At 61.0% G+C, this 55812-nt stretch carries 57 protein-coding genes, 1 other RNA gene and 1 riboswitch (1 of these 59 cut by a window edge); of the genes, 24 read left to right on the top strand and 34 right to left on the bottom strand.

Going from position 1 to position 55812, the window contains the following annotated elements; genetic code table 11:
* The 8 genes from murF to rsmI form a co-directional block, all read right to left on the bottom strand.
* A protein-coding gene (murF, locus tag Q0V31_RS09530) for a UDP-N-acetylmuramoyl-tripeptide--D-alanyl-D-alanine ligase (protein ID WP_298187333.1) crosses the window boundary here: on the bottom strand, positions 1 to 547 show its start. Its footprint begins 824 nt before the window's first position; only the first 547 of its 1371 coding nucleotides appear in the window; its start codon is at positions 545 to 547; the stop codon falls past the left edge of the window.
* Positions 540 to 2003, bottom strand: a complete 1464-nt coding sequence (locus Q0V31_RS09525) for a UDP-N-acetylmuramoyl-L-alanyl-D-glutamate--2,6-diaminopimelate ligase (RefSeq protein WP_298187331.1) — start codon at positions 2001 to 2003, stop codon at positions 540 to 542. Before Q0V31_RS09525 ends, murF begins: the two co-directional genes overlap by 8 nt.
* Positions 2003 to 3727 carry a penicillin-binding transpeptidase domain-containing protein gene (locus Q0V31_RS09520; RefSeq protein WP_298187329.1) on the bottom strand — a complete coding sequence of 575 codons (1725 nt, stop codon included), beginning with the start codon at positions 3725 to 3727 and terminating at the stop codon, positions 2003 to 2005. The genes Q0V31_RS09525 and Q0V31_RS09520 overlap by 1 nt, the downstream gene beginning before the upstream one ends.
* A complete protein-coding gene (ftsL, locus tag Q0V31_RS09515) occupies positions 3724 to 4017 on the bottom strand; it encodes a cell division protein FtsL (RefSeq protein WP_298187327.1) in 294 nt (97 codons plus the stop codon). Before ftsL ends, Q0V31_RS09520 begins: the two co-directional genes overlap by 4 nt.
* Positions 4014 to 4955, bottom strand: a complete 942-nt coding sequence (gene rsmH / locus Q0V31_RS09510; RefSeq protein WP_298187324.1) for a 16S rRNA (cytosine(1402)-N(4))-methyltransferase RsmH — start codon at positions 4953 to 4955, stop codon at positions 4014 to 4016. Before rsmH ends, ftsL begins: the two co-directional genes overlap by 4 nt.
* A 2-nt stretch (positions 4956 to 4957) precedes the next feature.
* Positions 4958 to 5413, bottom strand: coding sequence for a division/cell wall cluster transcriptional repressor MraZ (gene mraZ / locus Q0V31_RS09505; RefSeq protein ID WP_298187323.1), 456 nt, complete (start codon positions 5411 to 5413; stop codon positions 4958 to 4960).
* A gap of 307 nt (positions 5414 to 5720) precedes the next feature.
* Positions 5721 to 6079: RNase P RNA component class A (gene rnpB / locus Q0V31_RS09500), an RNA gene on the bottom strand.
* A gap of 41 nt (positions 6080 to 6120) precedes the next feature.
* The gene (rsmI, locus tag Q0V31_RS09495) at positions 6121 to 6963 is read right to left on the bottom strand and encodes a 16S rRNA (cytidine(1402)-2'-O)-methyltransferase (protein ID WP_298191012.1); all 843 of its coding nucleotides are present in this window, start codon (positions 6961 to 6963) and stop codon (positions 6121 to 6123) included.
* Between the two features lie 155 nt (positions 6964 to 7118).
* Between rsmI and Q0V31_RS09490 the strand changes: the two genes are divergently transcribed.
* From Q0V31_RS09490 to Q0V31_RS09475, 4 genes are read left to right on the top strand one after another with little or no spacing between them, the layout of a single operon-like run.
* Positions 7119 to 8930 (top strand): penicillin-binding protein activator, encoded by a 1812-nt coding sequence (locus tag Q0V31_RS09490; protein ID WP_298187321.1) that lies wholly within the window; start codon positions 7119 to 7121, stop codon positions 8928 to 8930.
* Positions 8927 to 9301, top strand: a complete 375-nt coding sequence (locus Q0V31_RS09485; RefSeq protein WP_298187317.1) for a YraN family protein — start codon at positions 8927 to 8929, stop codon at positions 9299 to 9301. The genes Q0V31_RS09490 and Q0V31_RS09485 overlap by 4 nt, the downstream gene beginning before the upstream one ends.
* A 30-nt stretch (positions 9302 to 9331) precedes the next feature.
* A complete protein-coding gene (locus Q0V31_RS09480; protein ID WP_090239877.1) occupies positions 9332 to 9925 on the top strand; it encodes a phosphoheptose isomerase in 594 nt (197 codons plus the stop codon).
* The gene (locus Q0V31_RS09475) at positions 9922 to 10455 is read left to right on the top strand and encodes a BON domain-containing protein (protein ID WP_298187312.1); all 534 of its coding nucleotides are present in this window, start codon (positions 9922 to 9924) and stop codon (positions 10453 to 10455) included. The genes Q0V31_RS09480 and Q0V31_RS09475 overlap by 4 nt, the downstream gene beginning before the upstream one ends.
* A 55-nt stretch (positions 10456 to 10510) precedes the next feature.
* Here the strand turns inward: Q0V31_RS09475 and Q0V31_RS09470 are convergent, their stop codons facing one another.
* The 7 genes from Q0V31_RS09470 to rplM all read right to left on the bottom strand — a co-directional run bounded on the left by Q0V31_RS09470 (position 10511) and on the right by rplM (position 15324).
* Positions 10511 to 10924: a ClpXP protease specificity-enhancing factor gene (locus tag Q0V31_RS09470; protein ID WP_298187309.1), complete on the bottom strand. Its 414-nt coding sequence runs from the start codon at positions 10922 to 10924 to the stop codon at positions 10511 to 10513.
* 15 nt (positions 10925 to 10939) lie between these two features.
* Entirely contained in the window at positions 10940 to 11557 is a 618-nt protein-coding gene (locus Q0V31_RS09465; RefSeq protein WP_298187306.1) for a glutathione S-transferase N-terminal domain-containing protein, read from the bottom strand.
* A 90-nt stretch (positions 11558 to 11647) separates the two neighbouring features.
* A complete protein-coding gene (locus tag Q0V31_RS09460) occupies positions 11648 to 12427 on the bottom strand; it encodes a cytochrome c1 (protein WP_298187303.1) in 780 nt (259 codons plus the stop codon).
* On the bottom strand, positions 12427 to 13638 hold the full coding sequence (locus Q0V31_RS09455) for a cytochrome bc complex cytochrome b subunit (RefSeq protein ID WP_298191010.1): 1212 nt from the start codon (positions 13636 to 13638) through the stop codon (positions 12427 to 12429). Before Q0V31_RS09455 ends, Q0V31_RS09460 begins: the two co-directional genes overlap by 1 nt.
* Positions 13638 to 14231, bottom strand: a complete 594-nt coding sequence (gene petA, locus Q0V31_RS09450; protein WP_298187301.1) for a ubiquinol-cytochrome c reductase iron-sulfur subunit — start codon at positions 14229 to 14231, stop codon at positions 13638 to 13640. Before petA ends, Q0V31_RS09455 begins: the two co-directional genes overlap by 1 nt.
* Before the next feature lie 257 nt (positions 14232 to 14488).
* Positions 14489 to 14881 carry a 30S ribosomal protein S9 gene (gene rpsI, locus Q0V31_RS09445; protein WP_274087523.1) on the bottom strand — a complete coding sequence of 131 codons (393 nt, stop codon included), beginning with the start codon at positions 14879 to 14881 and terminating at the stop codon, positions 14489 to 14491.
* A 14-nt stretch (positions 14882 to 14895) separates the two neighbouring features.
* Positions 14896 to 15324, bottom strand: coding sequence for a 50S ribosomal protein L13 (rplM, locus tag Q0V31_RS09440; protein WP_298187297.1), 429 nt, complete (start codon positions 15322 to 15324; stop codon positions 14896 to 14898).
* A gap of 249 nt (positions 15325 to 15573) precedes the next feature.
* Between rplM and Q0V31_RS09435 the strand changes: the two genes are divergently transcribed.
* Entirely contained in the window at positions 15574 to 16611 is a 1038-nt protein-coding gene (locus Q0V31_RS09435) for an NADP(H)-dependent aldo-keto reductase (RefSeq protein WP_298187294.1), read from the top strand.
* Positions 16612 to 16671: 60 nt separating this feature from the next.
* Here Q0V31_RS09435 and Q0V31_RS09430 read toward each other — a convergent pair whose 3' ends face one another.
* Complete coding sequence (locus tag Q0V31_RS09430) at positions 16672 to 17808, bottom strand: acyl-CoA dehydrogenase family protein (RefSeq protein ID WP_298187292.1); 1137 nt, start codon at positions 17806 to 17808, stop codon at positions 16672 to 16674.
* 234 nt (positions 17809 to 18042) lie between these two features.
* Between Q0V31_RS09430 and Q0V31_RS09425 the strand changes: the two genes are divergently transcribed.
* Entirely contained in the window at positions 18043 to 18948 is a 906-nt protein-coding gene (locus Q0V31_RS09425) for a GlxA family transcriptional regulator (protein WP_298191008.1), read from the top strand.
* 172 nt (positions 18949 to 19120) lie between these two features.
* Here the strand turns inward: Q0V31_RS09425 and Q0V31_RS09420 are convergent, their stop codons facing one another.
* The 3 genes from Q0V31_RS09420 to Q0V31_RS09410 all read right to left on the bottom strand — a co-directional run bounded on the left by Q0V31_RS09420 (position 19121) and on the right by Q0V31_RS09410 (position 20517).
* Positions 19121 to 19297 carry a DUF6435 family protein gene (locus tag Q0V31_RS09420; RefSeq protein WP_298187289.1) on the bottom strand — a complete coding sequence of 59 codons (177 nt, stop codon included), beginning with the start codon at positions 19295 to 19297 and terminating at the stop codon, positions 19121 to 19123.
* Between the two features lie 110 nt (positions 19298 to 19407).
* On the bottom strand, positions 19408 to 20034 hold the full coding sequence (locus Q0V31_RS09415) for a 3'-5' exonuclease (RefSeq protein WP_298187286.1): 627 nt from the start codon (positions 20032 to 20034) through the stop codon (positions 19408 to 19410).
* A 3-nt stretch (positions 20035 to 20037) separates the two neighbouring features.
* A complete protein-coding gene (locus Q0V31_RS09410; RefSeq protein ID WP_298187283.1) occupies positions 20038 to 20517 on the bottom strand; it encodes an NYN domain-containing protein in 480 nt (159 codons plus the stop codon).
* Positions 20518 to 20648: 131 nt separating this feature from the next.
* Between Q0V31_RS09410 and Q0V31_RS09405 the strand changes: the two genes are divergently transcribed.
* Positions 20649 to 21311 carry a YciC family protein gene (locus Q0V31_RS09405; protein WP_298187282.1) on the top strand — a complete coding sequence of 221 codons (663 nt, stop codon included), beginning with the start codon at positions 20649 to 20651 and terminating at the stop codon, positions 21309 to 21311.
* Between the two features lie 38 nt (positions 21312 to 21349).
* Here Q0V31_RS09405 and Q0V31_RS09400 read toward each other — a convergent pair whose 3' ends face one another.
* Both Q0V31_RS09400 and Q0V31_RS09395 read right to left on the bottom strand, forming a co-directional pair.
* Positions 21350 to 22195 (bottom strand): SDR family oxidoreductase, encoded by an 846-nt coding sequence (locus Q0V31_RS09400; protein ID WP_298187279.1) that lies wholly within the window; start codon positions 22193 to 22195, stop codon positions 21350 to 21352.
* A 35-nt stretch (positions 22196 to 22230) separates the two neighbouring features.
* Complete coding sequence (locus Q0V31_RS09395; RefSeq protein ID WP_298187276.1) at positions 22231 to 22470, bottom strand: CDGSH iron-sulfur domain-containing protein; 240 nt, start codon at positions 22468 to 22470, stop codon at positions 22231 to 22233.
* Positions 22471 to 22722: 252 nt separating this feature from the next.
* On the opposite strand from Q0V31_RS09395, the gene Q0V31_RS09390 reads away from it, so the two are divergent.
* A complete protein-coding gene (locus tag Q0V31_RS09390) occupies positions 22723 to 23466 on the top strand; it encodes a transporter substrate-binding domain-containing protein (RefSeq protein ID WP_298187273.1) in 744 nt (247 codons plus the stop codon).
* A gap of 279 nt (positions 23467 to 23745) precedes the next feature.
* Positions 23746 to 25083, top strand: coding sequence for an HD-GYP domain-containing protein (locus Q0V31_RS09385; RefSeq protein ID WP_298187270.1), 1338 nt, complete (start codon positions 23746 to 23748; stop codon positions 25081 to 25083).
* 62 nt (positions 25084 to 25145) lie between these two features.
* Here Q0V31_RS09385 and hrpB read toward each other — a convergent pair whose 3' ends face one another.
* Entirely contained in the window at positions 25146 to 27680 is a 2535-nt protein-coding gene (gene hrpB / locus Q0V31_RS09380; protein WP_298187267.1) for an ATP-dependent helicase HrpB, read from the bottom strand.
* A gap of 164 nt (positions 27681 to 27844) precedes the next feature.
* On the opposite strand from hrpB, the gene Q0V31_RS09375 reads away from it, so the two are divergent.
* The 4 genes from Q0V31_RS09375 (at position 27845) to Q0V31_RS09360 (ending at position 30354) form a co-directional block, all read left to right on the top strand.
* Positions 27845 to 28264: a polyribonucleotide nucleotidyltransferase gene (locus Q0V31_RS09375; protein WP_298187263.1), complete on the top strand. Its 420-nt coding sequence runs from the start codon at positions 27845 to 27847 to the stop codon at positions 28262 to 28264.
* A 117-nt stretch (positions 28265 to 28381) separates the two neighbouring features.
* Positions 28382 to 29260, top strand: a complete 879-nt coding sequence (locus Q0V31_RS09370; protein ID WP_298191006.1) for a cation diffusion facilitator family transporter — start codon at positions 28382 to 28384, stop codon at positions 29258 to 29260.
* A gap of 318 nt (positions 29261 to 29578) precedes the next feature.
* Positions 29579 to 30058: an Lrp/AsnC family transcriptional regulator gene (locus Q0V31_RS09365; RefSeq protein WP_298187260.1), complete on the top strand. Its 480-nt coding sequence runs from the start codon at positions 29579 to 29581 to the stop codon at positions 30056 to 30058.
* 77 nt (positions 30059 to 30135) lie between these two features.
* Positions 30136 to 30354 (top strand): DUF2788 domain-containing protein, encoded by a 219-nt coding sequence (locus Q0V31_RS09360; RefSeq protein WP_136663084.1) that lies wholly within the window; start codon positions 30136 to 30138, stop codon positions 30352 to 30354.
* A gap of 42 nt (positions 30355 to 30396) precedes the next feature.
* On the opposite strand, the gene Q0V31_RS09355 is transcribed toward Q0V31_RS09360, so the two are convergent.
* Entirely contained in the window at positions 30397 to 30963 is a 567-nt protein-coding gene (locus Q0V31_RS09355; RefSeq protein WP_298191004.1) for a pseudouridine synthase, read from the bottom strand.
* A gap of 204 nt (positions 30964 to 31167) precedes the next feature.
* On the opposite strand from Q0V31_RS09355, the gene Q0V31_RS09350 reads away from it, so the two are divergent.
* On the top strand, positions 31168 to 32202 hold the full coding sequence (locus Q0V31_RS09350) for an NAD(P)-dependent alcohol dehydrogenase (protein ID WP_298187257.1): 1035 nt from the start codon (positions 31168 to 31170) through the stop codon (positions 32200 to 32202).
* Positions 32203 to 32265: 63 nt separating this feature from the next.
* Here the strand turns inward: Q0V31_RS09350 and amn are convergent, their stop codons facing one another.
* The 6 genes from amn to Q0V31_RS09320 form a co-directional block, all read right to left on the bottom strand.
* Positions 32266 to 33741, bottom strand: a complete 1476-nt coding sequence (amn, locus tag Q0V31_RS09345; RefSeq protein ID WP_298187254.1) for an AMP nucleosidase — start codon at positions 33739 to 33741, stop codon at positions 32266 to 32268.
* Between the two features lie 81 nt (positions 33742 to 33822).
* Positions 33823 to 34149, bottom strand: a complete 327-nt coding sequence (locus Q0V31_RS09340; RefSeq protein WP_298187252.1) for a DUF3703 domain-containing protein — start codon at positions 34147 to 34149, stop codon at positions 33823 to 33825.
* Between the two features lie 207 nt (positions 34150 to 34356).
* On the bottom strand, positions 34357 to 35037 hold the full coding sequence (locus Q0V31_RS09335; protein WP_298187249.1) for an energy-coupling factor ABC transporter permease: 681 nt from the start codon (positions 35035 to 35037) through the stop codon (positions 34357 to 34359).
* A gap of 54 nt (positions 35038 to 35091) precedes the next feature.
* Positions 35092 to 35300, bottom strand: a riboswitch (cobalamin riboswitch).
* Positions 35301 to 35403: 103 nt separating this feature from the next.
* Positions 35404 to 37056, bottom strand: coding sequence for an acyl-CoA dehydrogenase family protein (locus Q0V31_RS09330; RefSeq protein ID WP_298187247.1), 1653 nt, complete (start codon positions 37054 to 37056; stop codon positions 35404 to 35406).
* Positions 37053 to 37706 carry a TetR/AcrR family transcriptional regulator gene (locus tag Q0V31_RS09325; protein WP_298187245.1) on the bottom strand — a complete coding sequence of 218 codons (654 nt, stop codon included), beginning with the start codon at positions 37704 to 37706 and terminating at the stop codon, positions 37053 to 37055. Before Q0V31_RS09325 ends, Q0V31_RS09330 begins: the two co-directional genes overlap by 4 nt.
* A gap of 119 nt (positions 37707 to 37825) precedes the next feature.
* Positions 37826 to 40207 carry a hybrid sensor histidine kinase/response regulator gene (locus Q0V31_RS09320; protein ID WP_298187242.1) on the bottom strand — a complete coding sequence of 794 codons (2382 nt, stop codon included), beginning with the start codon at positions 40205 to 40207 and terminating at the stop codon, positions 37826 to 37828.
* Positions 40208 to 40452: 245 nt separating this feature from the next.
* On the opposite strand from Q0V31_RS09320, the gene Q0V31_RS09315 reads away from it, so the two are divergent.
* From Q0V31_RS09315 to Q0V31_RS09295, 5 genes are all read left to right on the top strand, one after another.
* On the top strand, positions 40453 to 41247 hold the full coding sequence (locus Q0V31_RS09315; protein WP_298187240.1) for a hydroxymethylpyrimidine/phosphomethylpyrimidine kinase: 795 nt from the start codon (positions 40453 to 40455) through the stop codon (positions 41245 to 41247).
* 13 nt (positions 41248 to 41260) lie between these two features.
* Positions 41261 to 41887, top strand: a complete 627-nt coding sequence (gene thiE / locus Q0V31_RS09310) for a thiamine phosphate synthase (protein ID WP_298187237.1) — start codon at positions 41261 to 41263, stop codon at positions 41885 to 41887.
* Positions 41888 to 42016: 129 nt separating this feature from the next.
* The gene (gene hemL, locus Q0V31_RS09305; protein WP_298187234.1) at positions 42017 to 43306 is read left to right on the top strand and encodes a glutamate-1-semialdehyde 2,1-aminomutase; all 1290 of its coding nucleotides are present in this window, start codon (positions 42017 to 42019) and stop codon (positions 43304 to 43306) included.
* Positions 43306 to 43962, top strand: coding sequence for a hypothetical protein (locus Q0V31_RS09300; protein WP_298187231.1), 657 nt, complete (start codon positions 43306 to 43308; stop codon positions 43960 to 43962). The genes hemL and Q0V31_RS09300 overlap by 1 nt, the downstream gene beginning before the upstream one ends.
* A gap of 92 nt (positions 43963 to 44054) precedes the next feature.
* Positions 44055 to 44606 (top strand): tetratricopeptide repeat protein, encoded by a 552-nt coding sequence (locus Q0V31_RS09295; RefSeq protein WP_298187228.1) that lies wholly within the window; start codon positions 44055 to 44057, stop codon positions 44604 to 44606.
* Between the two features lie 146 nt (positions 44607 to 44752).
* Here the strand turns inward: Q0V31_RS09295 and Q0V31_RS09290 are convergent, their stop codons facing one another.
* Positions 44753 to 45076, bottom strand: a complete 324-nt coding sequence (locus Q0V31_RS09290) for a DUF1820 family protein (protein WP_298187226.1) — start codon at positions 45074 to 45076, stop codon at positions 44753 to 44755.
* A gap of 135 nt (positions 45077 to 45211) precedes the next feature.
* On the opposite strand from Q0V31_RS09290, the gene miaB reads away from it, so the two are divergent.
* The 5 genes from miaB to lnt all read left to right on the top strand — a co-directional run bounded on the left by miaB (position 45212) and on the right by lnt (position 50623).
* Positions 45212 to 46555: a tRNA (N6-isopentenyl adenosine(37)-C2)-methylthiotransferase MiaB gene (miaB, locus tag Q0V31_RS09285; protein WP_298187224.1), complete on the top strand. Its 1344-nt coding sequence runs from the start codon at positions 45212 to 45214 to the stop codon at positions 46553 to 46555.
* A 90-nt stretch (positions 46556 to 46645) separates the two neighbouring features.
* Entirely contained in the window at positions 46646 to 47650 is a 1005-nt protein-coding gene (locus Q0V31_RS09280; RefSeq protein WP_298187221.1) for a PhoH family protein, read from the top strand.
* The gene (gene ybeY / locus Q0V31_RS09275; RefSeq protein ID WP_298187218.1) at positions 47643 to 48134 is read left to right on the top strand and encodes an rRNA maturation RNase YbeY; all 492 of its coding nucleotides are present in this window, start codon (positions 47643 to 47645) and stop codon (positions 48132 to 48134) included. Before Q0V31_RS09280 ends, ybeY begins: the two co-directional genes overlap by 8 nt.
* 5 nt (positions 48135 to 48139) lie before the next feature.
* Positions 48140 to 48979: an HlyC/CorC family transporter gene (locus Q0V31_RS09270; RefSeq protein WP_298187216.1), complete on the top strand. Its 840-nt coding sequence runs from the start codon at positions 48140 to 48142 to the stop codon at positions 48977 to 48979.
* Between the two features lie 123 nt (positions 48980 to 49102).
* Positions 49103 to 50623 (top strand): apolipoprotein N-acyltransferase, encoded by a 1521-nt coding sequence (gene lnt, locus Q0V31_RS09265; RefSeq protein ID WP_298187214.1) that lies wholly within the window; start codon positions 49103 to 49105, stop codon positions 50621 to 50623.
* Between the two features lie 157 nt (positions 50624 to 50780).
* On the opposite strand, the gene Q0V31_RS09260 is transcribed toward lnt, so the two are convergent.
* From Q0V31_RS09260 to Q0V31_RS09245, 4 genes are all read right to left on the bottom strand, one after another.
* Positions 50781 to 51683, bottom strand: coding sequence for a biotin-dependent carboxyltransferase family protein (locus Q0V31_RS09260; protein ID WP_298187212.1), 903 nt, complete (start codon positions 51681 to 51683; stop codon positions 50781 to 50783).
* Positions 51680 to 52357 carry a 5-oxoprolinase subunit PxpB gene (pxpB, locus tag Q0V31_RS09255; protein ID WP_298187210.1) on the bottom strand — a complete coding sequence of 226 codons (678 nt, stop codon included), beginning with the start codon at positions 52355 to 52357 and terminating at the stop codon, positions 51680 to 51682. The genes Q0V31_RS09260 and pxpB overlap by 4 nt, the downstream gene beginning before the upstream one ends.
* Entirely contained in the window at positions 52354 to 53097 is a 744-nt protein-coding gene (locus tag Q0V31_RS09250) for a 5-oxoprolinase subunit PxpA (RefSeq protein WP_298187207.1), read from the bottom strand. The genes pxpB and Q0V31_RS09250 overlap by 4 nt, the downstream gene beginning before the upstream one ends.
* 63 nt (positions 53098 to 53160) lie before the next feature.
* The gene (locus Q0V31_RS09245; protein WP_298191002.1) at positions 53161 to 55683 is read right to left on the bottom strand and encodes a sulfite reductase flavoprotein subunit alpha; all 2523 of its coding nucleotides are present in this window, start codon (positions 55681 to 55683) and stop codon (positions 53161 to 53163) included.
* Positions 55684 to 55812 lie beyond the last annotated feature (129 nt).

Below are 55812 nucleotides of genomic sequence, written 5' to 3'. Positions count from 1 at the left end.
CCACCTGCGGCTGGGTCAGGCCTACGGTGTAGGCGATTTCACCGACATGGTTGGCGCCCAATTCGATCACCGCAGCGACATGCTCAGGCGCCAGCTCGAGCAGAGTCAGCGGCGCGCCAAGGTCGTTATTCAGGTTGCCACGGGTCGCCAGTACCGGGCCCTGCAGGCCCTCACGGAGAATGCAGGCAAGCATTTCCTTGACGGTGGTCTTGCCACTGGAGCCGGTGATCGCCACCACAGGCGCGGTGAACGCCTGGCGGTTTAGCGCCCCCAGTTGACCGAGGGCCACGCGGCTATCGGCCACCAGCAATTGCGGCAGTGGCGCATTCGCCACTTCACGCTCAACCAGTGCAGCAACCGCGCCTTTAGCGGCGACGTCGGCCAGGTAGTCGTGGCCATCAAAGCGCGGGCCGGCCAGGGCGATAAACAGCTGGCCGGGCTGAATCGCCCGGCTATCGCTGCTGACGGCACTGAATGCCACATCCGCACCGATCACCCGAGCGTTCAGTGGTTTAGCTACGTCGCTCAACAATAGCGGCTTAAGCATGCGCCACCTCCCATGCCGCCAAAGCCTTAGTCGCTTCGAGCAGATCGGAGAACGGCTGCCGCACGCCATTGATTTCCTGGTAATCCTCATGGCCCTTGCCGGCCAGCACCAACACGTCATCGGCTGAAGCCGCGGCAACCAGCTGGGCAATCGCCTGGCCACGGCCGTGAACGAACTGCACCGCTTCGGGGCTGACAAAGCCGCTGCGAATATCGCTGAAAATCTGCGCTGGGGCTTCGCTGCGCGGGTTGTCATCGGTCACCAACACACCATCGGCCAGCCGCTCGACCACGGCCGCCATCAACGGACGCTTGCCGTTGTCGCGATCACCGCCACAGCCGAACAGGCACAGCAGTCGGCCTTTGACGTGTGGACGCAGGGCTTCGAGGACTTTTTCCAGAGCATCTGGGGTGTGCGCGTAATCCACCACCAGCAGCGGCTGCTTGCCGCCACCCAGGCGCTGCATACGGCCAATCGGGCCCTGCAACTGCGGCAGCACCTTGAGAATTTCATCCAGCGCGTAATCCAGGCCGAGCAGCGCGCCGACCACCGCCAGCAGATTGCTCAGGTTGAACCGGCCGAGCAGCGAACTGCGCAAGTTGCCTTCACCGCGCGGGGTGACCAGCGTGGCGCGCACGCCCTGCTCGTCAAACTGCGCATCGCGGCAATACAGGTAGGCACTGGCATCTTCGAGGCTGTAGCTGATCAAGCGCGACTCGTGCGCAGCACCCGCCAGCTCACGGCCGAACGCGTCATCCAGGTTGAGCACCCGGCAACGCAAGCCTGACCAGGCAAACAACGTGGCTTTTGCCTCGGCGTAGGCCTGCATCGAACCGTGGTAATCCAGATGATCGCGGGACAGATTGGTCAGCACCGCCACATCAAACGCCAGAGCAGTGACGCGGCCCTGATGCAGTCCGTGGGACGACACTTCCATGGCCACCGCACGGGCACCGGCATTTTTCATGTCAGCCAAGGTGGCCTGCACACCAATCGGATCAGGCGTGGTGTGGCGACCCTGTTCCAGCGCGCCGTAGAAGCCATTACCCAGGGTGCCGACAATCCCGCAGTGCTGGCCTAGCAGATCCAACGCCTGAGCCAACAGCTGGCTGACGCTGGTTTTGCCGTTGGTACCGGTGATGCCAATCAGGTTCAGGCCACGACTTGGCTCACCATAGAAACGACCGGCAATCGCCGAAAGCTGGCCAGCCAAGCCCTTGATCGCGACCAACTCGCTACTGCTGGCCGTCATTTCGCCCGCGCCTTCGGCTTCAAACGCCACGGCCGCCGCCCCACGCGCAACGGCATCCGCGATATGCACGCGGCCATCCTGCTGAGTACCGGGGACGGCGAGAAACAAATCACCCGGACGCACCTTGCGGCTGTCCAGGGTCAATTCACGAATCAGTGTGGCGCTGGCGGCTTCGGGGAGCAGCTTGCTGAGGGGCATAGGCATTAGATACGCCCTCCTTTAATAATGTCGGCAGTCGCGGTTTGCGGCTCTGGCAGGTTGTCCGGCGCAACGTTCATTAGGCGCAAGGCGCCAGCCATGACCTTGCCAAATACTGGGGCAGAAACCAGGCCGCCGTAGTAGCCGCCCTGGCTTGGCTCGTCGATCACGATGGCCACGGCAATACGCGGGTCGCTGACCGGGCCAAAACCAGCGAACAGTGAACGGTAGGCATTGTCTTTGTAACCACGGCTACCGACTGACGCCTTGCGCGCGGTGCCGCTCTTGCCGGCCACGTGATAGCCCGGAACCTTGGCGCGATAAACCCCACCCGGCGCTTCAATGACCTGCTGCAACATGCCTTGCAAGGTGACTGCAATGGCTTCGGGAATGACTTGAACCGAGTCAGGCTGACGATCAACACGCGCCAGTGACAAGTGGGTACTGCGACCATTGTTGGCCAATACCGAATAGGCATGCGCCAGCTGCACGGCGGTGACCGACAAACCATAGCCATACGACAAGGTGGCCGTTTCGGCCTTGCGCCACTCCCGATAGTTCGGCAGGTTGCCGACGCGCTCACCCGGGAAACCGAGCCCGGTGTCCTGGCCCAGGCCGACCTGCTGCATCACTTCGAAAATCGACTGGCCACCGATATCAAAAGCGATCTTGCTCATGCCGACGTTACTCGACTTGATCAAAATCTCGGTGAGGCTGAGCGGGCCGCTGCTGCGCGACACGTCGCGAATGGTGTATCTACCGATCTGCAGAGTGCCCGGATAAACATCGACGGTATCTGACGACTTCCAACGGCCACTTGCCAGCGCCGCACTCATGGAGAACGGCTTCATGGTTGAGCCGGGCTCGAATACATCGATCATCGCCCGGTTACGCATTGCCGCGGGCTGCAGGTTGCGGCGATTGTTCGGGTTATAGGTCGGCTGGTTGACCATCGCCAGCACCTCACCGGTGCGCACATCAACCATAACCAGGCTACCTGCCTTGGCACCGAACTCGAGCAGCGCATTGCGCAACTCGCGATGGGCGAGGTATTGCAGGCGCAGGTCAATCGACAATGCCAAGGCCTTACCGGCCTTGGCATTCTGCGCAACCTGAACATCCTTGATCAGCCGACCGCGCCGGTCCTTGAGCACCTGACGCTTGCCGGGCACGCCGGCCAGCCAATCCTCAAACGCCAGCTCCATGCCTTCACGACCGCGATCATCAATGTCGGTAAAGCCCACCACATGGGCGACCACTTCACCGGCCGGGTAAAAGCGCCGGAACTCTTCGATGCCATAAACGCCAGGCACTTTCAGATCGAGAATGCGCTGGCCTTGCTCAGGCGTCAGCCCACGCACCAGGTACATAAATTCACGCTCGGCATTGGCTTGCAGGCGCGCACTGAAAGCCTTGGGCTCTTGCCCCAGCGCCGCCGCCAACTCATCCCAATAGGCCTTGCCGCCCTGCAATTCCTTGCCATTGGCCCACAGTGTGGTCACCGGCGTACTCACGGCAAGCGGCTCGCCATTGCGGTCAGTGATCAATCCGCGATGCGCCGGAATAGGGATATGGCGCACGCTACGGGCGTCACCATGGGCCTGCAGAAAGCGCTGATCGAATACCTGCAGGTCGACGATGCGCCAGGCGATGGCACCCACCATCAGCGCCAGCACCAATAGCACTAAACGAAAACGCCACGGATAAAGAGCGCCTTCAAGTCCGGTCATGGCGCCACCATGCGCACTTCAGCGGCATCCGGGATGCGCATGCTGAGGCGCTCAGTCGCCAGCTTCTCGATGCGGTTATGCGCGGTCCAGGTGCTTTGCTCAAGAATCAGCCGACCCCATTCAGCCTGCGCCTTATCGCGCACGCTCAGCTCGGCATACAGTTCGTTAAGCAGCTGACGATGCCAGTGCGCGCTATAGGACACCCCAATCGCCGACACCAGCGCAGCCAGAAACAACAGCAGCATCAGCAGACTGCCGCCGGGTAATGGCTTGGCAAACAGCGTGCTCATCGCACCTTCTCGGCAATGCGCATCACCGCACTGCGCGAACGCGGGTTGGCCGCAAGCTCAGCCTCGGAGGCAAACACCGGCTTACCGATCAGCTTCAAGCGTGGTTCGAAGGCTTTCGGGATGATGGGCAAATCACGCGGCAACTTGTCCATCTCGCCCTTGGCATGCTTGCGCATAAACAGTTTGACGATACGGTCTTCCAGCGAGTGGAAACTGATAACCACCAGACGACCGCCGACTTCCAGACTTTCCAGCGCCGCATCGAGACCGGTTTCCAGATCACCCAATTCGTTATTGATATAGATGCGCAGCCCTTGGAAGGCACGGGTCGCCGGATTCTTGCCTTTTTCCCAGGCCGGATTGGCCACGGTCAGCACCTGGGCCAGGTCAGCGGTACGCTCAAATGGCTGCTCGGCACGACGCAGTACCACGGCACGGGCCATGCGCTTGGCGAAGCGCTCTTCGCCGTACTCTTTGAATACTCGGGCAATTTCTTCTTCGGCGGCACTGGCGATGAACTGCGCCGCACTGACGCCAGCATCGGGGTTCATGCGCATGTCCAGCGGGCCGTCTTGCATAAAGCTGAAGCCGCGTGCGGCGTCATCCAGCTGCGGCGAAGACACGCCGAGGTCGAGCAGAATACCGCTGACCTTGCCGTCCAGACCGCGCTGCGCAAGCTCATCACCCAGCTCGGCAAAGCTGCGCTGCACAACGACAAAGCGGCCGTCTTCGGCCGCTAGCGCATTCCCCGTCGCAATCGCCAGGGGATCCTTATCAAACCCTAGCAAGCGACCGTCTGACCCAAGCTTTTCCAAGATCAACCGACTATGCCCTCCGCGCCCGAAGGTGCCATCGAGGTAGCAGCCACTCGCGCGCACAGCCAGCCCTTCGACAGCCTCGTCGAGCAGCACAGTGATATGGCGAAAGTTACTGGTCATGGTCACAGGATCAAATCACGTAGGTCGTCAGACAAAGCACCCGGCTGCTTGATCGCGGCCAAATCGGCATCGGCCACAGCATTCCAGGCATCTTCATCCCACAGTTGGAATTTATTGAGTTGGCCAACCAGCATTGCGCGCTTATCCAGCTTGGCGTACTCGCGCAAACGCGGCGGCACCAGGAAGCGCCCACTGGCGTCCAGCTCAAGGTCAACAGCATTGCCGATCAGCATGCGCTGCAAGCGGCGGTTTTCTTCACGGAAGGAGGCGAGTTCACGGAGCTTGGCCTCAATCAGCTCCCACTCAGGCAGCGGATAAACACAAAGACAGGTGTCGATGGCATCAATCGTGACGATAAGCTGGCCGGAACAGCGCGACACAAGCTCATCCCGATACCGGCTTGGCATCGCGAGTCGCCCTTTAGCGTCGAGACTGATGGCATTTGCTCCGCGAAACACGATCGCGCTTCCCCTTTTTATTAGCTATCCATGCCTAAGAAACCCACTTTCTGCCACTTCCTACCACTTGCGCACACTATAGGAATGCACGCCCCCCACCGTCAAGGCACGCTTAACTGGAAAAACCCTTATAGAACGGCGATTTAGCGAACCCCTAGAGGGGTAAAGCGGAGAAATAACCCGAGAAATCGAAAGCAAAAACAAGCCAATACAGCGCACTGAACTGCGAAGTTAATGTGGTTTGTTAAGAGTAAGATTTTTTCGGTATTAGAAAGGAGGTGAAGCAGTGAAGCGGACAAAGGAAAAGGTGGAGAGTCGATCTGTAAGCCGGGTTCTGTCGAGGACAGTCATTCCTCTACGACGTACATCACTGCACGCCTTTAGCAACCTACCCGGTTCCAGCGCGGGCCACGCCAATGGAACCCTATTTGGTCTTGCTCCGAGTGGGGTTTGCCTAGCCACGAACTGTTACCAGTCGCGCGGTGCGCTCTTACCGCACCTTTTCACCCTTACCGGCACCGAAGTGCTTAGGCGGTTATTTTCTGTGGCACTTTCCGTAGGCTCGCGCCTCCCAGGCGTTACCTGGCACTCCGCCCTATGGAGCCCGGACTTTCCTCCCCCGCATTACGCAGAACGTAATACGGCAGCGACTGTCCGATCGACTCTCCGCCGGCAAGGTTAACGGCACGCGCCTTATAGGACAAGGTTTAAAGGTCTTTTTGCTGCTCCAGAGCCACTTGATAGAGCAGATTCTTACGCACCCCAGTGATCTCTGCCGCCAGGGCAGCCGCGCGCTTGAGCGGCATTTCCGCCAGCAGCAGATTCAACACGCGCAGCGCTTCGGCACTCACCGTCTCCTCGCCTTCCGGCGCTTGCCAACCTGCCACCAGCACCACGCACTCACCGCGCTGCTGATTACTGTCGGCCGCCACCCAGGCCGCCAGCTCGGCCAGCGGCATACCCTTGAGTGTTTCAAAGGTCTTGGTCAACTCACGCGCCAGTAACGCCGGGCGCTCATCACCAAACACTGCCTGCATATCCTGCAGACATTCGAGAATGCGATGCGGGGCCTCATAGAAGATCAGCGTGCGCGGCTCTTCCTTTACCTGCTCAAGACGCGCTCGCCGCCCAGCCGCCTTGGCCGGCAGAAAGCCCTCAAAAATAAAACGATCAGAGGGCAGTCCGGCCGCTGACAACGCAGCAATCAGCGCACAGGCTCCCGGCACCGGCACCACGGCAATGCCGGCCGCGCGAGCCTGGCGCACCAGGTGATACCCCGGATCGGAAATCAGCGGCGTCCCCGCATCGGAGATTAACGCCACATCCTCCCCCGCCAGCAGGCGCGCGAGAAAACGCCCACCCTGATCACGCTCATTGTGCTCATGACACGCCGCCAACGGCGTGCCGATACCGAAATGCTGCATCAGCCGCGCCGAATGACGAGTGTCTTCTGCGGCGACCAGGGCAACGCTGCGCAGGATATTCAGCGCGCGCGCACTGATGTCATCCAGGTTGCCAATGGGCGTGGCAACCACATAAAGACTGCCCAAAGGCGAATTCGCAGCAGCAGAAGTGGTCACAGCACAGGCCTCTCAATATCAACAAAGCGCGCATTGTAGCCCGTTTCCAACCTTCGACATCGCGTCACCCGGCGTGCTTGGGTACAATTCGACGCTCAATTTGATCAAGTATCAGGAACGCTTACATGATCGCCTGCCTGCGCCCCCTTTTCGCCCTCTGCCTTGTCGGCCTCCTCGCGGCCTGTGCCAGCCAGCCCTCATCAACCCTGGGTGAACTGCCACGCACGCCACAAGCCAGCATCGAACAACTGCTGCAGCAAGCGACGCAGAGCTCGTCGGAACAAGCCGCATCACTGCGCCTGTCGGCTGCCGACTTGGCATACACACAAAAAAACCTCGCCCGCGCCAGCAGCATTCTTGAACAGGTTTCGCTGGAAAGCCTAAACCCAGCCCAGCAAATCTTCGCCAGCACCCTGCGCGCCGAGCTGGACATGCGCGGCAACAAACCCAAAGCCGCCCTGCGCGCCCTCAGCCACCCAAGCATGGAGCGCCTGGGAGAGCTGTCGGTTGAACAGCAGATACGCAGCCAGATGGTGCGCGCCAGCGCCCTGCAGGCCACCGGACAGAACCTGGCCGCCGCCCGCGAACGCGCCTTTATCGCACCGCTACTCGGCGACACCAGCGCCGTGCAGAATAATGAAGCGATCTGGAGCCTGGTTTCCAGCCTGCCACTGGCTGAGCTGCAAGCCAGCGGTGACGCCGACCTCGACGGGTGGCTGGCACTGGCACTCGCCACCAAGAGCGCCGCAACCCTGGAGCAACAGCAGACCGCTATCGACACCTGGCTTGCACAGAACCCACAGCACCCAGCGGCACAACAACTCCCTCAGCCACTGGTCGAGCTGAAAAAACTCTCCAGCCAGCCACTAAACGAGATCGCCCTACTGCTGCCGCTGGATGGTCAACTGGCTAGCGTGGCCCGAGCCCTGCGCGACGGCTTCCTGGCTGCCCACTACCAGGCGCAACAAGCCGGACAGAACCCGCCCAACATCCAGATCTTCGACAGCTCGCGCATCGGCTCCATGGATGCCTTCTACGCCCAGGCCCAGGCCGCCGGCGTGCAACTGGTGATCGGCCCTCTGGAGAAGAACCTGGTCAGCCAACTCAACAGCCGCGAGCAACTGCCCATCACCACCCTCGCCCTGAATTACAGCGAAAACAGCCAGGAAGGCCCGGCCCAGCTGTTCCAGTTCGGCCTAGCCGCCGAGGACGAAGCACGCGAAGTGGCGCGCCGCGCCTGGGCTGACGGCATGCGTCGCGCCGTCGCCCTGGTACCTGCTGGCGACTGGGGCAACCGCGTGCTCGCCGCCTTCCGTCAAGACTGGCAGGCCCAAGGCGGCACGCTGATCGCAGCTGAGCATGTCGACCAGCCGGTTGAGCTGGCGCGACAGATCGCAGAACTGTTCCAACTGCGCGAAAGCGAAGCCCGTGGCAAGCAGCTGAAGAACACCTTAGGCAACACAGTCGCAGCCGCACCTTCGCGCCGCCGCGACGTCGACTTTATCTTCCTCGCGGCAACCCCGCAGCAAGCCCAGCAGATCAAGCCGACCCTGGCCTTCCAGTACGCTGGCGATGTGCCTGTGTACGCCACCTCGCACCTGTTTACCGGCACCCACAACCAGGCGCAGTACCTCGACCTTAACGGCATCATGTTCTGCGAAACACCCTGGCTGCTGAACGTCAACGATCCGCTGCGCCAGCAAGCAAGTGCGCAATGGCCACAAGCAGGCACCAGCCTCGGCCGCCTGTACGCAATGGGCGCCGATGCTTTCCTGCTGGCTCCGCGCCTGAATCAACTGAAAGCCTTGCCGGACACTCAGCTACCAGGCCTTACGGGCACCCTTAGCCTGAGCGCGACGCAACGCATTGAGCGGCAGCTGCCATGGGCCGAGTTCCGTGACGGCCAGGTTCAACCACTGCCCGACCGCATCAATTGAGCGAACGCATCAGCAGCCAACAACGTGGCGATGCTGCCGAAGCCCTGGCCCGACAGCATCTCGAGCGACACGGCCTGCGCCTACTGGCGCAGAACTGGCGCTGCCGACTCGGCGAGCTCGATCTGGTCATGCTCGACGTCGATACAGTAGTATTCGTTGAAGTTCGCTATCGCAGCCATAGAGCCTGGGGCGGTGCAGCGGAAAGCGTGGATGCACGCAAACGTGAGAAACTTAGTCGTGCCGCTCAACTCTTCCTGCAACAAGAATCGCGCTGGGCCACGTACCCATGCCGTTTTGATGTGATTGCCATAACCGCCGACAGCCAAGCCCCCGCGCAACTGGACTGGATTCAAAACGCCTTTGATACCTGAACAGACGCCACACTGAAGGTTATATCTCCAATGGACATGCAAGCCCGCATTCGCCAACATTTCCAAGCCAGCATTGAAACCAAGCAACAGGCTATGGAAGTGCTCATCCCCTTTATCGAGCAAGGCAGCCAGGCCATGGTCCAGGCATTGCTCAGCGAGGGCAAAATCCTCACCTGCGGCAACGGCGGCTCGGCCGGCGATGCCCAGCATTTCTCCTCAGAGCTGCTCAACCGCTTTGAGCGCGAGCGCCCCAGCTTGCCGGCTATCGCCCTGACCACCGACAGCTCGACTATCACCTCGATTGCCAACGACTACAGCTACAACGAGATATTTTCCAAGCAGATTCGCGCCCTCGGTCAACCCGGCGACGTACTACTGGCGATCTCCACCAGCGGCAACTCGGCTAACGTGATTCAGGCCATCCAGGCTGCCCACGACCGCGAAATGACCGTGGTAGCCCTTACTGGCCGCGACGGCGGCGGCATGGCCTCATTGTTACTGCCTGAGGACGTAGAGATCCGCGTCCCCGCCAAAGTCACCGCACGCATTCAGGAAGTCCACCTACTGGCCATCCACTGCCTGTGCGACCTGATTGATTGCCAACTGTTTGGGAGTGAAGAATGACCCGTTCACCACTACTGCTTGCCGGCCTGGCACTGACCCTCGCCTTAGCTGGCTGCGGCAATCGCAGCGTCGGCAACAAGATCGACGACCAGTTTATCGCCCCGGAAGTAAGCGCCAACGTAGCCCGTGCGCATATCGACCTGACCAGCCCGACCTCACACATCGTGGTCACCAGCTACAACGGTGTGGTGCTATTGGCCGGACAGACTCCGCGCAACGACCTGAAAGGCATGGCCGAACAAGCCGCACGCAGGGTCAATAATGTCAGCAAGGTGCACAACGAGCTGCAGGTGCTCAAGCCAACCTCATTACTGGTACGCAGTAACGACTCACTCCTGACCAGCCGCATCAAGACCCAGATGCTTGCCGACAGCAGCGTCCCCGGCTCACGTATCAAGGTAATCACCGAGAACGGCGTCGTGTTTATGCTCGGCCTGGTTTCCAAAGCCGAAGCTGTCCACGCCACCAACCTGGTGCAGAGCGTGTCAGGGGTGCAAAAAGTGGTGAAGCTGTTCCAGTACACCAACTGATAGCGACACACCCACGACAGATAATAAAAAGGCGATCCTAGGATCGCCTTTTTATTTACTTGACCACTTTCAGACTCGGCCGACCACTTGGGCGTGGCGGCTCATCATCCGGCGGACCCTGGTCGTCCGGATCGTCGATTTCGCCACCATCGAGCATCGACGACTCAGAATCAAAGACCATACCCTGACCATTCTCCCGCGCATAAATCGCCAATACGGCAGCTGCAGGCACATATAAGCTTTGCGGAACCCCAGCAAAGCGCCCCTCAAAGCTCACCGCCTCGTTATCCATATGCAGATGACGCACGGCAGTGGGCGAAACATTCAGGACAATTTGCCCATCACTGGCAAAGCCGCTCGGCACTTGCACACCGGCAAACTCGGCATTCACCAGCAAATGCGGCGTGCAGTCGTTGTCCACGATCCATTCATAGAGGGCACGCACCAGATAAGGACGACTCGACTTCATCATTACCTCCTCGGTTTAACGCATATCGCGTTCGGCAGGCGACAGACTGGCCTGGAACGCTTCACGAGCAAACTGACGATCCATGTAGTCAAGCAGCGGCTTGGCCGGCTTTGGCAGCTCGATGCCTAACACAGGCAAGCGCCAAAGAATCGGCAACAGGCAGCAGTCCACCAGGCTCAGCTCCTCACTGAGGAAGTACGCCTTGTCGGCAAACAGCGGCGACACGCCCGTCAGGCTTTCACGCAACTCCTTGCGCGCCAGCGCACGGGCCGGCTCTTTACTGCGCGGATCAAGAATCAGATCCACCTGAGCGCACCAGTCACGCTGAATGCGATGAATCAGCAGACGGCTATTGGCCCTAGCCACCGGGTACACCGGCAACAGCGGCGGATGCGGGTAACGCTCATCCAGGTACTCCATCACCACTGTCGACTCATACAGAGCCAAGTCACGGTCCACCAGTGTAGGCAAGCTAGCGTAGGGATTAACCTCCAGCAACCCGGCCGGGTAACGACCCTTTTCGACACTAATGATCTCGGCGCTGACACCCTTCTCGGCGAGCACGATACGTACACGGTGGGAATAGTGATCGGCGGGGTCAGAGTAACAGGCCAACCTATTGGCTACGGCCATGACGTCTCTCCTCGCTTATTAAAGTTATGTAAAGCAGAAAAACCTGCGCGCCCAAAGGGGCGCGCAGGTCAACAGCGGAGATGCTACGGATTAATGCACGTCCTTCCAGTACTCGCGCTTAAGCAAATAAGCGAACACGAAGAAGAAGGCAAGATACAGCAGAACGTAGGTACCGATACGCTGACTTTTCAACTTAACCGGGTTGGCCGAGTAAGCGAGGAAGGCCACCAAGTTCTGGACCTTCTCATCGAACTCCTCAGTGCTCAACTGGCCGGTCTTAGGCTCAACAGTCAACTGATCACAGGCCTCATGGGTAATCGGCGTGCCGGTCAGCGGATCGAACAGCTTCTTGCCATCCTCAACCACTTGCACCTGCTTGCAACCGATGTACTGACGGCCCTGTAACCCAACCAACACGTTCGGCATACCGACGTTCGGGAACACCTTGTTGTTGGCACCCAGCGGACGCGTGGTGTCTTCATAGAAGGTACGCAGGTAGGTGTACAACCAGTCGTTACCACGCACACGGGCAACCAGCGTCAGATCAGGCGGCGCCGCACCGAACCAGGCTTTGGCATCGGATGGCTGCATGCCAATTTTCATGTGCTCGCCAATCTTCGCGCCAGTGAACACCAGGTTATCCAGCATGACTTCATGCGGAATACCCAGATCATCAGCAACACGCTCATAACGCTGATACTGCGCCGAGTGGCAGCCCATGCAGTAGTTGGCGAACGTACGCGCACCATCCTGCAAAGCAGCTTTGTCGGTGAGATCAATATCCACTTTATCCAGCGGATAGTTACCTGCAGCGCCCAAGGCCAAGGCCGGCATTGCGACGATTACGAGTGCAGCAAATAGCTTCTTCATCAGCCAGTCACCCTTTCCGGAACCGGTTTGGTCTTCTCGAGTTTGGTATAGAACGGCATCAGGATGAAATACGCGAAGTACAGGAAGGTACATACCTGCGACAGCAGCGTACGGCCTGGCGTTGGCGACAACACACCCAACACGCCGAGAATCACGAAGGACACACAGAAGATCAGCAACCAGACCTTGCTCATCCAGCCCTTGTAACGCATCGACTTGACTGGACTACGGTCCAGCCACGGCAGCACGAACAGCACGGCAATAGCGCCGCCCATGGCAATTACACCCAGCAGCTTGTCCGGCACCGCGCGCAGAATCGCGTAGAACGGCGTGAAGTACCAAACTGGAGCGATGTGTTCAGGCGTCTTGAACGGGTTGGCCGCTTCAAAGTTCGGCTTCTCGAGGAAATAACCACCCATTTCCGGGAAGAAGAAGATCACGAAGCAGAAGATAAACAGGAACACCACGACACCGACGATATCTTTCACGGTGTAGTAAGGGTGGAAGGCGATGCCGTCGAGCGGAATGCCGTTCTCGTCCTTGTTCTTCTTGATGTCGACGCCGTCCGGGTTGTTCGAGCCGACTTCGTGCAGCGCCAGAATGTGCAGCACTACCAGACCCAGAATCACGATGGGCAGCGCCACAACGTGCAAGGCGAAGAAGCGGTTCAGGGTAATACCCGAGATCAGGTAGTCACCACGGATCCACTGCGTCAGGTCCGCACCGATCACCGGAATGGCACCGAACAGCGAGATGATCACCTGGGCGCCCCAATAGGACATTTGCCCCCATGGCAGCAGATAGCCCATAAAGGCTTCAGCCATCAGCATCAGATAGATCAACATGCCGAAGATCCACACCAGCTCACGCGGCTTCTGGTAGGAGCCATAGAGCAGACCGCGGAACATGTGCAGGTAGACCACCACGAAGAACGCCGAAGCGCCAGTGGAGTGCAGGTAGCGCAGGATCCAGCCGTACTCCACATCACGCATGATGTATTCGACCGAAGCAAACGCCTCTTCAGCCGACGGGGTGTAGCTCATGGTCAGCCAGACACCAGTCACAATCTGGTTAACCAGCACCAGCAGCGCCAGGGAGCCGAAGAAGTAGAAAAAGTTGAAGTTCTTTGGTGCGTAGTACTTGGACAGATGGTCTTCCCACATCTTGGTCGCGGGAAAGCGCGCATCAACCCATTCCATGAATTTACTCATCATGCTTGCTCCTGATCCACACCGATGATGATCACATCATCCGTCTCGTACGTGTGCGGCGGCACCGGCAGGTTCAAGGGCGCAGGCTGTCCCTTGTACACGCGACCAGCGAGGTCGTAGCGTGAGCCGTGGCAAGGGCAGAAGTAACCACCCACCCACTCAGCGCCGAGGTCAGCAGGAGCGACTTCCGGACGGAACGACGGCGCACAACCCAGGTGCGTGCACAAACCTACCAGTAACAGCAGCTCTGGCTTGATCGAGCGGGTTTTCGGATCGACATAGCTCGGTTGCTCGGATGCTTTGGAGTCGAAATCAGCAAGCTGGCCTTCGTGCTTTGCCAAGTTACTGAGGATCTCCTCGGTACGGCGCACGATAAACACCGGCTGCCCCCGCCATTCCGCCACCATCTGCTGGCCCGGCTCAATTTTGCTGACGTTCACCTTAACGGGTGCTCCGGCAGCTTTAGCCTTGGCGCTTGGGAACCAGGACCCTACGAACGGGACCGCGGCACCCACCGCTCCTGCAGCGCCCACCACAGAGGTGGCCGCTACCAGAAAGCGACGCCGGCCTGCATTCACGCCGTCATTGCTCATTCAGTCGTCTCCCATCAGCTTTATGGCCTGTTTGGTCAGGCCTATACTAGGTAAAAATCGATTCACGCAAAAAATTTGCCAAATGGTAAAGAAAAGCCCCTCTACTGACAAGGTAATAACCCGTACAGCACAGACGCAAGCCCTTACAAATCAGGCTATTCGCGGATGCGGCATGATGCCGCAGAGCAAATAATCACCCATAAAAAACGCCCAGCTCCGAAAGGAAGCTGGGCGTTTTTTTGAACGCAGGTAGCGAATTAACGCTTGGAGTACTGCGGACGCTTACGCGCTTTACGCAGACCAACCTTCTTACGTTCAACTTCACGGGCATCGCGAGTCACGAAGCCTGCTTTACGCAGAGCAGGACGCAGAGCCTCGTCGTAGTCCATCAGTGCACGAGTGATACCGTGGCGAATTGCGCCAGCCTGACCACTTACACCACCACCAACAACGGTGATGAACACATCAAACTTCTCGGTCATCTCAACCAGTTCCAGCGGCTGACGAACTACCATGCGGGCAGTTTCGCGACCGAAGAAACCGTCAAGAGTGCGGTTGTTGATGGAGATTTTGCCAGTACCAGCACGCAGAAAAACGCGAGCGGTTGCAGTCTTGCGACGGCCAGTGCCGTAATTTTGAGTCGCCGACATAATGAACTATTCCGTTAAAACTTCAGTTCTTGGGGCTGCTGAGCAGTATGGGGGTGAGCAGCGCCCGCATAGACTTTCAGCTTACGATACATGTCGCGACCCAGCGGATTCTTAGGCAGCATGCCTTTAACCGCGGTCTCGATCACGCGCTCAGGGGCTTTAGCGATCAACTTCTCGAAGTTGATCGACTTGATGCCGCCCGGGAAACCGGAGTGGGAGTAGTACATCTTGTCAGTGGTCTTGGCACCAGTAACACGAATCTGCTCAGCATTGATTACGACGATGTAGTCGCCGGTATCAACGTGCGGAGTGTATTCAGCCTTGTGCTTGCCACGTAGACGGCTCGCGATTTCGGTGGCCAGACGACCCAGGGTCTGACCAGCAGCGTCGACGACGAACCAGTCGCGCTTAACTGTTTCCGGTTTAGCAGTAAAAGTTTTCATTCTTTATAGCCTCAGGGGCCGCCCTGATAAATAAGACGGCGGATCTTACTGAATAGTGCGTACTTTGACAAGGTCAAAGGCAGCCGAAAACAGGCGCTATCGGGGGCTCGGGTCAGCGCGTCCGTAATACGGCAAGATTCTTCGGCAAGCGGCGCATCACTTCCACTGCAGAAAGAGGTGCGCAATTATGCAGATTGCGCGGAAAATATCAACCTCAATCAGCCAATCCGTTTTCTCAAGGAGCTTGCAATGGATTACCGCCAACTCGGCCGCAGCGACATCAAGGTCAGCAGCCTGTGCCTCGGCACCATGACCTGGGGCGAACAGAACAGCACCAGCGAGGGCTTCGCCCAGATTGAACGAGCCAAGGCCTACGGAATAAATTTTATCGACACCGCCGAGATGTACCCGGTACCGCCACGCGCTGAAACCTACAGCAAGACCGAGCAGATCATTGGTGACTACTTCAAGCAGCGCGGCGATCGTGCTGACTGGGTACTGGCGAGCAAGATTGCCGGCCCCGGCAACAGCATCAGCCATATCCGCGACGGCCAGCTGAAGCACAACCGGGCGCACATCGTGGCCGCCCTGGATGCCAGCCTCAAGCGTTTGCAAACCGACTGGATCGACCTGTATCAGCTGCACTGGCCAGAACGCCCGACCAACTATTTCGGTCAACTCGGCTACCGCCACCAGGACAGCGAGTTCACCCCACTGGAGGAAACCCTCGAAGCCCTCGATGAGCAGGTCAGGGCTGGCAAAATCCGCCACATCGGCCTGTCCAACGAAACCCCCTGGGGCACCATGAAATTCTTGCAGCTGGCTGAAGAGCGCGGCTGGCCACGCAGCGCTTCAATCCAAAACCCCTACAACCTGCTCAATCGCAGTTTCGAGGTGGGCCTCGCCGAAATCGCCATCCACGAGCAATGCGGCTTACTGGCTTATTCACCACTGGCCTTTGGCATGCTCAGCGGCAAATATGCAAACGGCGCACGCCCGGCCAATGCACGCATTAGCCTGTTCAGCCGCTTTACCCGCTACACCAACCCAGAGTCGGAGGCAGCCTGCGCCCGCTACGTCGCCCTGGCACACGAACATGGCCTGGACCCCGCACAAATGGCCTTGGCTTTTGTGACAGCACAGCCGTTCGTTACCAGCAACATCATCGGTGCCACCAGCCTGGAGCAACTGGACAGCAACCTCGCCAGCAGCGAGCTAAAACTCTCAGCCGAAGTACTGGCCGGTATCGAGGCCATCCACACAGCTCAGCCCAACCCTGCCCCATAAGCGCAACCCTCAACATAAAAAGCCCGGCAGTTGCCGGGCTTTTTATGTGCAGCATGTCGATCACAGTGAGCGGGCGATGATCTCTTTCATAATCTCGTTGGTGCCGGCATAGATGCGCTGCACCCGAGCATCCGCCCAGGCCCGCGCCACCGGGTACTCCCACATATAGCCGTAACCACCGTGCAGCTGCACGCATTCATCAAGCACCTTGCATTGCAGGTCAGTGCCCCAGTACTTGAGCATGGCCGCGGTCGGCACATCCAGTTTGCCCTGCAGGTGCAACTCCAGACAGCGGTCGACAAATACCCGACCGACCTGAATTTCCGTGGCCATTTCCGCCAGTTTGAAACGGGTGTTCTGGAAGTCCGCCACCGCTTTACCGAATGCTTTGCGCTCGCGGGTGTACTCCAGCGTCCATTGCAGCGCCGCTTCCGCCGAGGACAACGCGCCGATACCGACGGTCAAGCGCTCTTGCGGTAACTCCTGCATCAGGTAGGCGAAGCCCATACCGGCCTGGCCCAAGAGGTTTTCCTTGGGCACGCGCACATCCTGGAAGAACAACTCAGAGGTGTCCTGCGCCTTCATACCGACCTTCTCCAGGCGCTTGCCCTTGGAGAAGCCCGGCGTGCTGGCTTCCACCAGAAACAGGCTGGTGCCCTTGGCGCCGGCTTTCGGGTCGGTTTTGGCCACCACAATCACCAGATCAGCGAGAAAGCCGTTGGTGATAAAGGTCTTCGAGCCGTTAATCACGTACTCATCACCGTCCAGCACCGCAGTGGTTTTAACCCCTTGCAGATCAGACCCGGCACCCGGCTCGGTCATGGCGATGGCCGTGACCATCTCGCCAGACACCAGCTTGGGTAGGTACTTGTGCTTCAGCGCCTCAGAACCGTAATGCAGGATGTAGGGCGCGACGATATCCGAGTGCAACGAAAAACCAATACCGGTCAGCCCAAGGCGCCCGACCTCTTCGATCACCACGGTGCTGTAGAGAAAGTCCGCCGACATGCCGCCGTATTCTTCCGGGATATGCGAGCAGAGCATGCCGGCCTCCCCCGCCTTGTTCCACAGCGCGCGCTCAATGTGGCCATCCTTCTCCCATTGTGCATGGAAAGGCACGGCTTCCTGCTCAAGAAATTTGCGCACGCTGTTGCGAAACTGTTCGTGCTCAGAGCTGAAAATCGTTCTCGGGATCATGGCAGCACCTACTAGCTGAGTCGTTTTAAAAGTGATCCTGACTTTAGCCAAGCAAACGCTTGGTCACACTGGACACAAGCGCCAATAAATAAGACGATCCAGCCAGCCCATGACCACTTAGCCTTTATAAGAACAATATTTATGTCCAGCCCATCACCTCTGCAGCGCGTCAGTATTCTTGCCACCGAAGGCGTATTCGCCTCGACACTGATGCAAGCCAAAGACTTCTTCCACATGGCCAGCCTGCGCTACGGCAAACAACAAGGCCTGGGCCTGACCCCGGCATTCGAGATCCACTTGGTCAGCCCGGACGGCTTACCGGTACGCAGTTTCAGCGGCGTGCTGATCCCGGTTGATGGCGCCTTGAACAACGCTGACGTCATCATTCTCCCGGCCTTCTGGGACGACTTCGACGCCCTCTGCCAGCGTCACCCACAGGTACTCAGCTGGCTGAAGCAGCGCCACGCGGCAGGCAGTGTGATTTGCGGCGAAGCCACCGGGGTGTTCTGGATGGCCCAAGCCGGCCTGCTCGACGGCAAAGAAGCGACCACCTACTGGCGCTTCTTCAATGAGTTCGCCGAGCGTTTCCCCAAGGTCTTACTGAACCAGGAAAAGCACCTGTCAGACGCCGACAACCTATATTGCGCAGGCGGCACCACCTCGGTCTGCGACCTGTACATCTACCTGATTGAGCGCTTCTGTGGGGCCAGCGTGGCTCAGGGCGTGGCCCGCGACATTCTCTATGAAGTGCAACGCAACTACGCGCCCGGCCGGATCGGCTTTGGCGGGCAGAAGCTGCACCACGACATGACCATTTTGCAGATCCAGCAATGGCTGGAAGATCACTTCGCCGACAAGTTTCGCTTCGAAGATGTGGCCCGCGAACACGGCATGAGCATTCGCAACTTTATGCGCCGTTTCCAAACCGCCACGGGCGACAAACCCCTGCACTACCTGCAGCGCCTGCGCATCGAAACCGCCAAAGGCCTGCTCAGCGCCACCCGCAAAAGCATCAAGACCATCAGCTACGAAGTGGGTTACGACGACGCCAGCTTCTTCGCCCGGCTGTTCCGTCAGCACACTGAGCTGTCACCTAACCAGTACCGCCGGCAGTTCCAGCACAAAGACAGCCACGCTTAAGCATCAGCCCGAAATACCGCCAGCACAGGCGCTCAAGCAGTTCAGTGATCACTTGCAGCTGAGCTGCAAGCGGCAGCGCTGGATAGTCGACCGATGCAGTGCAGGATCGTTAGCGCCCCATCAACGCGAAAGGCTGCCCACAGGCAGCCTTTCTATTTACCGAGCAGCCCAGTCAGGACTTGTCGCGTTCCAGCGGCTCAAGCTGCGCCCACAACGCCTGCGCCTCTTCGCTCAGCGTGGCGTAGCTGCGGATATCGCCATTGCGCTGCGCCTGCATGGCCTCTTCTAATTTAGCGCTGTATTGCTTACGCAGCTTCTTCGCGGGATCGTTGTTAAACCAACCGAACATGCTCTGGATGCCTCTATCGAGAAAAGACGCTGGGATAAGCGCACTGCAAGCTTAATTCAGTCGCGTGCGGCGCTTGGCGAACAGATGTAACAAGGTACTAAGACTGCGCGTCACCCCAACGCGTGGTCACGGACCTTCTGCAATGCCAGTGACATTTTCGCTGCCGGCACCCGCTGCAGGTTGCACAGCAGCTCATGCGATACCTCGGCGATACCGTGACGCTCGCGCAGCAGCGCCGCCATAAAGCAGGTCAGATTGGCCGCCATTTCCGCATCAGCCAGGGCCCGGTGCGCCTTACCGGTATCCGGCAAACCGGCCCAGCGGTTGAGGTTACCCAGCTTGTGGCTAGGCGCCAGCGGCAGTAAACGCCGCGACAGCAGTAAAGAGCAGGCAAACGGCTGCACACGCTGACGGCGGATCAGCGCCAACTCGGCGTCCCAGAATTTCTGATCAAAGCTGGCGTTGTGAGCCAGCAGCGGGCGCTCGCCGACAAACTCTGCCACCTCCTGCATCACCTGTGCAGCGGGCGGAGCCGTGCGCAACATGGCGTTGCTGATGCCCGTGAGCTGCTCAATAAACGGCGGTACCCAGGCCCCGCTGTTCATCAGGCTTTGGTAGCGGGCAACAATCTGCCCGCCTTCAACTATCACCACGCCAATTTCTGTGGCACGAGCCTGCTGGGCCGGCGACATACCGGTGGTTTCGAAGTCGAGGACGGCAATGGAATCTGCAAGCATTGATCAGTTTCTCAGCAACAGGCTGCCTTCAATCGGCACGTAGCGGCTGGCAGCGCGCACCAGCGATTGCGCAGTCAGCCCCGGCACGCCGTAGGCAATGGCTTCGACGCCATGGCTGCTACGGATTTTCTCCAACAGCAGATCGAAGTCGCCGTCACCGGAGGCCAGTACCACCTCATCGACACGCGGCGCCGCATCCATGATGTCGATGGTGATGCCCACGTCCCAGTCGCCTTTGGCCGAGCCATCGCTGCGCTGGATATAGGGCTTGAGTTTGACGGTAAAGCCGAGGTTACGCAGGATCTGCTGAAACTGCTGCTGCTTGTGGTCACCGCGATCGATGGCATAGGCGTAGGCTTCAACAATCTGTCCATGCTGGCTGATATCAGCCCACAGCGCGGCGTAGTTGAAGTGGCAGCCATAGGCCTGGCGCACGGTGTAATAGAGGTTCTGTACATCGGCGAATACGGCGATCTTCTTCACCGGCAATCCTCATGGCGGGGCAATAAGCGTCGGGCAGTATGCCAGAAGGCGACAGCTTGCCGCGCCGGCATCAATTGGTGCTCCCGGAGCAATCAGCTAGAGTGGCGGCTGTCCATCAACGCGCCCTTGCCATGAATATGCTCGCTGTACTGCGTGACGCCAGCTACTTCTTCACTCACAACCTGGCGGCGATTGCCCGCCTGTGTTTGCCGCTGATCGTGCTCGAAGGCCTGTTACTGCAACAGGTCAGTGCCCAGGTGCCTGGCGAGTCGGCCACCCTCTGGCGCTTACTCGCCGGCCTGCTGTTTTACCCGCTGTACAGCGCTGCGCTGATTTTGTTTCTCGATGCGCGCAGCCAGGGCCAGCACCCAAGCGCGCGCAACCTGCTCGCCGCAAGTTTACGCCTGTGGCCCAGTTTTGCCCTGTTGGCGGGGCTCAACACCCTGGCAGTTCTGCTCGGTGCATCGTTATTCGTGCTGCCAGGGCTATGGCTGATGGTCAAATTGGCGTTCGCCGAATACCTGCTGGTATTGCGCGGCCTGAGCCCGCTGAAGGCACTGCATAAGAGCTTCGAGATGAGCAGCGGTTACTTTTGGCCCATGCTCGGCTGCATCCTGATTGTCATGCTGCCGCTGTGGCTGCTCGATGGCTGGAGCCAATCCAGCAGCACCATCGCCGACAACCCACTGGCCAGCCTGCTGCTGGACTGCACCAGCCGTTTTCTCCAACTGTTTTCCAGCGTCGTGCTGTTTCGCCTGTTTATGCTGCGTAGCAGCCAGGCCGACGGCGAGTAAGCGGCGAGTCCAGCAAGCTGGGACTTGAGCGATTCAAGTCAGGAGCGCCCCGCACGCTGTGGTTTCAGACCCGACAAGCGCGGTAATAGCACGCGCTCGAATACCCGCGGAAAGAACCGCGCCAGCACCCGCGCGCGCCAATCGACATTCGACAGTACCAACAACCGGCGACGCTTCAAGGCTGCATGATAGATCGCCTCGGCGACATCCTGCGGTGACGCTACCTTACCCATCGCCAGAGGCGGCTGCGCGGCTACCGAACCGTCGCCGATCAGGGCATTTTTGCGCAGGTCGGTGGCGGTGAAGCCCGGGCACACCAGCATCACATTGACCCCGGAGCCCTTCAGTTCATAACGCAGGGTTTCAAACAAACCATGCAGCGCATGTTTGCTGGCGTTGTAAGCGCTGCGGTAGAGCAACGGCGCAAAGCCTGACAGCGAGCTGAGCACGATGATCTGCCCGCCGCGGGCGATCAGGCTGGGCAGTGCGGCCTTGGTGCAGTGCAACGCACCAAAATAATTGACCGCCATAATCCGCTGAAACACCGCCAGCTCGGTGTCGGCAAAACTGCTGCGGTGGGTGACTCCGGCGTTATTGATCAGCACATCGATACCACCGAAACGCTCAACGGTCAGGGCCATTGCCTGCTCAACCGCCACTGCATCAGCCACATCGCAGAGCACGCCTAGCGCCTCGGCATTATGGTGATCGGCCAGGTGCTGCACCAAACTGTCGAGCGCCTGCTGCTGCAGGTCGAAAATCACCAAACGCGCGCCTGCCTGTGCCAAGCGAATGGCCAAGGCCCGGCCAATGCCGGCGCAGCCCCCCGTAATCAGCACAACCTTGCGATCGAATACCTTGTTGGCAAACACCTTGCGGTACATAACCTGCCCCCGACCTCGTCACTGCGAAAGCGTTACTACAACCTGTTATGACTGCCATCGCAACAGGGCGGTGTCTGCGTGTGTTTGCAGCCACAGAAGTACAGAGTCGCGTCCTCGTCGGCGTGGTATTTCAGCGGGGTAAAACCGCTGCCTTTATGCTGCCCATCACAGAATGGCTGCGTGGCGCTGCGCCCGCAGCGGCACCAGAAATAGTCGGTACCGGCAGTCACCGCCACCGCGTACGGGCTGCGCTGAGCAATCGTAGGGGTATTCATGCGACCTCCTGAAGCAACCGGGGTCATGTGTTGCAGCATCGTTACCGCCACGCATCTCCGGCATGCTCGCTCAGCATAGTTCACCCCTTAGCGACCTTGCTGATGCGGCTACTCACGCGCCGGTTTTTACCGGCCATGAGCTAAGCTTTGCTGTATTCAGCTAGACAACACTGCTGGCAGTTAGCCATGATCGCAGCATGTGACAGTTTTATAACGAAAAGACGGCTGATAGCCGCGGTACGTAGCCACTTGATGCCACGCTCTGTCTGCCTTGCGCTGCTCGCCGTGCTGTTTTGCGGGTCTAGCCACGCTGCCACCGCCAACGACATACGACCGCTGGTGCAGGTGGGCTATTACGAATTTCCGCCTTACTCCTACAGTGACAACCAGGACCGACCTCTGGGTACTATCCTCCAGCTGAGCAAACGTCTACTGGAGCACGCGGGCTACCGCGCCGAATTTCGTTCATACCCCAGCGCACGGTTATACAACGCCCTGCAGGACGGCAGCGTGCAGGTTTGGCCAGGGGCACCGGGGAAAGCGGAGCTACGCGAACACACCCTGGAGGCCCGCACCCAGCTAGGCGAGATTATCCTCAACCTGTATTTCCGCCGAGACACCCTGATGCCGCGCCTGCCTGAAGACCTCAAAGGCCGCGGGGTAATCATGATCAGCGGCTACACCTACTGGCAACCGATCAACCAGATGCTCAATGACCCACTGCTGGCAGTACAACAACACCGCACGGGCTCCCACACGGCAGCCCTGGAGATGCTCCAGCGCGGACGCGGTGACTTTCTCCTCGACTACTCCACGCCGATAGAGCAAGCGCGCAAGCACCTGGGCATGCCCGAACTGCCGTATATCCAGCTGCAACGCATCCCGCTGAAACTGATCGTTTCCAACCGTGCACCAGGAGCCGAAGCGCTGCGCGATGCACTGGACCGCGCCTACGAGGAGTTGCTGGCAGCCGGTATCGATATGCGTCTTCCCTAAGACAGAGCTGAATTCCATCCAGCGACTAGACTAACCACGGCACGGCATGGCACAGAGAAGGATCAATCTGATAATGCTTAACCCATATCTGCCGCACCGCATGGTTTGAGCACCAGTGCAGCTGCACTTGCAGCCAAAACCGGCGCCCAGCACTGACTAGTGCTTAATCGATAGCGTTTGAAATACCGGGTTGCATTAGACTGTTTAGCAATCAGCTTTAGGCCTCTAGCTCGGCCCTAGCAGCAAATAGGCCAGCGACTTTTAATAGGTGCAACACACATGAGCAGCAGCCTCACAGGTCCAAGGAAAGTCCTCACGCGGGTGCGCATACCGGTCAATGAGCTGGCCCTAGGCATGCATGTGATAGAGCTCGATAGGCCGTGGCTGGAAACTGACTTCCTACTACAGGGCTTCATCATCAAGGAGCGAGCGGAGATAGACTCACTTCAGCGGCAGTGCGCGTTCGTTTACATTGAAGGTGTAGCGCACCAACTCGATGTACAGCCCGAGCCTGACGCAAAGAGACCGGGCCTACTGAGCCGCTTCATCGGCAACAAACTCAACAGGCCGGCAGCCGCGCAAGAACCTTCGCCACTGCCCCCGAGCAAGCCGACCGAGCAGACGCGCACGACCTACATCAACAAGATCGACACCGAACAAGAAATGCAGGTTGCTCGGGACAGCTACAGCTCCGCCAAGACAGTGGCAAAAAACATCATGGAAGACCTGCGTATCGGCCGCATGCTCGACATGAACCAGGCACGTAATACGGTCGACGAGGTGGTCGACAGCCTGCTGCGCAATGATGATGCACTGGTGTGGCTGACCAAGCTGAAGAACCAGGATGAATACACCGCCGAACACTCGCTGAACGTATGCATCTTGTCGGCGGCCTTTGCCCGACACCTGGGCCATGATGAAGCGGAGATACGCAAAATTGGCCTTGCCGGGCTGCTACACGACATTGGCAAAGCGAAAATACCTGTAGAAATACTCAATAAACCAGGCGCGCTGGACGCCAATGAGCGCGCCCTGATCAAGCAGCACCCTAATCTCGGGCGGAGTTTGTTGATGACCTCTGCAGCCGTCGAGAATTACACGATCGACGTCGCCTACAGCCATCACGAACGCGTGGATGGTACTGGCTACCCGCGTGCATTGCAGGCTCACCAGATTCCCTATTACGCCAAACTGGTTGCCATCGTCGACACCTACGACGCCATCACCAGCAGCCGTGCTTATGACAGCGGGCGCGCCTCAATGGAAGCTCTGGAGATTATTTACAACAGCCGCAATAGCCACTTTGACGCGGACCTGACGGTGGAGTTTATTCGCTGCATCGGCGTCTACCCGCCGGGGGCCATTGTCGTGATGACTAATGGCGAAGTCGGCATCGTGGTCGAGTCAAACAAGAGCAGCAAACTTCGCCCCAAAATTATCCTAGTCAAAGATAGCGCGAAGGAGTGGCAGGAAAAACGCACTATTGATTTGAATCAGGGCGCCCAAGATAAGAACGGCAAGCCCTATGCCATTGCCCACGAAGTGCCGAACAAGACTTTCGCTATCGATATCAAAGCGTTTCTAGACGAGGGCTGGCTGGTTTTCGCAACGACGTAAACAACGCAGCCGCCCCCAGCGGCATGCCAACGCTACGCATGCAGCAAGTGCTCGAGGAGCCGTTACTTGCGCGGTTTAGCTCGCGCAGTGGGCTCGGCAATCAAGGGATCATCCGGCCAGTAGTGCTTGGGATAGCGCCCCTTGAGATCCTTCTTCACCTCGGCATAGGTGCTGCGCCAGAAATTGGCCAGATCCTGGGTCACCTGCACCGGCCGACGCGCGGGTGACAACAGATGCAACTTGACCACCTGCCTGCCACCGGCAATACGCGGGGTATCAGCCAAACCAAACAACTCCTGCAAGCGCACCGCCAGCACCGGCGGTTGCTCGCTGTAGTCCAGACCGATGCGCGAACCTGAAGGCACCTGCACACTGCGCGGCGCCAGCTCATCCAGACGCTGCGGCAGCGGCCAAGGCAGCAGGTTCAGCAGCAGGCTGGGCAAGTCCAGATTGGCGAAATGGCTAAGCCGGCTGACGTTATCCAGATAAGGCTGCAGCCAGTTCTCCAGCGTCGCCAACAAGGCGGCGTCACTGACATCCGGCCACTCGCTCGCGCCCTTCGCGGCCAGATCCAGGGTGCGCAGCAGCGTCACCCGCGCCTGCCACTGGCGTAACTCGGGCGTCCACGGCAACAACGCCAAGCCCTTGCGCTGCACCAGGCCGAGCAAGGCGCGGCTGCGCTGCTGTGCAGTCAAACCGGTTAAGGCCTCGCGGGACAGCACCAACTCGCCGACCTTGCGCTGGCGCTCGGCACGTAGCGCGCCCTCACGCTCATCCCAGTCCAGCACCTCGAGACTGCTGACCTGCTCGGCCAGCACGCCCTCAAACAGGTGTGGCTGCAACTCGGCAGCCAAGTAGATACGCTCTTCACGTTGCCCCTGGCGGCTGCCCAGATCGGCCACCACCAGCCAGCCGTGCTTCATCAACCCATCGACTTCGGCAAACAGCGCCGCCCGCCCGTTCGCCAGGCGATATTCAGCAGCACCAGCGCGGCGTTGCTGGGCGATACGATCCGGGTAGGCAAACGCCAGCAAGGCGCCCAGCCAGCGTGGATGCTCGGGATCACAGACCGCCTGCAAACTGGGCCGACGCTTGAGATAAGCCTGGAACTGTCGGGACAGTTGCCGGGCACGCTGCACCCCACCTTGAGCGCTGCGCCCACCGCGCGACTCGCCTGCCAGTAGGGCCAGCCGACTGTGCAGATCGGCTCCCGCTCCGCGCAGGATGTCACGCTCGCCAAGCAGCGCCGCCAGGTCGCAGGCCAGCGGGCCCAGCCCCAGCTCCTGCCCACGCAGCAGCAAGTGAGCGATACGTGGATGGGTTGGCAGTTCGGCCATGGCCTGACCGTGTTGGCTCAACACCCCCTGGGCATCCACCGCCCCCAGGCGCGCCAGCAACTCCAGCGCCTGGGCATAAGCGGCGGCGGGCGGCGGATCGAGCCAGACCAACTCATCCGGCTGCACGCCCCAGCGCACCAGCTGCAGGGCCAACCCGGCGAGATCAGCCTGAAGCATTTCCGCCGTACCGTAAGCAGCCAATTGTTCATGCTGCGCCTGCGACCACAGGCGATAGCACACGCCCGGCTGCAAACGCCCGGCGCGGCCGCTGCGCTGAGTAGCCGAGGCTCGGGAAATACGCTGAGTATCCAGGCGGGTCATGCCACTGTTCGGATCGAAACGCGGCACCCGCGCCAGCCCCGCATCGATCACCACCCGCACGCCGTCGATGGTCAGGCTGGTTTCGGCAATATTGGTCGCCAACACCACTTTGCGCAGCCCGGCAGGCGTCGGCTCAATGGCCGCGCGCTGGGCATTGAGATCCAGTTCACCATGCAACGGGCAGAGCAGGATGTCGCGGCGACCGGCGAGCGCCTCGGTCAGCTGTTCATTAACCCGGCGAATTTCCGCCTGCCCCGGCAGAAACACCAGCACACTGCCCGGCTCATCGGCCAGTGCCTGTAAAACGCTCTGCACGACCTTCGGCTCAAGCCACTCCCCCGCCTGCCAGGGCGCGCCCCAACGGATATCCACCGGAAACATCCGCCCCTCACTGCGCAGCACCGGCGCATCCTCCAACAGTCCGGCCAGGCGCTCGCCCTCAAGGGTCGCCGACATCAGCAGCACCTTTAGCGGCAATTCACCAGAGTCCTCGCCGCGAAACATGGCGCGGCCATTCAGGCACAGCGCCAACGCCAAGTCAGCGTCTAGGCTGCGCTCATGAAACTCGTCAAAGATAACCAGGCCGACGCCGTCCAGCGCCGGGTCATCCTGCAGACGCCGCGCGAGAATGCCTTCGGTGACCACTTCGATACGGGTGCGCGGGCCGACCTTGCTGTCCAGTCGGATGCGGTAACCAACGGTTTGCCCCACCGCTTCGCCCAACTCGCTGGCCAGGCGCTCGGCCGCCGCCCGCGCTGCCAGCCGGCGCGGTTCGAGCATGATGATGGTTTGCCCGGCCAGCCAGGGTTGATTCAGCAGCGCCAGCGGCACACGGGTGGTCTTGCCGGCACCGGGCGGCGCCTCCAGTACGGCTTCATTACGCAAGGTCAAGGCCGTGCAGAGGTCGGGCAGCAGCACATCGATAGGCAGGGAATTCATGCGGGCTCCAGTCAATGGGCGCAATTATAACGGCGAACCTGCCAGGCATTCGTGCTGTCTCAGCACCGCATTAGCTAAGGTTAAATGCACTGGCAGCGCCTGACGCAGCGGCATTGCGCGACGGGCATTGTTATAGTTGCGGCACTTTTTCAGGGAGATGTTCAATGCGCATTCAAACCCGCGTTATCGGTGGCCTGCTCGTCGCCGCTTTGTTCACCCAACTCACCGCCTGCGGCACCCTGTTCTTCCCGGATCGCCGCGGCCAGATCGAAGGCCGCATCGATCCGGTGGTGGCCGGGCTCAACGCAATCGGCATTCTCTTTTATGTGCTCCCGGGGCTGATCGCCTTTGGTATCGACTTCGCCACCGGCGCGATCTACCTGCCGGGTGGCCTGACTGCACAGGTTGCACCGCAAGACCTGCAGAACCTGGTCGATGCCGACGGCAAGATCGACCCACTCAAGCTCAAGGCGCTGATCGAAGTGCAAACCGGTCACAGCCTGCCGCTGAACGATCCACGCCTGCTCCAGCACAGCGGAAGCATTGAGCAACTGGCCGCGTACGGCCTGCGCCCAGCCGCTTAAATCCCACTATAAATGCCCGCCAGCACGGCGGGCTGAGCTCTTTCATTCGCGCGAGCCTTGGCAGAACGCCCCTATTCTGGATAGCCCGTGAACATACCGCCGCAACATGCCCGGCTCATGCGCCTGGCGACCTTCGCCGCGCTGGCAGCTGCTCTCACGCTGGCGCTGGCCAAAGCCATTGCCTGGTGGTTCAGCGGTTCGGTCAGCCTGCTGGCAGGCTTAACCGACTCACTGCTCGACGGCGCGGCCTCGCTGCTTAACCTGCTCGCCGTGCATTACGCCCTGCGTCCCGCCGACGAGGATCACCGCTACGGTCATGGCAAGGCCGAAGCCCTAGCCGGCCTGGGCCAAGCGTTGTTTATCGGCGCCAGCGCCTTACTGGTGGGCAACCACGCCATTGACCGCCTGCTGCACCCCGAGCCAATTGGCGCGCCAGCCCTCGGCATTGCGGTGATGCTGCTGTCGCTGCTGGTCACGGGCGCGTTGCTGCTGTTCCAAGGCCATGTAGTGCGCCTGACCGGCTCCACGGCGATTCGTGCCGACTCCCTGCACTACCGCTCGGATCTACTGCTCAACAGCAGCATCCTGCTGGCGCTGCTACTGGCCAGTTACGGCTGGCCACAACTGGACGCCATTTTCGGTATTGGCATTGCGCTGTATATCTTCTGGAGCGCCATCAGCATCGTCCGTGAAGCGGTCACCGTGCTGATGGATCAGGAGCTCGACCCGCAGATCAGCACCCAGATGCACAGCCTGGCCTGCGCCGTACCCGGTGTATTGGGCGTGCATGATTTACGCACGCGACTGTCCGGCACCCACTGGTTTGTCCAGCTGCATGTGGAGCTGCCCGGCGAGTTGAGCCTGCAGCAAGCCCACCAATTGTGCGACCAAGTCGAGACGGCCATTCGCCGCGAATTCCCCCGCGCCGAAGTGCTGGTGCATGCCGACCCCTGCAACGTGGCCGGGCACCCGCCCCCCACTCGAACAGGTAACTAGCACGCAACAAAAAAGGGAGGCCTGCAGGCCTCCCTTTTTATCTGTCCGTCATTGTGGCGATGATAACGCCTTTTCTTCGCCCGCCTGGTTGGGCAGTGCGGGCCCGGGTGCCGTGACGATCCGGTGGGATCGGCGGCGACCGCTCACCTGATTGGGCGAGACGGCTGGACGTGTTGTCCGGGCCTTGAAGTTGATACAAAGCTTACGCTCACCACCGCAGTGAAAGATTGCTAATATTGCTTAAGTTCAGCTCAATTACGCAATTAATCACCACACGCAAATGATAAAGCACAACCAAATAACGATTTAGAGGCAAATATGAACAGACTTGATCGTTACGACCTGAATATCCTCGCCGAACTGCAGCGCGACGCCACCGTGTCCAACCAGGAGCTGGCCGAACGCATCGGCCTGTCGCCCTCGCCCTGCTCGCGACGGGTCAAGCAGCTTGAAGACGACGGCTATATCCTCGGTCAGGTCGCCCTGCTCGACCGTAAGCAGCTCGGCCTGACGCTGACCGCCTACGTCCTGATCGGCATGGACAAGCACACCCCGGAACGCTTCGAGCATTTTCAGGAAGAAATTCGCAAATGCCCGCAAGTGCTCGAATGCTGCCTGGTCACCGGGATGGACGCGGACTATCAGCTCAAGGTGGTGGTGCCGGATATGGATCACTACCAGAAGCTGCTGCTCGGCACCTTGACCCGTATCGAGGGCGTTTCCAGTGTGCGCTCCAGCTTCGTCCTGCAGCAGATCCTCTCCAGCACCCAGCTGCCGTTACAGCACCTGCGCGGCTGACGGACACCCCTTCCGGCGGGACGGTGCGCGCGTATAATCGCCGGCCGTCGAAACTCCGTTATTCCCGAAGAGGCCTCATGGAAACCGAACAGTTCGAATCGTTGATGATGTACGCGTTGGTCGGTGGACTGATGGTGTTTATGTTTTTCATCATCTGGGACCTGGCAAAAACCTCCAAAGCCGGCCGCATGGGTACGGCGATCCTGTTCCTCGGCCTGGGCCTGTGCCTGTTCGCCTTCCTGGCCAAGCCGATCATCACCTACATCATCGAGGCGAGCCGCGGCATTCACGGCTGATGACCCGCTCACTCGCGTGGGTATCGCTGCGCTCAAGCCACGCTACAAACGCGCCTCGACCTCTTTCCATTCGCCGGGCTGCAAGCCGTCCAGACTGAACGGGCCGATACGCACGCGCACCAGACGCAAGGTCGGCAAACCAACGGCGGCCGTCATGCGCCGCACTTGGCGATTGCGCCCCTCACGGATCACCAGTTCCAGCCAGGCGGTGGGGATGCTTTTACGAAAACGCACCGGCGGGTTGCGCGGCCACAGCTGCGGCTCCTCCAGCTGGCGCGCTTCGGCCGGCAGGGTTGGGCCATCGTTGAGCTGCACACCATCACGCAGCTGCTGTAGCTGCGCCTCGCTGGGCTGACCCTCGACCTGCACCCAGTAGGTTTTCGCCAGTTTGTGTTTGGGGTCGGCGATGCGCGCCTGCAGACCGCCGTCGTTGGTCAACAGCAGCAAGCCTTCGCTGTCGCGATCCAAACGCCCGGCCGGATAAACACCTGGCACCTCGACAAAGTCCTTGAGAGTGGCGCGGCCTTGCTCATCGTTGAACTGTGTCAGTACGTCGAAGGGCTTGTTAAGCAGCAATAGGCGCGGTGCGGCGGGAGCGGCTTTAGCCACTCGGCGCTCGGCAGGCTTGCCAGCGGGACGCCGCGTAGCGGCTGGGCGAGGGGGACGGGGCATGACAAATCCGAACTGAACAACTGAGACGCGCAGTGTAACCGAGGCAGGCGTTGGACTATCACCCCGGCTTATCCAGGCATATTTCACGTGACGAGCAGGCTATGCTGGCTGCGTTGTGTTCCCTTCACAGAGGCAATCGCCATGAGTTCGTCCGCACCCGACGTCGACACCTTCACCGGCTGGGCCGCCAAGGCCCCCGGTGCGCCCCTTGAGCAGTTCAGCTATAACCCCGGCCCGCTAGGGCCTGAAGACGTCGAAGTGGCGGTGGAATATTGCGGCATCTGCCACTCCGACCAATCGATGATCGATAACGAATGGGGCAATGCGCGCTATCCGTTTATCCCCGGCCATGAAGTGGTCGGCACCATCGTGCGCCTAGGTGAACAAGCGCGCGGCCTCAAGCTCGGCCAGCGCGTAGGCATCGGTTGGTACAAGGGCAGCTGCATGCATTGCGGCTCGTGCATGGAGGGCTCGCATAACCTCTGCCGTACGGTGAAACCAACCATCGTCGGCAGTAACGGCGGCTTTGCCGACCGTCTGCGCAGCCACTGGGCCTGGGCCGTGCCACTGCCGGTCGGGCTCGACCCAGCGCTGGCCGGGCCGCTATTTTGCGCCGGTTCCACGGTATTCAGCCCACTGCTGGAGTTCGGCGTTAAACCAACCGATCACGTCGGCGTAGTCGGCATCGGCGGCCTCGGTCACCTGGCGCTGCGCTTCCTCAACGCCTGGGGATGTGACGTCACCGCGTTCACCTCATCGCTAAACAAACAGGACGAAGCCAAACGCCTGGGCGCGCACAACGTCGTGGCCTCGACCGACAGCGCCGCGATGAAGGCGATTGCCGGCAGCCTGGATTTTCTGCTGGTAACCGCCAGCGCTGACCTGGATTGGAACGCCCTGCTCGGCACCCTGAAGGGCAAAGGCCGCCTGCATTTTGTCGGTATCGTACCGAGCGCCATTCCCATGCACGTATTCAGTTTGATCCCGCAGCAGAAGACCCTGTCCGGCTCACCGGTAGGGTCGCCAGCGAGCATGGCGAGCATGCTGGAGTTCTGCGCGCGCCATCAGATTGTGCCGCAGGTTGAGCACTTCCCGATGAGCAAGGTCAATGAAGCCATCGACCACCTGCGCGCCGGCAAGGCGCGTTACCGCGTGGTGCTCGACGCCAGCAAATAAGCCCAGCTGAAATGCAAAAAGCCCGAGCGCAAGCCTCGGGCTTTTTGCATGCCTTGCGCATGACTAGCGGAACGGCGGCTCGTCAAAGCTGCGCAACTTGCGCGAATGCAGCGAGTTGAGCTGATTGCGCAACAGGTCGAGCGCGGTGATGCCTATGTGCAGGTGCTGGGTCACGGCGCGCTCGTAGAACGCACCCGCCGCCCCCGGCAATTTGATCTCACTGTGCAGCGGCTTGTCCGACACGCACAGCAGCGTGCCGTAGGGCACCCGCAGGCGGTAGCCCTGGGCGGCGATGGTGCCGCTTTCCATGTCCACCGCCACCGCGCGCGACAGGTTGATCAACGGCCGTTCCTGGGCCCAGCGCAGCTCCCAATTACGGTCGTCATAGGTCAGCACAGTGCCGGTGCGCAGGCGTTTTTTCAGCTCATTGCCCTCTTCACCGGTGACTTGCCGAGCGGCCTCCTGCAGCGCTTGCTGCACTTCAGCCAAGGCTGGCAGAGGAATGTTCGGCGGCAGCACACGGTCGAGAATGCCATCGCGGCGCATGTAAGCGTGGGCCAGCACGTAGTCGCCAATGGTCTGCGATTGGCGCAGCCCGCCGCAGTGGCCAATCATCAGCCAGCAATGCGGGCGCAGCACGGCCAGGTGATCCGTGATGTTCTTGGCGTTGGAGGGGCCGACGCCGATATTGACCAAGGTGATGCCATCACCTTCTTTCTCGCCCTGCAGGTGATAGGCCGGCATCTGGTAACGGTGCCAGATGACGTTTTCGATAATCGCCTGCATCTCGCCTTCGGCCATGCCGCGCTCGATCACCACATTACCGGGCATGACCATGCGTACAAAGCGCGAGTCGCCGACCAACATATCCAGGCCGTGGCGGATGAACTGATCAACATAACGGTGGTAGTTGGTCAGCAGAATCCACGGCTGCACATGCCGCCAGTCGCTGCCGGTGTAATGCACCAGGCGACGCAGGGAGAAATCCACCCGCGCCGCGTCGAACAATGCCAACGGCAACGGGTCGGTGTTTTCCCAGTCGTACAGGCCATCGGCCGTGCCGTCAGTGGCTGCGGACAAATCGGTGCTGGGGAACACCCGCGCCAGCTCCGCAGCCGTCACCCCGGAGCCGGCCAGCTCATCGCCCTGCTCGACGACATAGGGGTAAGGAATACTCTGCTGGCTGATGCCCACCTCCACGCGCACGGTGAAGTCGCTCATCAGCGGACGCAGCTGCTCCAGCAGGTACTTACGAAAGGCCGCCGGGTGGGTGACGGTGACACTGTAGGTGCCCGGCACCTGCACCTTGGCATAGGCGCGCGCGCTGGTGGGGGTTTCACCATGGCCCTGGTAGGTCAGACGCAACTCGGGGTAGCGAAACTGACTGTGTTGCGCCGCATCGGGTTTGATGCGCTCTTTCAAGTAGCGCTTGAGCGCCGCACTTAAGCCGCTGGTTGCTTGCAGATGCAATGCGGCCAGACGATCGACCGCCTCTTCAGCGCTATTGGCGACAACAAAATCATCAGAACACGTATTCACAAGACACCTTCCTGGCTGATCCAATGGTTCTATCTTGCCCTGCCCCGTCGCGGATGCGATAGCGCGCGTTGCATTTACCGGCTACTTGAGTAGCGCTTGCAGATCCTCAGGCAACGGCTGCGGACTCAACGGGCTCACGCGACGCGTACCGGGGTTACCCAGCGGGTAAATACCCACCAGCGAACCCAGACTGCCAGGTATACGTAACAGTTGTGCGCCACACTCGGCCCAATCGCGTTGCCGCCAGGCCCACGCCAGTATCCATAGGTGGCTGCGCAGGTGCTCGCTGAAGTAACCCTGGCCGAGGATATGGGCACGCTCCAGATGGCGCAGCTCGGCGGCGGGATCATGGCCGCACTGGGCGCGGGCCAGTAGCTGTTCCTGCCAAAAGGCTTGTTTACGGGTCATGGCGTTACTCCTGCAAAGGTTCGGCATCAGCTTGCAGGCGCGGGGCGGCCCCCAGGTCAAGCCTGAGCAGGCAACAGATGAATGGCTGTTGAGCCGCCAAACGCTATGCCTGGATGCGCCGATGCCGGGCGATAGCCGTTAGCCAAGCTATGCAGCGCGATCGTTTCAGCGACCCGTACGGCTCGCTGAAACGATCGCGGCCAATGATTAGGCCGGCTGGTGCAGTCGTGCGTTGAACAGCGGCCCACGGCTGTAGCTTGAGAGCGCTTTGGCCGCAGCCAATACACCCAGATCGACCAGCGGCTCGAGCAGAATCACGCTCATATACGCCAGGCCAAAGCTGCCCACAGCCACCAGGTTCTCACCGGAGAAGCCGTTGCCGTAGATCGCCCAGAAGGCAACCCAGGCGACGATGCCGCCCTGATAGGCCGTCGACAACGCCAGCGCCTGCTTGTAGGAAAGCTCCACATAGGCAGTACCCGGCGCAATGATGCGCTTGGCCAGCAGATGAATACCCCACAACGGCAGCAGCAAGGTGGTCACGTTCATGCCGTACTGCGGCAGGTCGAACTGGGCGAACAGCAACCCCTGCAGCAGCAGGCCAACGGCTAAGCCGACAGCTGTTGCGCCGGCACCGAACAGCAGCAGCAGGGTTGAGCCAAGGATCAGGTGTACTTCGGAGACGCCAACCGCTTGATGCGGAAAGACCTCGAAGAAGCAGAACACCAACGCGGTGGTCAGCAGGCTACGCAAAGTCAGGGCGGCGACGCTGCCGTTGCTGCGTACGCTATCGAGGGCAAGCTTGACTGTGAGGCCAAAGGCACCTGCGCCGGTTGCATAGCTGAGAAAGAGTTTGGTGCCAGTGACGACTTCGGGTTCGATGTGCATAGAGGTTCCTGTACCGCGCCCACCGCGCGATGATCTGGATTGAGGGTGTGGGCATAAGCGCCCGGCTTCGATGGCAGGTCTCCTGGCTCACGGCTTAACACTTCGCCCGCCTTCCCGACCTTGCGGCCAGTGGCGTAGGGGCATCGCTCACCGTTTACAGTTGCGGGGGCAGCCATGGCTTCGGTACGTGTTGCAGTACCCACCATGTTCCCTTTTCATCCACTCGCGTAACACGCTGTGGAACCATCGGCGGCCACCTTACCCGGCTACACGCAGAAATGACAGAGCCCGGCGCAGAGGGCCGGGCTCAAGTTGAAGTCTCACACTGCGATTCGCGCAAATGCCCTGGCTAGAGAGCTATGTGCCTCACAGCAAATGCGGCGTGCTGCGCGCCAGTAGCGTCTCGACAGCCACGCCACGCGGCAAGGTGCCATAAACCCGCCCCCCTTGACCGCCCAGACGGCTGACGATGAAGGCGTCAGACACGCTGGCATTGCCGGCTTCCAGCAGCAGTTTGGCCTGTAACGCCAGGGCCACGTCCTCGGTGAGCTGGCGGGCGCGGTACTGGATGTCCGCGGTGTCGCGGAAATCCGCTTGGAGCTTGGCGATATGCGCACGCAGGCGCGCATCACCATGGCCGTCGCCCAGTTCGGTAAACAGCGCATCGAGCACGCCCGGCTCCTTCGACAACGCACGCAGCACGTCCAGGCACTGCACGTTGCCCGAACCCTCCCAGGTGGAGTTGACCGGCGCTTCGCGGTACAGCCTTGGCAGGATGCTGTCCTCGACATAACCAGCGCCGCCCATGCACTCGGCGGCTTCGTTGATCATGGCCGGCGCACGTTTGCAGATCCAGTACTTGCCTACGGCAGTGACCAGCCGCGCAAACTTGCCTTCCTGCTCATCCTGCGGGTTATCCAAGGCCTTACCCATGCGCAGGGTCAAGGCCAGCGCGGCTTCGCTTTCCAGGGCCAAATCGGCCAGCACGTTTTGCATCAACGGCTGCTCGCTGAGCACCCGCCCACCTACTTGGCGATGGGCACAGTGGTGCGCGGCCTGAGTCAGGGCCTGACGCATCAAGGCACTGGAACCGATCATGCAATCGAAGCGGGTCAACGCGACCATCTCGATAATGGTCGGCACGCCACGGCCCTCCTCGCCCACCATCCAGGCCAGCGCGCCGCGAAACTCCACTTCACTGGAGGCGTTCGACCAGTTGCCCAGCTTGTTTTTCAGGCGCTGGATATACAACTCATTGCGCGTGCCGTCCGGGCGGTGACGCGGCAACAGGAAACAGGTCAACCCCTTGCTGGTATGGGCCAGGGTGAGAAAGGCATCGCACATCGGCGCCGAGCAGAACCACTTGTGGCCGACTAACTCATAGGCCTGACCAGGCCCACCGAGGCCGACCGGATAGGCGCGTGTGGTGTTGGCACGGACATCGGTGCCGCCCTGTTTCTCGGTCATGGCCATGCCGATGGTCGCCCCGGTTTTCTGCTCAATCGGCAGGTTGCGCGGGTCGTACTGGGTCGAGAGAATTTTCGGCAGCCACTTCTCGGCCAGATCGCCCTGCAACTTGAGCGCCGGCACGCTGGCGAAGGTCATGGTCAGCGGGCAACCGCTGCCGGCTTCGGCTTGCGTGTGCAGGTAGTTCATCGCGGCGCGCGCCACTTGCGCACCCGCCTGTTGCTCAGCCCAGGGCATGGACGGCAGCCCGTGCTCAATAGCGGTGCTCATCAGCTGGTGGTAGGCCGGGTGAAACTCCACCAGATCGACGCGATTGCCATAACGATCGTGACTTTTGAACACCGGCTTATTCTCATTGGCGAGAAAGCCGGCGGCCATCAGCTCACCACCGGCCAGCGCGCCATATACGTCCAGGCGCTGCTCGGCCCAGCCGCCGCCAAAACGCTGAGTCCACTCCTGCAGCGGCAGGTCGACGCGGTACAGGTTGGCACCGTCCAGCGACGGCACCTGGTTGAACACCTCATGGGTTTCGGCATGTTGGCTGGCATTCATGACTGCGGCTCCTCTTCGTGCAATGGGGCGCCCACGGCGCGTAGACAAAAGGTGACAAGACCCTGGCTGACTTCAGCCAAGCTGAGTGCCGGATAACCGGCTTCACGGGCCGCACGCGCCGGCGGCGATAACGGGCCGACCAGGGCTTCGGCAATCGCCCCGACCAGACAGGCTGCAGCCAGGTTGACCTGCTGCACGCGGAATACGCCAAGGGCAGCGCCCTCGTGCAGCAATTCGGCAAATAGTTCGGCATAGGCTTCGCGATAGAACAGGCGCTGTTCGTCGACTTCGCTATCAACCGGTTCGGCGATCAAGGCAAAGGCCAGCTGACGGCTGTCCCAGGCCCGCGCAGCAAAGCGCTGAAGCCCGGCAGTCAGGCGCTGTACCGGGTCGCCAGGGCCACGCACAATGGCCGCCAGAGCGTCGATTTCATGCTGACTGGCCACGGCAAACACCTCGGCTGCCAGCTCGCCCTTATTGCGCACATGGCGGTACAGGCTGCCGGTGGCGATGCCGACATCCTCGGCCAGGGCCTGCATGGTCAACGCGACGAAACCACCCTCGGCGACCCGCGCCAGCGCGGCACTGATGATGCGCTCACGCAGCGCCTGGTCGCGGTCGATACGCAGTGCAGTGGGGCGATAGGCCATGGTCTGAATCCCGATTCACAATCACTTGATTGAATCAGGATTCAGAGTTTGGCTAAAGGGTGATTCCGGGCACAACAGCAGGCATATCCGCCAGCCACTGGCGCATACAACTTACCGCGCTAGAGTTCGCGACAGAGCACCCAGTCATGCAGCAGGCTGCGCAGCTGCTCAAACTTCACCGGTTTGGCCAGGTAATCACTCATCCCGGCAGCCAGGCAGCGCTCACGGTCACCGCTATGGCTGTGGGCGGTTATCGCCAGCACCGGCAGCAGCTGACAGCCTGGCAGGTTGCGCAGCGCGCGGCAGGTGGCAAAACCGTCCATCACCGGCATTTGGCAATCCAGCAGTACCGCGTCAATGGTCTCGCTCCGCAGCACGTCCAGGGCTTCGGCACCGTTGTCGGCGGTACGCACCTGATACCCCAGCTTGAGCAGCATGCCGCGGGTGACCAGCTGGTTAATCGCATTATCCTCAACGATCAACACCGTGCATGCTTGCGGCTGGCGCACCACCGGGCCACTGGCACGCAGGACGGCAGCCGCCGGGGTGGATATCTGCACGGGCAAGCCCAGCGGCAGGTCCAGGCGAAAGCAACTGCCCTGGCCTGGTTGCGATTCATGGCTAAGGTTACCGCCGAGCAAATCGACCAATTGCCGGCAGATCGCCAGACCGATGCCGAGCCCGCCGTATTGACGGGTCAGTGAGCCATCCAGTTGCTGGAAGCGTTGGTACAGCTTGCCATCGGCCGGGGTGGTAAAGCCCACGCCGCTATCGATCACCTCAACACGCAACGGCAAAATGTCGCTCGCACTGCCGCCCCGACGGACACGCACCCGCACTTCGCCAGACAGGGTGAACTTGATGGCGTTATCGAGCAGGCAGTTGAGGCTCTGCAACAGCTTGCCGGCGTCACCCTCCAAGGTGTCCGGCAGGCTTTCGTCGAGCTCCAGAACAAAGCGCAACGCCTTCTCTTCGGCGCGCGGCGCGTACTGTGCCCGCAAACCATCAAACAAGCCGCGCAGGCTGAACGGCTCACGCCGCGGGTAGAGTCGTCCGGCCTGCAGCTCGGTCAAGGCGAGGATGTCGTTGACCATGCGCATCATGTCGCGCGCGGAGCTGGCGGCAGTCTTCTGGTAATGCGCCAGCTCACCTTCGAGGTTGAGCATCTGCATCAACTCCAACGAGCCGATCACCCCGTTCATCGGGGTGCGCAGCTCATGGGTGACCGTGGCAAGGAATTCGTCTTTTAGCCGATTACTGTTAGCCAGTTCTTGGTTAAAGGCCTCCAGCTTGAGGCCAGCCTCCCGGAGGATCCGCGTGCGCTCTTCCTTCATGGCGTTGATGCGGTCGGCCAGCGCCAGCGACAGCAGGCCCACCTCCAATGCCGAGCCGATCTGGCTGGCATACATGGTCAGGAACATATTGGGCAGATAGCCCAGCACCATCAGGGTATTGATCACCCCACCGACGAGGAAAGCACTCCAGGCGAAGATGAAATAGCGCGCCACGCGCATGCCGCGCATCCAGGCAAGGATGCCCGCACTGAAGATCACCACGGTAAAGCCCAGCGCCAGGTAAGTGGCCAGGCGCAGCGACAGCGCGTAGCTGGCCGTCAGCGCCAGGGCCATCACCAGCACGCCAGCGGCCATCATCAGCAACAGGGCACGGTCAACCCAGGGACTGTGCTCGGCGGTATGCAGAAAACTGCGAGAGAACTGACAACCGAACAACGCTGCCGCGCCAATCAGAAACGGCGTGGCCGCATTCGCCCACCACGGGTTATTCGGCCAAAAATACTCAATCGCCGCACCGTTGACCGACAGCTGATAGAAGCCGAACGCGGCAATATAGAGGATGTAATACAGGTAGCTGGTGTCGCGTACGCTGAGGAAGATAAACAGGTTGTAGATCAGCATCACCAGCAACACGCCATAGATGATGCCCAGCACATAGGTGCGTGCCGGCTGCTCCTCCAGGTAGGCATTGGGCGCCCAGAGCGTTAGCGGTGCCTGAATAGAACCCTGGCTTTCTAGCCGCAGATAGACGCTTTGCGGCTGCGCCGGTGCCAGCTTCAGCTCAAACACATAATTGTGCTGTTTGATCTCGCGACTGGAGAACGGCAACGCATCCCCAGTGTGCTGACGTAGCTGGTAACGCCCCTGCGCATCAGGCAGGAACAGCTGCACATGGTCGAGCGGCGGATACGCCAGCTCCAGCAACCAGGGTTGCACACCCGTCGCCTGCTGCGGGCGGTATTCAAGATCCAGGCGCAACCAGAACACCGAGCGCGAATAGCCAGCGTTGAGCACGGCCTTGTCATGCTGTCGGAAGCTGGCCTGCAAGGCAGGCGAGGAGATGTCCTCAATTCTGGCATCGCCGCGCACATCCTCAAATACCGCGATGGACTTGCCGAGCGGCAGGCTGCGGGTGTGCTCATCAAAAACCAATGCCCCTGCCAACCCTGGCAGCAACATCAAAAAACACAGAAGGATGTAGGGCATGCAACTCAGCCAGAGAGGCCCATAACGCCGTGAGACGTAGCCGGGGCGGTGTTTTCAGATGATTGGCACTCTAGCATAGGCATTTACCCCAGAGCCTCAGGAAATACCTGAACTGCTTGGGGTTTTACGCCATAGATCGAAGCAGACCGCTGGGTAATAACGGCGTGCGACAGATCGTCCGCCTGGCGGCCTTTCATCACGCACCGGGGTCTCCACGCCGTGGTTTGGTGGTAAGCTCGCGCACCATGAAAACGCCTACTTCTCGCCCCGTAGTGCTGTGCCTGTCCGGTCATGACCCCAGTGGTGGTGCCGGCCTGCAAGCTGATATCGAAGCCCTGCTCGCCCAAGGCTGTCACGCTGCTCCAACCGTGACCGCGCTGACCGTGCAGGACACCGTCAATGTGTCTGACTTCCGCGTGCTCGACCGCGACTGGGTGCTCGCCCAGGCCAACGCGGTGATCCACGACCTGCCGGTTGAAGCCGTCAAGCTGGGCATGCTTGGTTCGGTCGAGATGGTCGAAACCGTCCTGGAGATCATGCAACGCCTGCCCGGCATCCCGCTGGTTTGTGACCCCGTGCTGCGTGCCGGCGGCGGCGGTGCACTGGGTAAGGATGAAGTGGGCTACGCGATGCGCGAGCGCCTGTTCGCCGTATCGACCATTGCCACACCAAACCTGCCGGAAGCGCGCATCCTCGCCGAACTGCCTGAAGGTACGGCTGATGAATGCGCGGAAAAACTCCTGCAGCATATCCAGCACCTGCTGATCACCGGCGGCCACGGCGATGAGCATCAGGTACACAACCGTCTGTATTCGCGTGACGGCAGCCGCCACACCTTTACCTGCCAGCGCCTGCCCGGCAGCTACCACGGTTCGGGCTGCACCCTGGCCAGCACCTTGGCCGGCCGCCTGGCCTTGGGCCAGGAACTGGTCAGTGCCGTAGAGTTCGCCCTCGACTACACCTGGCGCACCCTGCGCGACGCCGAGCAGCCGGGGCATGGTCAGTACATTCCACGCCGCTTGCCCCTGGACTTCTGCTGATGGAGCGCACCCGATGAAATTGCGTGGCCTGTACGCCATCACCGACAGCCAACTGCTGGCCGGCAAGCTGCTGCCCTACGTCGAGGCGGCTCTAAAAGGTGGTGCAACACTGCTGCAGTACCGTGACAAATCCACCGACGACGCCCGCCGCCTGCGTGAGGCCGAGGCCCTGCGCGAGCTGTGCAACCGCTACGGCGCCGCGCTGCTCATCAACGATGACGCTGAGCTAGCGGCCCGTCTTGGCGTGGGCCTGCACCTCGGTCAAGAGGATGGTTCGCTGTCGGTCGCCCGCGCCTTACTTGGGCGGCAGGCGATCATCGGTGGCACCTGCCACGCTCAGCTGGAACTGGCTGAAGCGGCGGCTAAAGAAGGCGCCAGCTACGTCGCCTTCGGCCGCTTCTTCAACTCCAACACCAAGCCTGGCGCGCCCAGCGCTGACGTGGCGCTGCTCGATGCCTGCAAAGGCCGGATCAACCTGCCGATCGTTGCCATCGGCGGTGTGACCCTGGACAACGCGCCCGCGCTGATTGCCCACGGGGCGAGCATGGTCGCGGTGATCCACGGCCTGTTCGCAGCCGATTCGGCCGCCGAAGTCGAGCGCCGCGCCCGCGCCTTTAGCGCCCTGTTCAACCCTAAATAATCGCCGGGCGCGATTTTTAATCGTCGCGCAACAACGGCCCAAAGGGTGGCTGCCATGGATGGCAGGCCATAACCAATTGTTCACAGGGCGATCCGACTCGCCCCACAGCCAAATTTCAGAGGCCCTGCCATGTCCCGCTCCGAAACCCTATTCAATGCAGCCCAGAAGCACATCCCCGGCGGCGTTAACTCCCCCGTGCGCGCCTTTAAAAGCGTTGGCGGCACGCCGCTGTTCTTCAAGCATGCGGAAGGTGCCTACGTCACCGACGAGGACGATAAACGCTACGTCGATTACGTCGGTTCCTGGGGCCCGATGATCCTCGGCCACAGCCACCCAGAAGTGCTCGACGCGGTGCGCAACCAGTTGCAACACGGCCTGTCCTACGGCGCGCCCACCGCCATGGAAACCGAGATGGCCGATCTGGTGTGCAGCCTGGTGCCATCGATGGACATGGTGCGCATGGTCAGCTCCGGCACCGAAGCGACCATGAGCGCGATTCGCCTGGCCCGCGGTTACACCGGCCGCGACAACATCATCAAATTCGAAGGCTGCTACCACGGCCACTCCGACAGCCTGCTGGTTAAAGCCGGTTCCGGCCTGCTGACCCAGGGCGTACCGAGCTCAGCCGGGGTACCCGCCGACTTCGCCAAACACACCCTGACCCTGCCATTCAACAACCTGGCCGCCGTCGAGCAAATGCTCAGCGAAGTCGGCGACAGCGTGGCCTGTATCATCGTTGAGCCGGTCGCCGGCAACATGAACTGCGTGCCACCTGCTCCGGGCTACCTGCAGGGCCTGCGCGAGCAGTGCGACAAACACGGCGTGGTGTTGATCTTCGACGAAGTGATGACCGGTTTCCGCGTCGCCCTCGGTGGCGCCCAGGCGCACTACGGCGTCACCCCCGACCTGACCACCTTCGGCAAGATCATCGGTGGCGGCATGCCGGTTGGCTGCTTCGGCGGCAAGCGCGAGATCATGCATTGCATCGCCCCGCTCGGCGCGGTTTACCAAGCGGGCACGCTGTCGGGCAACCCGCTGGCCATGGCCGCCGGCCTGACCACCCTGCGCCTGATCAAGCGCCCGGGCTTCCACGCCGAACTGAGCGACTACACCAGTCGCATGCTGCAAGGCCTGCAAGAACGCGCCGATGCTGCCGGTATCCCGTTCGTCACCACCCAGGCCGGCGGCATGTTCGGCCTGTACTTCAGCGCGGCCGACGACATCGTCAGCTTCGAAGACGTGATGACCAGCGATGCCGAGCGCTTCAAGCGTTTCTTCCACTTGATGCTGGACGGCGGTGTGTACCTGGCACCCAGCGCCTTTGAGGCCGGGTTCACCTCGATTGCCCATGGCGATGCCGAGCTGAAAATCACCCTGGACGCTGCCGAGCGCGCCTTCGCCGAGCTGAAGAAGACCTGATGCAGCTCAGCACGGCGTTGTCAGATGGCGGATTGGCGCTGGCCTGCTTGGCCTGCGCCATCGCCGTCGGCAAAGCACGCAAACACTACGGTGAGGGCGACCAGCCGGCGCTGTTCTGCGCCCTGCTGGGTTTTTTCCTGCCCGCCGCAGCGGCTGTCGCCGGGGTCATACGCTTTGCCATCGACCCCGGCGCAGAGGCTGCGCATTTGTGGCTGAGCCAGGCCAGCAGCTTTCTCGGCCTGCCGTTACTCGGCGCAGCCGCGTTGGCCCTCGGCCGGGGCTGGCAATGGAGCCGCGCTAACTGGGGCCGCATCCTGCTGGGCCTGTGCGCCTTCTTCGAACTGTTCCGGCAGATGAACCAGCTGGAGGATTATCGCCTGCTGCTTAACCTGACGACCTTGCTACTGATTGCCTACACCGGGGCGCTGCAGTGGCCCAAACGCGCCCCGCTGGTTGCTGCATTCGCCGTAGTCGGGCTGTTTTTGCTGGCCGGCGTGACCGTTGGCACCCAAGGCTTTCTCGGCCCACTGCGCCGCGTTGATCTGTTCCACGCCCTGCTAACGCTGGCTTATCCGCTACTGGCCTGGCTGCTGCTGAGCCTGCCCAGCCGTGTTAAATCCGCCAGTGCGGAAGAAAACCCGGTAAAGACTTTGTAAGAACGCTGCAGCTTATTTCATAATGTGACGGCCACCGCGTTTCGGTGGCCAGGCACATCGCCTGTTTTGTATCCCGAGGTAAATGGACTTTCATGAAACGCACCGGCCGCACCCTGTCCCTGGGCTGCCTGTTGCTCCTGCTGCCACTGCTTGCTTCGGCAGGCGGCAACTCCTTACTGATCCCTGCGCTTGGCAGCTGCTCACTTAATACTGCCGCCGAAGAACTGCCTGCCGCGCTCGACGCCTGCCAGCAAGCCGCCCTCAACGGTGATGTGCAGGCCCAGTTTGAGCTGGGCGAGTTCTACTACGACGGAAAGCGCGTCGAGCGCGACCTCAGCCAGGCACTGCACTGGTTTGAGCAGGCCTCGCTGCAAGGCCACGCACAGTCGCAGTACCACCTGGGCATGATGTTTTTCCGCGGTGAAGGCGTGCCGGCGAATGCCGTACAGGCTTATATCGTGCTGAAAATGGCGGCGGTAAATGGCTCGGATGAGGCCATGGACAGTGCCGACGTGATTGCCGCGCAAATGCCCCGCGCCGAACTGGAAATCGCCAGCCAGGTACTCGGGCAGATTTTCCGCAACTACCTGCTGGAGTTGCAGAACAGCGACACCCTGACCTCGCCGTTCGCACCGCTGCCCTGATTCAACGCAGGCTCAACCCGCCTGACACTCTTAGACTCCGTTTAAGCTCTCGCGAGCTAGAGCACTGCAAGACGCTACGTTAGCAACAGCCTCCGAGCTTGTTTTCAACGCAGCAGGGCCGGCGCGCAGCAGATCGTCTGCGGCTCTTACTTATCCGGCATCGGCATGGGAAACGACATGACATTGCCGCCGCCCTTGGCTTCGCTGATCTTCGGCGTACCGAGGCGCTCGACTTCGTCGATGCGGACGATCGCGTTCATCGGGATAAAGCTGCGCACCACGCCGTCGAACTGCGCCTTGAGTTTTTCTTCGCTGGGGTCGACGACCACCTGGGTGCGCTCACCGAAGACGAATTCCTCCACTTCCAGAAAGCCCCACAGATCACTTTGAAAGATCTGCTTGGCGTACATCTCGTACACCTGACCCTGGTTGAGAAAAATCACCTTGTAGATGGGTTCGCGCTTGCTCATGGTTATGCAGTCCGCACCGACGGGTTGTTTGGAAGGGCGCGGATCATAGCATAGCCGCCAAGCAGCCAACGCTAGGAACCCGAGGCATGGGCCTCTATAATGCGCGGTTCGTCGAATCACCCTTTTTGAGTGCGCATGACCAAGAAGCTCTATATCGAAACCCACGGTTGCCAGATGAACGAGTACGACAGCTCGCGCATGGTCGACCTGCTGGGCGAACATCAAGCCCTGGAAATCACCAACAAAGCGGACGATGCCGACATCATCCTGCTCAACACCTGCTCGATTCGCGAAAGAGCCCAAGACAAAGTGTTCTCACAGCTCGGCCGCTGGCGCGAGTTGAAGCTGGAGAACCCGGACCTGGTGATCGGCGTCGGCGGTTGTGTCGCCAGCCAGGAAGGCGCCGCGATCCTTGGCCGCGCGCCCTATGTCGACGTGGTATTCGGCCCGCAGACCCTGCACCGCCTGCCTGAAATGATCGACGCCGCGCGCAGCACCAAGATTGCCCAGGTCGACATCAGCTTCCCGGAAATCGAAAAATTCGACCGCCTGCCCGAGCCGCGCGTCGACGGCCCCAGCGCCTATGTGTCGGTGATGGAAGGTTGCAGCAAGTACTGCACCTTCTGCGTGGTGCCCTACACCCGCGGCGAAGAAGTCAGCCGACCAATGGCCGATGTGCTCAGCGAGATCATCCACCTGGCCGAACACGGCGTGCGTGAAGTCACCCTGCTCGGGCAGAACGTCAACGGCTATCGCGGCGAGACGAGCAACGGCCAGATCGCCGATTTCGCCGAGCTGCTGTATGCTGTGGCGGCCATCGACGGTGTCGACCGTATTCGCTACACCACCAGCCACCCGCTGGAGTTCTCCGATGCGCTGATCCAGGCCCATGCCGAGATCCCTGAGCTGGTGAAATACCTGCACCTGCCGGTGCAGTCGGGTTCTGACCGCATTCTCGCGGCGATGAAGCGCAACCACACCGCACTGGAATACAAGTCGCGCATCCGCAAACTGCGCGCCGCCGTACCGGACATTCTGATCAGTTCAGATTTCATCATCGGCTTCCCCGGTGAAACCGAGAAGGACTTCGAGCAGACCATGAAGCTGATCGAGGACGTCGGCTTCGATTTCGGCTATTCCTTTATCTACAGCGCACGCCCCGGCACCCCGGCAGCCGACCTGCCCGACGACACCCCGCCGGAGTTGAAGAAGCAGCGCCTGGCCTTGCTGCAGCACCGCATCACCCAACAGGGCGCCGAAAACAGCCGGCGAATGGCCGGTACCGTGCAGCGCATCCTGGTCACCGACTATTCGAAGAAGGACCCCGGCATGCTCCAGGGCCGTACCGAAAGCAATCGCGTGGTCAACTTCCGCACTGACAACCCGCGTTTGATTGGCCAGTTTGTCGATGTACGTATCGACCAAGCCATGCCCAACTCGCTGCGCGGCACGCTGCTGAGCGAAACCGACTGCAACTAAAGCCGCAGCGGCCCGAGCTTCCACGTCGCGGCCGCTAACGCTATTCTTGGTTTTTCACTACCCCAGCCGACTGGCGGCCATCACACGACCTTGAACACACCCATAGAACCACTTCGTTTTATCCTTGAACCCTTTGAGGCCCGCCGCTTCGCTAACCTGTGCGGCCAATTTGATGAGCATCTGCGCCTGATCGAGGCACGCCTGGGCATCGAACTGCGCAACCGCGGCAACCAGTTCGAGCTGATCGGCAGCGCCGGCCAGACCACCGCCGCCGAGCAGTTGCTGCGCCGTCTTTACCGCGAAGCCGAAAACACCGAGCTGTCGCCCGATCTGGTGCACCTGTTTCTGCAGGAGTCCGGCATCGAAGAGCTGAGCAACCCGGTGGTCGAAGCCAGCGTCGCCCTGCGCACGCGCAAAGGCATGATCCGCCCACGCGGGGCCAATCAGCAGCGCTACGTCAAAGCCATTCTCGACCACGACATCAACTTCGGCATTGGCCCAGCCGGTACGGGTAAAACCTACCTGGCCGTGGCCTGCGCGGTCGATGCTCTGGAGCGCGAGCAAATTCGCCGCATCCTGCTGGTACGCCCAGCGGTCGAAGCCGGTGAGAAACTTGGCTTCCTGCCCGGCGACCTGTCGCAGAAGATCGACCCTTACCTACGCCCGCTGTATGACGCCCTGTATGAAATGCTCGGCGTCGAGCAGGTGGCCAAGCTGATCGAGAAGCAGGTGATCGAAGTCGCGCCACTGGCGTACATGCGCGGCCGCACGCTGAGCAACAGCTTTATCATCCTCGACGAAAGCCAGAACACCACGCTTGAGCAGATGAAGATGTTCCTCACCCGCATCGGCTTCGGCTCCACAGCGGTGATCACCGGCGACATCACCCAAGTCGACCTGCCGCGCGGCACCAAGAGCGGCCTGACCCACGTGATCGACGTGCTGCACGATGTACCGGGCATCAGCTTTACCCACTTCAAGCCCAAGGATGTGGTGCGCCATCCGCTGGTGCAGCGCATCGTCGAAGCCTACGAGCGCTACGAGAACCGCATCCACGGCAAGCTCGATGACCTGCAGGACAACGGCAATGCTTGAGCTTGATCTACAGATCGCCAGCGACGCGGCCCAGCTGCCGAGCGAGGCGCAGTTCCGCACCTGGTGCGCGCTTGCCCTGCGCCAGCGCACGGCCGACTCCGAACTGACCATTCGTCTGGTTGATGAGGCCGAAGGCCGCGAACTCAACCACACCTGGCGGCACAAGGATTACGCCACCAACGTACTGTCCTTCCCGGCCGATGTGCCAGACGAGTTTCTCGATATCCCGCTGCTCGGTGACCTGGTCATCTGCGTGCCGGTGGTCGAGCGTGAAGCCGTCGAACAAGGCAAAGACCTGCAAGCCCACTGGGCGCATCTGGTGATCCACGGCTGCCTGCACCTGCTCGGCTACGACCACATCCTTGACGCGGAAGCCGAAGAGATGGAAGCGCTGGAACGCGAATTGCTGGCTGAATTGGGTCACCCTGACCCTTACGCCGATGAAGATGATTCCCCACACACAACACAGAAGGTTCCTGAGTAACCACCATGAGCGAAGACCGATCGAGCAACGAGCAGACATCCTGGTTTAATCGACTGACCCAGGCGTTTGCTCATGAGCCGAAAAACCGCAAGGAACTGCTCGAAGTACTGCGCGAAGCGCATCAGAACAAGCTGCTCGACAGCGAGGCGCTGGCCATTGTCGAAGGCGCCATTCAGGTCGCCGACCTGCAGGTCCGCGACATTATGGTGCCGCGCTCGCAGATGATGAGCATCAAGGCCAACCAGTCGCCCAAGGAGTTTCTGCCGGCGATCATCGAAGCCGCGCACTCGCGCTACCCGGTGGTCGGCGAAAGCCTCGACGATGTCATCGGCATCCTCCTGGCCAAGGATCTACTGCCGTTGATCCTGCAAGGCGACCAGCCCAACTTCAACATCAAGGACCTGCTGCGCCCGGCCACCTTTGTGCCCGAGTCCAAGCGCCTGAATGTGCTGCTGCGCGAGTTCCGCGCCAACCATAACCACATGGCCGTGGTGATTGACGAGTACGGCGGCGCTGCCGGCCTGGTGACCATCGAGGACGTGCTCGAACAAATCGTCGGCGACATTGAAGACGAGCACGACGTTGAGGAAGACAGCTACGTCAAACCCCTGCCTAGCGGCGACTTCCTGGTCAAAGCACTGACGCCGATCGACAGCTTCAATGAAGCCTTCGATACCGAGTTCTCCGATGACGAATTCGACACCGTCGGCGGCCTGGTGATGAGCGCCTTTGGTCATCTGCCCAAGCGCAATGAAGTCACTGAAATCGGCGGCTTCCGCTTCCGCATACTGAATGCCGACAGCCGGCGGATTCACCTGCTGCGCCTGACCCCGATCAATAACTGATCGACATACACGGCCACCCTAATCGGTGGCCGCTGTGCATAGTCGGCCCAGTAGCCCCAAGACTTTCCCCACCCCATCTTCCGTTTTACCCTTGCGCCACCTCAATCCAAGGACCTGCATGCAATGCACTGGATAACCCGACCTGGCTGGCCCGGCAACCTGATCGCCCTGCTTGCGGGCGCCATCACCACACTGGCGCTGGCACCCTTTGATCTGTGGCCGCTGGCCCTCCTCTCCATCGCCCTGTTCTACCTGGGCCTGCGTGACCTCACACCGCGCCAGGCCACACTGCGCGGCTGGAGCTACGGCTTTGGCCTGTTCGCCGCCGGCACCAGTTGGGTGTATGTGAGCATCCACGATTACGGCGCGGCCTCGCCGCCACTGGCGGCGTTTCTCACCCTGCTGTTTGTCGGTGGCCTCGGCCTGCTGTTCGCCTTTAGCGCCTGGGTCTGGACACGTTGGCTACGCCGGGTGGAAGCGCCGCTGGCCGATGCACTGGCCTTCGCCGCCCTGTGGCTGGCGCAGGAAGCGTTCCGCAGCTGGTTCCTCACCGGTTTCCCCTGGCTGTATGCCGGGTACAGTCAGCTGGACGGCCCACTGGCCGGGCTCGCGCCGGTCGGCGGGGTGTGGCTGATCTCCTTTGCTCTGGCGCTGAGCGCCGCGCTGCTGGTGAACCTGGCGCAACTGCGCGTGCGCAAGGTATTTCTCGCCATCGGCATTGCCCTGCTCTGCGCGCCCTGGATCGCCGGCATCGCCCTCAAGGGCCACGCCTGGACCCAGCCGGTGGGTGAGCCGCTCAGTGTGGCGGCCATGCAAGGCAATATCGAACAGAACATGAAGTGGGACCCCGCACAGCTCAACGCGCAGCTGGCGCTATACCGCGACATGACCTTCAGCGCCAAGCCGACCGACCTGATCGTCTGGCCGGAAACCGCGGTACCGGTGCTCAAGGATCGCGCGCAAGGCTACCTGGGGGTGATCAATCGTTTCGCCACTGAGCGTAATGCCGCTCTGATTACCGGCGTACCGATTCGCCAGAGCAACGAATACGGCGAGCAGCGCTACTACAACGGCATCAGCGTGGTCGGCCAGGGCAGCGGCGACTACCTCAAGCAGAAGCTGGTGCCCTTCGGTGAGTACGTCCCGCTGCAGGACGTACTGCGCGGCCTGATCGCCTTCTTCGACCTGCCGATGTCGGACTTCGCCCGCGGCTCGTCGGAGCAAAGCCTGTTGCAGGCCAAGGGTCATGCGATTGCCGCGTTTATCTGCTACGAAGTGGTCTACCCAGAGTTTTCCGCCGGCCTGGCCGCGCAGAGCGATCTGTTGCTGACCATCAGCAACGACACCTGGTTCGGCCGCTCCATCGGCCCCCTGCAACACCTGCAGATGGCGCAGATGCGCGCCCTGGAAGCCGGGCGCTGGATGATCCGCGCGACGAACAATGGCGTCACCGCGCTGATTAACCCTTATGGCCAGATCACCGAGCAGATACCGCAGTTCGAACAGGCGGTGCTGTATGGCCAGGTGCAACCGATGCAGCAACTGACGCCCTACCTGTACTGGCGCGGCTGGCCGATGCTGATCGTTTGCCTGGTGTTGTTTGGCTGGGCGCTATTGGCCAGCCGCATGGCCAAGACGCTGTAACGTCCGAGAGAAGACAACTATTCGTAGGGTGGGTTAGGCGCGCATGACGACGGACTGTCTAACGCTGGCTAGCCCGTAGCGCTGCAACCCACAATCCGCGAAAAGTACCGACTGACCCATGGGTATCGCGCTGCTCAAGCCACCCTACAAAAGACAATTAACGGCGAAAGAACCGGTAGAACTCGCGCAGCTCAGCCTGCGCATCGCCGATGCTAATCGGGGTGAAGCGCAGGGCGTGGTGCGCCGGGCACTGCGCCAGGCGACCCTGGTCGAGCGGATGCAGCCAGCCCAGCAATGGATAACCACCCATGGTCTGGTGATCGGCCTGGAGAATGATTGGCTGACCATCCGGCGGCACCTGGATCGCCCCACGGCTAACGCCCAAGGACCACTGGCGCTCAGGCGGCTGCACAGCCTCGCCGACTAGCCGTGCGCCCATGCGGTCGGAATGCGGGCTGAGCTGCCAGGTCTGGGCAAAAAAGCCCTGCAACTGATCCTCCTCGAAACTCGCCGCATCACCGCCGGTGATCACCCGCAGCAGCGGCGTGCAACTGTAATCCGCCACATAAGGCCACGGCACACTGACTGAACGGCTGAAACGGGCCGCCCGGCAGGCTAATACATCCCCCGCCTGCAGCGCCCGCCCCATGCCTTCGCGCAACTGCACACTGACGCTACCCAACACCGGCACAGCAATAAACCCGCCGGCCACCGCCAAGTAGGCGCGCTGACCGCTGCGGGCAAAGCCCAGGCGCAGCGATTGGCCCTTATGCAGCGGCAAACGCGTCCATAGTGCCTGCGGCTGATCATCCACACTCAGTGGCATCTGCGCGCCACAGACCGCTACCCAGGTGTCGACCTCAGCCTGAAACTCGACATCGCCCAAGGCGACTTCCAGCAGCGGCGTGCCCCAGGGGTTGCCCAACAAGTGATTGGCCCAGGCGGCAGCATGGCCATCGAGCGGTCCGGCTGGCGATACGCCGAGGTGCTGCCAGCCCAGCCGGCCGCCATCCTGCAATAAGCTCTGCGGCCCAGGCTTGAGCACCCGCAGGCCGCTCATAACCGGCCGCCTTCATGGACAAAATCGCGCTCGGCAATCGCGCGAAAACGTACACGATCACCCAGCGCCAGCGGGCACGGCGGGGTTTGCGTCACATCGAACAGCGGCCAGGGGCAACTACCAATCAGGTGCCAGCCGCCAGGCGAGCTGTGCGGGTAGATTGCCGTCTGCCGCTCGGCAATCGCCAGGCTGCCAGCCGGCACAACGGTGCGCGGGGTCGCGCGGCGCGGCAAGGCCAGGCGTGCGTCCAGCTCAGCGAGGTAGGCAAAACCCGGGGCAAAACCAATCGCACCGACCCGGTAGTCAACCGCCGCGTGAAACTCGATCACCTGGGTGATACTCAGTTGGCACAGCCGGGCAACTTCGCCAAGGTCTTCGCCGCCATACCAGATGGGCAGTTCATGCAGCCGACCGGATTGCGCCACATAAGGTTCTACCAGCCAGCGCTCCAGCATGGGTTTGAGCCGCTCAGCCAATTGCAGGTGGTCGGTGCGCAGCAGGTCATAGTGCAGCAGCAGACTGGTCCAGCCCGGCACCAGATCAGTCAGCACGTCACCCAGTTCATTGCGCACTCGCTCGGCCAGCAGGGCAATACGCGGCGGTAACTGCGCATCGGGCTGGTCGGCCAGCACCAGCAGCAGGGCTTCGGCACCGGCCGGTTCAAAGCGAATCATAGGGTGTCCAGGGCGGCTCGCAAACGCCGCAAAACGGCCAGGGAGTCGGCGTTGTCGCCATGCACGCAGAGGCTGTCGGCGCGCAACTGCAACGGCTTGCCGTCAATATCGGCAAACGGTTCACCTTGGGCAATCGCCAGCGCCTGCTGCAAAATCCGCTGCGGCTCATGGTGCACCGCACCGCTCAAACGGCGTGGTGCCAGCTGCCCATCGGCCAGGTAGGCGCGGTCGGCAAAGGCTTCGAACATCAGCGGCACATCGGCTTCATCGGCCAGGAGCAACTCACGACTGTTATCCGCCAGCGCCAGCACCATCAGCGGCAAACCTTTTCGGTAACTGGCGCACGCTTCGAGTACCGCACTGAACAGGGCATCGTCACGCACCAGGTCGTTGTACAGCGCGCCATGGGGTTTGACGTAGGCGACCTGAGTGCCCGCCGCACGGCAGAAGGCATCCAGCGCACCGAGCTGATACAGCACCAGCGCCGTCACCTCCTCAGGCGAGCAGGCCATGTGCCGGCGGCCGAAACCTTGTAAGTCCGGGTAAGCCGGGTGCGCGCCGATGCTCACACCATGCTGCACCGCCAGGACGACGGTACGCTGCATGGTCAAGGGGTCGGAGGCGTGGAAGCCACAGGCCAGGTTGGCTTGGTCAACCAGCGGCATGGCATGGGCATCATCACCCATGCACCAGACGCCGAAGCTTTCACCCATATCGCAGTTCAGCAGGATCGTTTTCATAAGCACAAGCTTAGTGCTGCAATGCCGTGGCGGGAAGCCTGCGAACGACGCAGTGTCGCGCGCTCAATACACGTCGCGGCGATAACGCCCCGTTTCGCGCAGCGCAGCGAGCCCTGCCTCACCCAATAAGTCGTGCAGCACCGCCTCCACGCCGCCAGCCATGCCCGCCAGGCTGCCGCACACATAGATCGCCGCCCCCCGCGCCAACCACTCGTGCAGCTGCTCGGCAGATTCACGCAGGCGGTCTTGCACATAAACCTTGCTGGCCTGATCGCGGGAAAACACCGCATCCAGGCGCGCCAGATCGCCGCTGGCCAGCCAGCCTTGCAGCTCGCTTTGGCAATAGAAGTCATGCGCCGCATTGCGCTCGCCGAACAGCAGCCAGTTATCCGTATAGCCGGCGACGATGCGCGCCTTGAGCAGGCTGCGCAGGCCGGCCAAGCCGCTGCCATTGCCGATCAGAATCAGCGGGCGATCATCGTCCGGCACATGAAAACCACTGTTACGCCGCACCCGCGCCAGCAACTGGCCGTGCTGCGCCACACCCTCAGTCAACCAGCCGGAGCCGAGCCCCAGCGAACCGTCGGCATGTCGTTCTTGGCGTACGATCAGCTCCAGCTCACCGTCACTGGGCAACGAGGCGATCGAGTACTCACGCGCGGCCAGCGGCAGCAGTGCATCCAACACGGCTTGCGCATGCAGGCCAACCAAGCGGGTGGACTGCTCAGGTAACTGCTTGCCCGCCAAAGCCTGCTTTAGCGATTGCGACAAGCCGTCCAACTGAACGGGCTGATTACCCTCCAGCCCGTGCGCCTGCAGCCAAGCCTGCACCCGCGCATCGGTGTGACGGGGCAACACCTCGAGAATATCGCCAGCGACCCACCCAGCAGGCCGCTCCGCCCGCAGCCCGAGCCAATACGTCGGCGCACCCTGGCTGCCCGGATTGAGCAGCTCGCGGCGGCTCAATGTCCACAGGCCATAGGCTGGTTCGCGATCATGCACCGGCTTGGCGCCGGTCAGCTCGCCGAGCTGGCGCTGCCAGCTGGCCAGCGCCGTGGCATCGCCGGCGTCCACCTGTACGGCGTCAAACAGGCTTTGCGCACCTTGCTCAGTCAACCAGCCCTGCACGCGCCGGGCGAAGCCGCAGAAGTGCTGGTACTGGCGATCACCCAGGGCGAGCATGGCGTAACGCAAATGCCCAAGGCCCAGCACCTGGCCGAGCAGCTTGCGCTCGAAGCCGCGCGCACTGTCCGGAGCCTCGCCCTCACCAAAGGTGCTGACGACAAACAGCGCCTGCTGCGCCTGACGCAACATTGGCTCGGTGAGTTTGGCCAAAGGCTGCACGTTGACCGCCAGCCCGGCAGCCTGCAATTGCCCAGCAGTTTTCCAGGCCAGTTGCTCGGCAAAGCCACTCTGGCTGGCAAAGCCAATCAGCCAGCTGCCCGCAGTTGCCGCGTTCGACTGCACGCCGCCGCGCGCCTGCAGCATCGCGAGCTTCTTGCGCCGCCGGTCGAGGTAGAGCAACCAACCGGTGATGGCGAACAACGGCATCGCCAGGCTGGCAAGGAACAGCAAAATGCGTCCAGTCAGGCCAAAGTAACTGCCCACATGCAAGGCATACACGCTGCTCAGCAGCTGCTCGCCAAAGGCCTGCTGGGCATAGCGTTTATGCAGGCCCAGCTCACCACTCAGCGGATCGAGTGTCAGCTGATTGAACGCACGCTCATGGGCGGCCTCATCATCCAGGTAGAACAGCGTCACCGCTTGTCCGGCCGCCGTCGGCAGGCGTAGGTTGTAGCTGCTCAGCTGAGCGCCGGCCTCACGCTGGAATGCCGCCCACACAGCAGGCAGATTGACCGCCGGTAGCGCCCCGGCCGGCGGTGGACCGCGCTTACCGCCACGCGACTGCTCAGCCGTTTTCTCGCTGAGCAACGCCGTCGCCCCTTCGCGATACCAGTCGTAGGACCAATACAACCCCGTCAACGCGGCAAGCAGATAGAACGCCAGGCACCAGGTACCGGCCACCGCGTGCAGATCCCAATTAAAGCTACGGCCTTTACGCGCCCAGTCCAGAGTTAGCCACGCGCGCCAGCTGCTGGCCTGACGCGGCCAACGCAGGTACAGCCCCGATAGACAGAAGAACAACAAGATCAAGGTACAGGCCGCCGTGATCTGCTTGCCGTACTCGCCCATGGCGAGAAACCGGTGCAGTTTCAGCATCAAATCGAAGAAGCCCTGCCCACGCGGCTCACCCAACAGCTCAGCGCTAGTGGCATCGAAGTAACGCGAAGGGCCGCGGCGCTCGCCTGGCTCTGGCGCAAACAACACCCGCCCGACGCGCTCATCCTGCCCACCCAGCCAAACACCGACCACCGGCTGCTGCCCTGCCACCGCAAGCGCTGGCACCAGCTGCACAGCTGTCAGAACAGGGCTGTCACGCAGCTCGCCCTGAAAAAACTCGGGGTTGAGTGCACGCAGCAGTTCGTCCTGAAACGAGTAGGCCGCTCCTGTCACCCCCATCAGGGCTAACACCAGACCGGCAGTGATGCCGAACAACCAATGCAGCTGGAACAGGATTTTCTTCAACAAGGGACACTCGAACGCAAAGATTGAACACAGGCAGTTATTGCCCACAAAACGGCAATCCACCGAAAAGGAATGAATTCTATTTGAGAATTCGTTTCATATACTTAAAGCACGCCGACCTTTACTCAC

This window comes from uncultured Pseudomonas sp., from assembly GCF_943846705.1.
GTDB lineage: Bacteria > Pseudomonadota > Gammaproteobacteria > Pseudomonadales > Pseudomonadaceae > Aquipseudomonas.
This window is presented reverse-complemented; position numbering and strand designations above follow the sequence as displayed.

Bases quoted from the DNA above. Each gene is read 5' to 3' on its own strand.
- Q0V31_RS09525 (WP_298187331.1), bottom strand. From the start codon at position 2,003: ATGCCTATGCCCCTCAGCAAGCTGCTCCCCGAAGCCGCCAGCGCCACA.
- Q0V31_RS09520 (WP_298187329.1), bottom strand. From the start codon at position 3,727: ATGACCGGACTTGAAGGCGCTCTTTATCCGTGGCGTTTTCGTTTAGTG.
- ftsL (WP_298187327.1), bottom strand. From the start codon at position 4,017: ATGAGCACGCTGTTTGCCAAGCCATTACCCGGCGGCAGTCTGCTGATG.
- rsmH (WP_298187324.1), bottom strand. From the start codon at position 4,955: ATGACCAGTAACTTTCGCCATATCACTGTGCTGCTCGACGAGGCTGTC.
- Q0V31_RS09490 (WP_298187321.1), top strand. From the start codon at position 7,119: ATGATCGCCTGCCTGCGCCCCCTTTTCGCCCTCTGCCTTGTCGGCCTC.
- Q0V31_RS09480 (WP_090239877.1), top strand. From the start codon at position 9,332: ATGGACATGCAAGCCCGCATTCGCCAACATTTCCAAGCCAGCATTGAA.
- Q0V31_RS09475 (WP_298187312.1), top strand. From the start codon at position 9,922: ATGACCCGTTCACCACTACTGCTTGCCGGCCTGGCACTGACCCTCGCC.
- Q0V31_RS09470 (WP_298187309.1), bottom strand. From the start codon at position 10,924: ATGAAGTCGAGTCGTCCTTATCTGGTGCGTGCCCTCTATGAATGGATC.
- Q0V31_RS09465 (WP_298187306.1), bottom strand. From the start codon at position 11,557: ATGGCCGTAGCCAATAGGTTGGCCTGTTACTCTGACCCCGCCGATCAC.
- Q0V31_RS09460 (WP_298187303.1), bottom strand. From the start codon at position 12,427: ATGAAGAAGCTATTTGCTGCACTCGTAATCGTCGCAATGCCGGCCTTG.
- Q0V31_RS09455 (WP_298191010.1), bottom strand. From the start codon at position 13,638: ATGAGTAAATTCATGGAATGGGTTGATGCGCGCTTTCCCGCGACCAAG.
- petA (WP_298187301.1), bottom strand. From the start codon at position 14,231: ATGAGCAATGACGGCGTGAATGCAGGCCGGCGTCGCTTTCTGGTAGCG.
- rpsI (WP_274087523.1), bottom strand. From the start codon at position 14,881: ATGTCGGCGACTCAAAATTACGGCACTGGCCGTCGCAAGACTGCAACC.
- rplM (WP_298187297.1), bottom strand. From the start codon at position 15,324: ATGAAAACTTTTACTGCTAAACCGGAAACAGTTAAGCGCGACTGGTTC.
- Q0V31_RS09435 (WP_298187294.1), top strand. From the start codon at position 15,574: ATGGATTACCGCCAACTCGGCCGCAGCGACATCAAGGTCAGCAGCCTG.
- Q0V31_RS09430 (WP_298187292.1), bottom strand. From the start codon at position 17,808: ATGATCCCGAGAACGATTTTCAGCTCTGAGCACGAACAGTTTCGCAAC.
- Q0V31_RS09425 (WP_298191008.1), top strand. From the start codon at position 18,043: ATGGCCAGCCTGCGCTACGGCAAACAACAAGGCCTGGGCCTGACCCCG.
- Q0V31_RS09420 (WP_298187289.1), bottom strand. From the start codon at position 19,297: ATGTTCGGTTGGTTTAACAACGATCCCGCGAAGAAGCTGCGTAAGCAA.
- Q0V31_RS09415 (WP_298187286.1), bottom strand. From the start codon at position 20,034: ATGCTTGCAGATTCCATTGCCGTCCTCGACTTCGAAACCACCGGTATG.
- Q0V31_RS09405 (WP_298187282.1), top strand. From the start codon at position 20,649: ATGAATATGCTCGCTGTACTGCGTGACGCCAGCTACTTCTTCACTCAC.
- Q0V31_RS09400 (WP_298187279.1), bottom strand. From the start codon at position 22,195: ATGTACCGCAAGGTGTTTGCCAACAAGGTATTCGATCGCAAGGTTGTG.
- Q0V31_RS09395 (WP_298187276.1), bottom strand. From the start codon at position 22,470: ATGAATACCCCTACGATTGCTCAGCGCAGCCCGTACGCGGTGGCGGTG.
- Q0V31_RS09390 (WP_298187273.1), top strand. From the start codon at position 22,723: ATGCCACGCTCTGTCTGCCTTGCGCTGCTCGCCGTGCTGTTTTGCGGG.
- Q0V31_RS09385 (WP_298187270.1), top strand. From the start codon at position 23,746: ATGAGCAGCAGCCTCACAGGTCCAAGGAAAGTCCTCACGCGGGTGCGC.
- hrpB (WP_298187267.1), bottom strand. From the start codon at position 27,680: ATGAATTCCCTGCCTATCGATGTGCTGCTGCCCGACCTCTGCACGGCC.
- Q0V31_RS09375 (WP_298187263.1), top strand. From the start codon at position 27,845: ATGCGCATTCAAACCCGCGTTATCGGTGGCCTGCTCGTCGCCGCTTTG.
- Q0V31_RS09370 (WP_298191006.1), top strand. From the start codon at position 28,382: ATGCGCCTGGCGACCTTCGCCGCGCTGGCAGCTGCTCTCACGCTGGCG.
- Q0V31_RS09365 (WP_298187260.1), top strand. From the start codon at position 29,579: ATGAACAGACTTGATCGTTACGACCTGAATATCCTCGCCGAACTGCAG.
- Q0V31_RS09360 (WP_136663084.1), top strand. From the start codon at position 30,136: ATGGAAACCGAACAGTTCGAATCGTTGATGATGTACGCGTTGGTCGGT.
- Q0V31_RS09350 (WP_298187257.1), top strand. From the start codon at position 31,168: ATGAGTTCGTCCGCACCCGACGTCGACACCTTCACCGGCTGGGCCGCC.
- Q0V31_RS09340 (WP_298187252.1), bottom strand. From the start codon at position 34,149: ATGACCCGTAAACAAGCCTTTTGGCAGGAACAGCTACTGGCCCGCGCC.
- Q0V31_RS09335 (WP_298187249.1), bottom strand. From the start codon at position 35,037: ATGCACATCGAACCCGAAGTCGTCACTGGCACCAAACTCTTTCTCAGC.
- Q0V31_RS09330 (WP_298187247.1), bottom strand. From the start codon at position 37,056: ATGAATGCCAGCCAACATGCCGAAACCCATGAGGTGTTCAACCAGGTG.
- Q0V31_RS09325 (WP_298187245.1), bottom strand. From the start codon at position 37,706: ATGGCCTATCGCCCCACTGCACTGCGTATCGACCGCGACCAGGCGCTG.
- Q0V31_RS09320 (WP_298187242.1), bottom strand. From the start codon at position 40,207: ATGCCCTACATCCTTCTGTGTTTTTTGATGTTGCTGCCAGGGTTGGCA.
- Q0V31_RS09315 (WP_298187240.1), top strand. From the start codon at position 40,453: ATGAAAACGCCTACTTCTCGCCCCGTAGTGCTGTGCCTGTCCGGTCAT.
- thiE (WP_298187237.1), top strand. From the start codon at position 41,261: ATGAAATTGCGTGGCCTGTACGCCATCACCGACAGCCAACTGCTGGCC.
- hemL (WP_298187234.1), top strand. From the start codon at position 42,017: ATGTCCCGCTCCGAAACCCTATTCAATGCAGCCCAGAAGCACATCCCC.
- Q0V31_RS09300 (WP_298187231.1), top strand. From the start codon at position 43,306: ATGCAGCTCAGCACGGCGTTGTCAGATGGCGGATTGGCGCTGGCCTGC.
- Q0V31_RS09295 (WP_298187228.1), top strand. From the start codon at position 44,055: ATGAAACGCACCGGCCGCACCCTGTCCCTGGGCTGCCTGTTGCTCCTG.
- Q0V31_RS09290 (WP_298187226.1), bottom strand. From the start codon at position 45,076: ATGAGCAAGCGCGAACCCATCTACAAGGTGATTTTTCTCAACCAGGGT.
- miaB (WP_298187224.1), top strand. From the start codon at position 45,212: ATGACCAAGAAGCTCTATATCGAAACCCACGGTTGCCAGATGAACGAG.
- ybeY (WP_298187218.1), top strand. From the start codon at position 47,643: ATGCTTGAGCTTGATCTACAGATCGCCAGCGACGCGGCCCAGCTGCCG.
- Q0V31_RS09270 (WP_298187216.1), top strand. From the start codon at position 48,140: ATGAGCGAAGACCGATCGAGCAACGAGCAGACATCCTGGTTTAATCGA.
- lnt (WP_298187214.1), top strand. From the start codon at position 49,103: ATGCACTGGATAACCCGACCTGGCTGGCCCGGCAACCTGATCGCCCTG.
- Q0V31_RS09260 (WP_298187212.1), bottom strand. From the start codon at position 51,683: ATGAGCGGCCTGCGGGTGCTCAAGCCTGGGCCGCAGAGCTTATTGCAG.
- pxpB (WP_298187210.1), bottom strand. From the start codon at position 52,357: ATGATTCGCTTTGAACCGGCCGGTGCCGAAGCCCTGCTGCTGGTGCTG.
- Q0V31_RS09250 (WP_298187207.1), bottom strand. From the start codon at position 53,097: ATGAAAACGATCCTGCTGAACTGCGATATGGGTGAAAGCTTCGGCGTC.